Below are 57,671 nucleotides of genomic sequence, written 5' to 3' on the forward strand. Positions count from 1 at the left end.
GGCGACAGGGCTGTCGATGGCGGCCGGCGGGAGGACAGCCGGCGCATCACCACCCGCACCCCGCGACACGAGACCGGCATGAGCTATTTCGTGCCTTATCGGGTCAGATTGAACTCCCTAGTCGGTGGCTGCGCACCTGCTCGCCGCCGGTTACGGAAATGTCCCGACTCGACCTGAGCCCGACGGGACCATCATCGACTCGCCGGCGAACTCCCTGTTACCCCGTGTTGGTGTCTGGCTCATGCCGGACAACACACTGCCCGGCATCCTCGAGGACTTTCTCACCTTCCTGGTTCCGGATGGAGATGGCTTGCTCACTCATGCGGATGAGGCGATCGCCAGCATTCCAGAAGGGCAACGTCGGTTTTCAGACACGAAAAAGTCAAAGGCACGTATTCACACCTGGCTCGCCTGGCAAGACGAGCCGGGCAAGCCCTTTGGACAGGCGATTTCAGCACGGTATCTCGACCCTCACATGCCCGCAGCGAATGTCTTCGCGAGTTGGTTGGAAAGGACATTTTTTTCGTGACGCTTCCCAAGAAAAAACTCATCGAGGTCGCCCTGCCGCTGGAGGCGATCAACAAGGCCAGTGCGCGGGAGAAGTCGATCCGGCACGGGCATCCGTCCACGCTGCATCTGTGGTGGGCGCGTCGTCCCTTGGCGGCGGCGCGGGCGGTGATCTTTGCGCCGATGGTGGATGACCCGTCGGCGCATCCGCATCCGGTCCCGAACGATGGGGGATCGCTGCCATTGGAGGCGCAGCGGTTGGAGTCGAAGCCCGTGCCTCGATCCCCAGTGCGGTGGTGTGTTGGTCAAAAAGTCCATGCTCGAGGTCGCGGCCCGATTCGCCGGGCAGCCCCCGGTCCATCCGGAGTTCGCGGAGGACGGCAAGCCGGGCAAGACACTGGGAAAGCTCTTCGCGCGAGGCTGGAAGGGTGCGCAAGCGCTGGAGTGATCAGTGTAAGCGAGAAATTTGCCGAATCCATACCTCATGCGGGAACCCCGGAATGAAATTGGCGAAAGTGGAGATTACGAACTTTCGATGCTTTAGGTCATTGATCGTCCAGCTGCAACCCGATATTACCGTGGTCGTCGGCGCGAATGGCGCCGGCAAGACAAGCGTCTTGGATGCCATCGCGATTGCGCTCTATGAGGTTGTCGTGGCCAATGGGGGAGGAGGCAAGCGGCAGCGAGCCCAGCAGCGCGCGGCGCTCCAACCGACAGATATTCTTATGGATCCCGTTGCCGAAGACGCATTGATGGGCAGGGAGAAGTTTGTTCACATTCGCGCATCGGCCTCCGAGTATTATCCTGTGGAGGGTTTTCCCGGCACGACTTCGACCGGCAAGCCGTTCTTGATCGAATGGTCTCAATCGATTGTCTTTCGACCTCCCTCCGAGTTTATCTACGATACAAGAGCCTCTGAGTCGCTGTCGGACATCAATCGATATTTCGATACGGTTTGGCAGGAGATCCGAAACAGCTCTCCGGACGCACGCATCCCCCTGCCCGTTGTCGCCTATTACCGCGCCCATCGGCGCATAAGCGCAATGCCGGACTTGGGTGATATCTTCAAGGCCGAGTATTCCAGGGAGGAAGCATTCGCAAATGCCCTTGACGCGGGCACAGACTTCCGATCGATGTGTCAGTGGTTTTACCTGCGAGAGAATGCAGAGCTGCGGGCGCAAGTCGCCGAAAAGCGCAATCCCGATGTCTCTTTTCCTGACTTGCGCGCTGTTCGAGAGGCTTTGAGCCTCGCCATTGAGGGCCTAGAACGCGTTTCCTTTGAAGGAAGTCCTCCGCGCCTGATGATTACCCTTCGGGACGCAGACAACACTGTTCGCGCAATGGAGATGGCGCAGCTCAGCGATGGCTACCGAAACCTGCTGGCGCTCGTGCTCGATTTCGCTAGGCGGCTCGCGCAGGCTCATCCGACATGGGCGAACCCGCTGGAGGCCCCCGGCATCTTGGTTGTCGATGAGATCGAATTACACCTCCACCCCCGCTGGCAACAAGCCGTTGTCTCCCACCTGCGGAGGATATTTCCGAATACACAGCTTATCCTGGCGACGCACAGTGCTTCGGTTATCCAAACGGTGAGGCGCGAGCAGATTCTGCTTTTGTCGTCCGACCACCAATTTGAAGCCATTCCGGAAGACGTCGGCACTTATGGTGCCGAAAATTCCCGAGTACTTGCAGAAGTCTTCGGCGCGCATCCTCGTCCCCAAAATATCGATCCCGTGGGCAAACTGCGTCGCTATCTGGAATTGATCGAGGCGCGCGAGCAGGATTCCGAGCACGCGGAATCGCTTCGCCGCGAGCTGGAAACGGCCTTTGGTAAAAGCGACCCAGACCTTCGTCGCGCAGACATGCGCATCGCTCAACTCAAGGTGCTCGGTAAGCGATGAGAACGATCAAGCGCAACCAGCCCCCTGCTTGTCTCGGTAAGCAGCCAGCGCAACAGGCCTGGCTCGCCTTCATGCGCAGTCCATGCCATGCCGAGGTAAGGGACTGCCTCAATCATGAACAGAAAGGATTATGCTGCTACTGTGAGATTGCCATAGGTGAAGGCGATAGTCATATCGAGCACATGGAGCCACGCAGTCAGCGAGCCGCGCGCACCTATGATTACTCCAACCTTGCCCTGTCCTGCAACGGCGGCACAGTTGAGCATTGTGGTCGTTTCAAGGACGATAGAAAAAAGAACCGCAATCACACATGGAATGCAGTCAAGTTCTCGTCACCGCATGATCCGGCGACGGCGGCGCTTTTCCGTTACGATATTCAAGGTGGTATCGCTACGACTGATGTTGATTCTACGAAGGCGGATTATCTGATTGGTTATCTCGGTCTCGACTGCGCGCGCCTCTCCGAGCGGCGAAGACGCCATGCCATTGATTTGGTGGAAACGCTAGGTGAGCAACCCGACTCGGAGATTCTGGCCTGGCTTCGTCGTGACTACCTGCAGTCGGACGATACTGGATGCCTGAAGCAGTTCCCTTCGCTTTCCAAGGCGATCCTTGAACCATGAGAACGCAATTTCCCAAAAAGAAACTCATTGAGGTCGCTCTGCCGTTGGATGCGATCAACAAGGCCAGTGCGCGGGAGAAGTCGATCCGGCACGGGCATCCGTCCACGCTGCATCTTTGGTGGGCGCGGCGGCCTCTGGCGGCGGCGCGGGCGGTGATCTTTGCGCAGATGGTCGATGACCCCTCGGCGCATCCGGATCTGTTTCCGACCGAGAAGGCGCAGGAGAAGGAGCGGCAGCGGCTGTTTCGGATCATCGAGGATCTGGTGCTGTGGAAGAACACGACCAACGAGCCCGTACTGCAGCAGGCGCGCGACGAGATCTGGCAGAGCTGGCGCTACACCTGTGCCGAGAATGCCGACCATCCGCGGGCGAAGGAGTTGTTCGATCGGTACAAACTACCGGCTTTCCATGACCCGTTCGCGGGTGGTGGGTCGCTACCGTTGGAGGCGCAGCGGCTGGGGCTAGAAGCCTATGCCTCGGACCTCAACCCGGTGGCGGTGTTGATCAACAAGGCGATGATCGAGATCCCGCCCCGATTTGCCGGGCGACCGCCGGTGCATCCGGAAGCGAGAAGTGAGGAGAGAGGAGTGAGAAAAGAGGGGAACATGCTCGTTTCTCACTCCTCTTTTCTCTTTCCTCGTTCTTGGAAGGGTGCGGAGGGGCTGGCTGAGGATGTGCGCTACTACGGGCAGTGGATGCGGGACGAGGCGGAGCGGCGGATCGGGCATCTCTATCCCAAGATCGAGGTTACGGCCGACATGGTCGAGGATCCGGAGAATCCGCGGCCGGATCTGGCGAAGTATGTCGGCGGGAAGCCGCTCACCGTCATCGCTTGGTTGTGGGCGCGCACGGTCAAGAGTCCCAATCCAGCTTTTGCGGATGTGGATGTGCCGTTGGCATCCACTTTCATGCTCTCGACGAAAGCGGGCAAAGAGGCTTACGTGGAGCCGGTGATAGAGGGTGCCGGATACCGATTTACTACAAAAGTCGGAAAGCCGAGTGACGTGGAAGGAGCCAAGAACGGAACCAAGCTATCGCGTGGCGCAAACTTCAGGTGTCTGATGTCGGACACGCCGATCGCTTCCGAGTACATCTACTCACAGGCTAACGCAGGGCGCATGGGCGTGCGACTCATGGCGATCGTTGCCGAGGGTGAGCGCGCGCGGATCTATCTGGCGCCTACGGCGGAGATGGAGGCGATCGCACTGACAGCGCGACCCGAATGGAAGCCGGATGCGGTCATGCCTGAGAATCCGCGTTGGTTCTCTCCGCCGCTCTATGGACTTAAGACCTACGGTGACCTCTTCACTCCGCGCCAACTCGTAGCACTGGCGACTTTTTCCGATCTTGTGCAGGAAGCACGCGAGTACGTGAAGCGAGACGCTATCGCCGCCGGCCTGCCCAACAACGCCAATGGCCTTGAGCAATGCGGCATTAGTGCAACGAGTTACTCCGAGGCGCTGGTAGTTTACCTTGGTATCGGTGTTAGCCGTTTGTCTGACGCACAAAATTCGCTGTGCCAGTGGGGTCCGACTATGGACCAAACACAGCACCTTTTTCGACGACAAGCAGTCCCGATGGTCTGGGATTTCGCGGAGTCAAGTGTCTTTTCTGGCGCCGCCGGTGACTTGGTAACGACTCTGGGAACGATCGCCCGAGTCATCGAGCAACTCGTGTCTCCCGAAGCGGGCTATTCTGAACAGTCTGACGCTCAGACGCAGACTCTGTCCTTGAACAGACTGGTCTCAACTGACCCGCCGTATTACGACAACATTGGTTATGCAGACCTATCAGATTTCTTCTACGTCTGGCTGCGGTATTCCCTGAGGCCCATATTCCCTAATCTCTTCGCCACCCTCGCCGTTCCGAAGGCCGAGGAGCTAGTCGCGACACCCTATCGTCACGGCAGCAAGGAGAAGGCCGAGGCATTCTTTCTCGACGGCATGACCCAAGCCATGCGCCAACTCGCCGAACAGGCCCATCCAGCCTTTCCGGTTACCGTCTACTACGCCTTCAAACAGGCCGAGACCAAAGGGGACGCCGGCACAACAAATACCGGCTGGGACACCTTCCTGGCCGCGGTCATCGAGGCGGGATTCGCAATAACCGGCACCTGGCCGATCCGGACCGAGCGCGGAGCCCGGTCGATTGGTATCGGCACCAATGCCCTTGCTTCCAGCATCGTCCTCGTTTGCCGCCAACGTCCCGCCGACGCTCCGACCGCCACCCGCCGCGAGCTCATCACCGCACTCAAGACCGAGTTGCCCGCCGCGCTCGCTCACCTGCAACGCGGCAACATCGCCCCGGTGGACCTCGCCCAGGCTGCCATTGGACCCGGCATGGCCGTCTACACCCGTTACGCCCAGGTGCTTGACGCCGAAGGCAAGCCGCTGCCGGTGCGGGCCGCGCTGGCCCTGATCAATCAAACCCTCGACGAGGCACTGGCCGAGCAGGAGGGCGACTTCGACGCGGATACCCGTTGGGCGCTGACCTGGTTCGAGCAGATGGCCTTCAACGAGGGCGAGTACGGCGTCGCCGAGCAGCTCGCCACGTCCAAGAACACCAGTGTCTCCGGCTTGGCGGATGCCGGCATTCTGCGGTCCAAGGCCGGTAAGGTCCGGCTGCTGAAACCCGCGGAGTTCCCCGCCGACTGGGACCCGACGACCGATAAGCGCCTGACCGTCTGGGAGATGGTTCACCAACTCATCCGCGCGCTCGAATCCGGGGGCGAGACTGCTGCGGCGGCCTTGCTCGCCAAACTCGGCAGCGAATCGGAGATGGCACGCGAGCTGTGCTATCGCCTCTACACCCTCTGCGAGCGCAAGAAACGCGCGAACGAGGCCATGGCCTACAACGGCCTGGTGCAGAGTTGGCCCGAAATCGCCAGACTGGCGCGGGAGACCGGAAGCACGGCGCCTCAGGGTACCGGGGATCTGTTTGCACAACCCTAAGCGGAGCGAATCATGCGAGTCGCTGTTGATCTTCCGAATGATTTTGTCGAGATGCTAACTGAGCAGGCGATCGCCAAAGAGATGCGACTGGCCTATGCGCTGGCCTTGTTCAAGGATGCGCGGATCACGATCGCCAAGGCCGCAGAGCTGGCCGGGATCACGATTTACGAGTTCATGGCTGCCTGTAAGGCGAATCGAATCCCGGTCATTGAGGTTTCACGTAAAGAGCTTGTTCAGGAGTTGCAGTCCATTGGGCGCCACCCATGATTCTGGTCGCGGACTGCTCCGCCTTGATCGCCCTGGCGACATGTCGAGCGCTGCATCTTCTTGAACAGCTCTTCGGAACGGTCGTCGTCCCCGAGGCGGTCTATCGTGAAGCCGTGGTCGGCGATAAGCCGCAAGCGATAGAATTAGAAGGATATTTATAGAACAAGGTCAGACGGATCGACCCAACTTACCCGGTTCTCCTGGATGGCTTTTCGGATCTAGGTGAAACCGAAGCCATGATCCTCTATCGGCAATTAGCTGCAGACCGGCTGCTGATCGATGACCGTCGCGGGCGCCGAATCGCCAGAATCAACGGTATCGAGATCATCGGATCATTGGGTGTGCTGCTAGCCGCGAAACAGCACGGATTGATTGAAACCGTGAAGCCTTACATCCTGTTGATGTCCGCTTCTGAGCTTTACCTCTCCGGCGACTTGGTCACCACGGTGCTGGACCTCGCGGGGGAACAATAGCGTGCCACCAATGACCATGCCGCGCTCGAAGGCGGTCAATCGGCACCTGCGACATTGATGCGAACATTCTTTGGGTTGCCGTCATCGCGGAGATCCCGGCGATGCTGACGCAGATCAGAACACTCACAGGGAGACAGTAGAGCGCAACATGGCCATCACCAACCACGAACGCGTCGGCAAATCACTCACCCTGCTCAAGGACGGGCTCGGCCCCTTCGTGGAGCGCGAACTGAAGACAAAATACGGCGACGGCTGGGCCTTCGAGGCGAAAGACGTCCTGTCCGACACCCGCCTGAATGCCGGTCAAGGCGATCCCACCGGGGATGTCGCTGCCATGTTGGTGATCATGGATCGCAAATGGGGCGAGGTCTTTCGCCACATCCTCGGCAAGGCCGAGCGCAGTCTGGTGAACGAGATCATCAGTGTGCGCAACCGTTGGGCGCACCAAGAACTCTTTTCCGGCGACGACGCCTACCGGGCGCTGGACTCCGCCGAGCGTCTCCTGTCCGCCGTCTCCGCCCCCGAGGGCGGCGAGGTGGAGAAGATGAAGATGGAGCTGCTGCGGGTGCGCTTCGACGAGCAGGCACGCGGGGAGAAGCGCAAATCCGCGGGGATCGCCATCGAGAGCGGCGCCAGCGGCAGCCTCAAGCCCTGGCGCGAGGTGGTGATGCCGCACGAGGATGTCGCGAGCGGGCGTTATCAGCAGGCCGAGTTCGCCGCCGACCTCTGGCAGGTCCATCTGGGCGAAGGCACGCCCGAGTACCGGGATCCGGAGGAGTTCTTCCGTCGGACTTACCTCACCGAGAGCCTGCGGATGATGCTGATCGGCGCACTGCGCCGGCTGATCTTCGGCGACGGCGATCCGGTGATTCAGTTGCAGACCAACTTCGGCGGCGGCAAGACGCACGCCATGCTGGCGCTCTATCACCTGCTCTGCGGCATCCTCGGGGCGGGTCTGGCCGGTGTCGACGCCCTCATGGCCGCCGCCGGGATCGACCGTCTGCCGGCGGTGCGGCGCGTCGTGCTGGTCGGCAACAAGATCTCGCCCGGCAACCCCTCGGTGAAACCCGACGGCACGGTGGTGCGCACCCTCTGGGGCGAGCTGGCCTGGCAACTGGGCGGTCCCGCGGCCTATGCCCGCGTGCAGGCCGATGACGAAATGGCCACCAGCCCCGGCGACGTGCTGCGCGAGCTGTTCAACGACTACGGGCCCTGTTTGATCCTGATCGACGAGTGGGTCGCCTACGCCCGCCAGCTCCACGACCAGAGCGACCTGCCGGCGGGTGGCTTCGAGACCCAGTTCAGTTTCGCGCAGGTCCTGACCGAATCGGCCAAGCTGGCGAAGAATTGCCTCCTGGTCATCAGTCTGCCGGCCTCGGATACCTCGGGCTCGCCGCACACCCGCGGCCACGCCGACGACATCGAGGTCGGCGGCACGCGCGGGCGCGAGGCGCTGGACCGGCTGCGCAACGTGGTGGGGCGCCTGGAATCCTCATGGCGTCCGGCCAGTGCCGAGGAAGGCTTCGAGATCGTGCGCCGACGCCTGTTTCAGCCGATCACCGATCCCGTCCATTTCAAAGACCGCGACGTGACCGCGCGTGCCTTCGCCGAGCTGTACCGGACCCAGCAGGCCGAGTTCCCGCCGGAATGTCGCGAGACCGATTACGAGCAGCGGCTCAAGGCCGCCTATCCGATCCATCCCGAGGTCTTCGATCGGCTCTATACCGACTGGTCGACCCTGGTGAAATTCCAGCGCACCCGCGGCGTGCTGCGTCTGATGGCCGCCGTCATCCACAGCCTCTGGGAGAAGGGCGACCGCAACCCGCTCATCCTGCCCGCCAATGTCGCCATCGATGACCCGCGCGTGCAGTCGGAGCTGACCCGTTATCTCTCCGACAACTGGGTGCCGGTGATCGAGAAGGACGTCGACGGCCCCAGCTCCCTGCCGCTCAAGCTCGACAGCGAGCTGCCGAATCTGGGTAAGTTCTCGGCCTGCCGACGCGTGGCGCGCGCGGTCTACATGGGCTCGGCGCCGACCACGGCGGCCGCGCACAAGGGCATCGAGGACCGACGCGTGAAGCTTGGCTGCGTCATGCCGGGCGAGTCTCCGGCGGTGTTCGGCGATGCCCTGCGCCGCATGGCCGCCGCTGCAACCTATCTGTATCAGGATGGGCCGCACTACTGGTATTCGACCCAGCCGACCGTGACCAAGCTCGCCGAGGACCGCGCCGAGCAGCTCAAGCGCGAGCCCGACAAGGTCGCCCAGGAGTTGGAACAGCGTCTGCGCAAGGATCTGAACCAAAAAGGCGACTTCCCCCGCATCCATCCGATGCCGCAGACCGGCGCCGATGTCCCGGACGATCTGGACGCGCGTCTGGTGGTGCTGGGCATCGATCAGCCCTACGCCAAGACGCCCGACAGCGCGGCCGAGGTCGCCGCCAAGGCGATCCTGGAGACGCGCGGCAACAGCCCGCGCCTCTATCGCAATAGCCTGGTCTTCCTGGCCGCGGACAAGACCCGCCTGCAGGATCTCGACGAGGCGGCGCGCAAATATCTGGCGTGGCAGTCGATCCTCGCCGACCAGACGCACCTGGATCTGACACCCTATCAGGTCACCCAGGCCGAGACCCAGCGTGGCGTCGCCGAGAGCACCATGGTCGCCCGCATCCCGGAGACCTACCAATGGCTGCTGGTACCGGTCCAAGCGACCCCGCAGTCGCCCGTCACCTGGGAGGCGAGCCGCTTGAGCGTCCCGGACGCCTTGGCGGTGCGGGTCAGCAAGAAGCTGCGCTCCGACGAGCTGTACCTCACCAGCTTCGGGGCCACGCGCCTGAAGATGGAGCTGGACCGGATCCCCCTCTGGCGCGGCGACCATGTCACGGTCAGGCAACTGGTCGAGGACTTCGCGCGCTATCTCTACCTGCCGCGTCTGAAGGAGCCGAGCGTGCTGCTCCACGCCATGAGCGACGGCATCAACCTGCTGACCTGGGTGCAGGACAGCTATGCCTTCGCCGACGGATTCGATGCCGAAGCGGGCCGCTACCAGGGTCTACGCGCGGGGCAGATGCTGACCTTGGTCGACAGCCAAGCGTCGGGGCTCTTGGTCAAACCCGACGTAGCCGCGCGTCAGATGGATGCCGAGCGTCCGACCGCACCGGAGCCGGGGCGGACTGATCCGCACCCCGACGGCGTGGACGAGCCGACGGGGGTCGCGCCCGAGAAGCCCCCGCCGGGCGGGACCCGGCCGCCCCCGGCGACGGCGAAGCCAAAGCGCTTCCACGGCACCGTCCTGCTCGACGCCACCCGCGTCGGGCGCGACGCCGGTCGCATCGCCGAAGAGGTCATCGCGCATCTGGACGGCCTGGTTCATGCCAAGGTGACGGTGACCATCGAGATCGAGGCCGAGCTGCCCGACGGCGCGCCGGATCAGGTGGTGCGCACGGTGACCGAGAACTGCCGGACGCTGAAGTTTACGAGTCAGGGGTTCGAGCAGGAGTAGAGGGCCGGGCCGCAACTGGGTGGGTCCGAGATGAGCTTCCCTCGGTTTTTCGTCTTCCAATGGCAGGGGTTCATGCGACCTGTTTTTCTCCCTCCCGAGTGTTGATCCAGTCCTTCAGAAACAGTGCCGGGGAAGTGTAGCCGAGGGTGGAATGCAGACGCTTGCGATTGTAGAACACCTCGATGTACTCGAAGGCGGTGGCCTTCATGGCGTCGCGGGTGGCGAAGCGCTCCCCGAAGACACGCTCGTTCTTGAAGCTGTTGAACCCGCTCTCGGTCGGGGCGTTGTCCCAGCAGTTCCCCTTGCGGCTCATCGAGCAGACCATGCCGTACTGCGCCGGCTTTTCCTGGAACGCATGGCTCGCGTACCGGCTCCCCCGATCGGAATGGTGGATCAGCCCCGGGGGCGGCTTGCGTCGAAACCAACCCATGGTCAGCGCGTCGGTGACAAGGTCGGCCGTCATGCGCGGCTGCAGCGACCAGCCCACGACCTCGCGGTTGAACAGGTCCAGCACGATGGCCGAGTACAGCCAGCCTTCATCCGTCCACAGGTCGGTGATGTCGGCACTCCAGACCTGATGCGGGCCGCTCGGGGCGACGTCGCGCGCGAGCAGGTTGTCGGCCACCGGCAGGCTGTGCTTGGAGTCGGTCGTGGCCTTGTCGCGGCGCTTGCCGTCCTTGACCCGCTTCACCGCCTGTTCCTTGAACTCGGCGGTGTACTCTTGCTTCGGAATCTTCTGCATCATCGTCTTCAGTGTGACAGACAGTCTACGTCACCCTTGGAAGACGAAATTTCGGGGGAACCTCACTCTTCATAAGGTCCGTTTATCGCTTTCCTTGTCAATCCCTTCAGAACAGAATATACAAGGGGTGAATGAATTCGCCCCTGCACCCCGGTAGATCGTTTCCCGGAAATCACCTTAATCCCAATTCAGTGCACCACCCGTCTGATACTCGGTGACCCGTGTCTCGAAGAAGTTCTTCTCCTTCTTCAGATCGAGCACCTCGGACATCCAGGGGAAGGGGTTGGATGCGCCTGGGTACTGCTCGGGCAGACCGATCTGGGCGCAGCGACGGTTGGCGATGAACTGGAGATACTCCTCGAACATGGGCGCGTTGAGACCGAGGACACCGCGCGGCATGGTGTCGTGGGCGTAGCGCGATTCCATGGTGACCGCATCGCGGATCATGGTGACCAGCTCTTGCTTGAATTCATGGCTCCACAGATACGGGTTCTCGATCTTGATTTGGTTGATCACGTCGATGCCGAAGTTCATGTGCATGGATTCGTCGCGTAGGATGTACTGGAACTGCTCGGCGGTGCCGGTCATCTTGTTGCGCCGGCCCATGCTCAGGACCTGCACGAAACCGACATAGAAGAAGATGCCTTCGAAGATGACATAGAAGGCGACCAGCTCGCGCAGCAGCTTGCGGTCGTTCTCGGGCGTGCCGGTCTTGAAGTGCGGGTCGGCCAGGTGCTGGGTGTAGGGCAGGGCCCATTCGGCTTTGCGCGCGACCGAGGGGACCTCGCGGTACATGTTGAAGATCTCGCCCTCGTCCAGGCCCAGGCTCTCGACTACGTACTGATAGGCGTGGGTGTGCAGGGCCTCCTCGAAGGCTTGGCGCAGCAGATACTGGCGGCATTCGGGGTTGGAGATATGGCGATAGACGGCCAGCACCAGGTTGTTCGCGACCAGTGAGTCGGCGGTGGAGAAGAAGCCGAGGTTGCGCTTGATGATGGTGCGCTCGTCGTCGGTCAGACCGTTGGGATCCTTCCAGAGCGCGATGTCCGCGTTCATGTTGATCTCTTGCGGCATCCAGTGGTTGGCGCAGGCGTCGAGATACTTTTGCCAGGCCCACTCATACTTGAAGGGGACGAGCTGATTGAGGTCGGCGTGACAATTGATGATCCTTTTATCGTCGACGCGCACTCGCCCCGCGCCCATCTCCAGGGCCTCAAGGCCGGTGGCGCCGCCGACGATGCCGTCGTCCGGGTGCGGCGTCTGCGTCCGCGGCTCGGCCGGCAGCAGGGTGTCGCCGATCGGCAGCTCGCTCTGGCGTGTGGTGGATGCGGGGAAGGGGTTGGGGTCGACGACGGGGGCCGCGCCTGCGGTCGCCATCAGGTCGGCATTGCTGACTAGGCCGTGGCCGGGGCGCACATGCACGCTGTCGAGGGTGGGACGAGACGTGGAGGCCGTATCTATGCCGGTCTGCGTGTCGGCGGACCAGGCGTCGGCGGTTTCGGTCCGATCGACGACGAAAGGCATCCCGGGATCACGGGAGGCGGTTCCGGTCGCGGCGAGTGGATCGTCCCAGTTCAGCATCGTGTGTCTCCTCGATGGAATTCGGTTGACGGATTCGGCGTGCGGCGGCTGCCGACGGCCGTCGGCCGAACATGTCGGTGGTCGGTCTGATGAGCCCGTGACCGGTGAGTTTAGGGCATTCGTCACGGATGTCCAGTGCCGAGACACAAGATCTTGTGGACAATCTGGCAGCGTAAGCCCCTATGTTGTGTTCACCTGCACTGCTGGATGTCAGGCCGCAGACGAGGTGCTGACCGCTTCAACCCAGAGTCGGAGCGGTGTCGGCGCTGCAGTGTCGCTGCGCACGGCGGTTTCCGTGTGCCGGTCGTGCGCGATGCCCGCAGCCTCGGCGGCCGGAAGGTAGGCGGCGATCAGGTGGTAGAGCTCCGCCGCCGCACTCTTGGCGCGATCGAACGGCAGGCGATCGAATCCGATGAGGGTGGCCTTCACGCGGAGATAGGACTCGGGTATCGCGTAGCGATCGAAGATGGCCCGGGTGTCCCGCTCCAACACGGACAGATTGTCCCGCAGCGCCGCGTCGCACTCGGGCGGCAAGGTGATGTAATCCCAGAGGACATCCGCCGAATGCTCGCCGCTGCGCACCACCACGAAGGGCGTGCGGGTCTCGCGGCAGTGGTGGAACCAGTCGCTGTCGATGAAGCTGTCTTTGGCATCGACCAGCTCGAAGGGGGCGTCGGACATGAAGCGTCTCCTGGGTTTCGCCTGAATCTTGCGGATCGCGTAAGGTACACCCGTGGGCGCGATTCGTCAGGCCTGTATCGGGATAAGGTTTGGGCTCGCGTCGTTGCGCCATGGCGGCGTGCGGCGTAATCTTTCCGCCCGACGCGCGCGCCCTGGGCCGCCAAACGAATCTGAATACGGATTGCTCTCACTTATGATCAGTAAAATCGAGGTTATCGACGTCGCCTGCATTGGCTGCGGGACCTGTTGGGTCGCCTGTCCCCAAGCCTTCAAAGAGCATGATATCGGGGACGACCTCAAGGCACTCCCGACGGGCGGATTGGGTGACCAGCACATCATGCGTACCGCTGCCGAGGGCTGTCCCACCCTGGCGATCTCGCTGCTCGACGACGCGGGCGTGGTGCTGTTTCCGAGCGAGGAGGCCAGGGCCGCGCTGAGAGCGTCGACCGATTGGTGAGCCGCGGCTCCCGCCGCCGCGAGCCGCGACAGGCCGACGGCGCGCCTTGCGGGATGCGGCTCGGGGCTGATCAGGAGAATAACCCGAACACGTCGGTCGGGGTTTGCTCTGCTCAGGCGATTTCCGAGAATAGGCATCCCGACTGCACATGCCTGGAAGGCATCGAGTCCCTTATGCCGTAAGTCTTGAGCAAACTGTCGCAGAATTTATCGTTGTCGTTGTCGTTGTCGTTGTCGTTGTCGTGTTCGTGGTCGTCCGGAATCCGATTGCGACAACGAGTAGAGCCTTCGACCACTCCTCCTGGTTACGGCTCTGCCGTTAGATCCTTTTCCCGGAAATTACCTAAGGTGATTTCCGGGAAAAGATCGACCGACCTGTAGGGCGAATTTATTCGCCCTACAGGTCTACCGGACATGCGCAATCGGTATGCCCATTCACGGAAATCGCCTAAGACCAGCCGAGCTGTGCTCAGCCGCTGCGCATCAGCTTCAATCCGACCTTCAGGATGCGGTCGCCTTCGACCTCGCGCACCACCAGATCGACCGTCTTGAGTTGGAGTCTGTCGCCGACAACCGCATGAGCGGTGTGCAGATCGCGCCGGATGAAGGCGTCCAGGGTCAGGGCATGGTCCGACGCGGTTAGATCCAGCCCGTAGGCGGCCTCCAGATCGCCGACCCGCGCCTCGCCGTTGAGTACGAACTCGCCGAAGAAGACCTGATCCGACAAGCGCTCGGGTGCCGCGCTCGCGACGAAGAGCCGATCGAGCTCCACTAGGTCGTCCGGGTCCGCGATCAGATAAAGATAGTCGTCGGGCTTCAGATCGGACAGGTCGAGGACATCGACCAGGTGTTTCCCGCGCAGAACCGCCACGATGCGCGCGCCCTTGGGGAGCCGCAAGGCGCCACGCCGCTCGACCACGACGGGCGTGTCTTTCGCCAGGCGATAGCCGACCAGCTCGAGCTCGCGCTGACCTGGAATATCCAACTCGACACGCTGCACCTGCTGACTCGTCGGCGGGACCTCCAGCCCCAAGCGTCGGGCCGAGGAGGCGACCGTCCACCCCTGGATCAGAAGCGACACCAGCACCACGAAGAAGACGATGTTGAAGTACATCGACGCCTGATCCATTCCGGCCAGAAGCGGGAAGAGGGCCAGGATGATGGGCACGGCCCCGCGCAACCCGACCCAGCCGACGAAGACCTGCTCGCGCCAGGGAAAGCGGAAGGGCAACAGGCAAAGCCAGACGGCGATCGGGCGGGCGACCAAAGTCAGCACCGCGGCGAACAACAAGGCATCCGAGGCCACCGGCAACAGCTCCGATGGTGTCACGAGCAGCCCGAGCATCAGAAACATCCCGATCTGCGACAGCCGGGCGATGCCGTCGTGGAAGCGCTTGATGTACTGACTCGATTGCATGGGCCGATTGCCGACGACCAGGCCGGCGAGATAGATGGCAAGAAAACCGCTGCCCTGCATCACCGAGGTGATTCCGAAGATACTCAAGCCGCCGGCCATGACCGCCAAGGGGTAAAGCCCGGGCGACATCTCCAGGCGATTGATCAGGCGCACCAGGCCCAAGCCGCCGAGGATCCCGAACAGGGCGCCGAGCCCCATCTGACGCACGAACTCCAGCAGCAGCACCAGACCGACATCGTCGCTGCCGCTGATGATCAGCTCCATGAGCACGATGGTCAGAAAGATGGCCATGGGGTCGTTGCTGCCCGACTCGATCTCGAGCGTGGCGCCGACCCGCTGCTTGAGCTCGAGCCCCTGGGAGCGCAGCAGCGAGAAGACCGCAGCGGCATCGGTCGAGCCCACGATCGCGCCAAGCAGGAGACCTTCCATCCAGTGCAGGTCGAGCCACCAGGCCGCGAAGAGCCCGGTCACCCCCGCCGTGATCAGGACGCCGACGGTGGCGAGACCGACCGCGGGCTTGAGCCCGACGCGAAAGTTCCGAAACGGCGTCACCAGCCCGCCGTCGAAGAGGATGATCGCCAGCGCCAAGCTGCCGAACAGGTGCGCCATCTGGACGTCGTCGAACTGGATCCCGCCTGGCCCCTCTTCGCCCAGCAGCATCCCGATGAACAGGAACACCAGCAGCAGGGGCACGCCGAACCGACTGGTCACGACGCTGGCCAGGATGCTCGCAAAGAGCACCAGCGAGACGACCAGGATGATTTGGTTGGTGAGGTCCATCGGGTCTCCTAATACGGATCGGGCGATCAAAGGGCCCCGCTCATTGGACCGGCTACCGAGAACCTAAGGGGCTCGTGACACCCGCTCTGCGGTGTCACGCATGCATCTGGCACTCTGCGCCGCGTGCAGGCTTGGCCGGAGTGACGATTGAGGCCCGATCGAAGCGCCGATGTCGGCAGTGAATCGCGTACAATTTGACGGGTTGGTGCGCGGCTTGTCCGGCCTTCAACGATCACCGAGCCGTAGGTCAGTCACCGCAGCCACATCGGCGGCGCCTGTCGGCCGTGGCTTCCGATACTCCTTTCGAGATGCTGCCATTATGTCGTACCCGGTTTCGCATCGCTGGTCTTGGCTCGTCCCCTTCATGTCTTGGCTGCCCGGGGTCGGGCGCACGGAGTTCAAGGCGGATGCGCTTGCCGCCATCATCGGCGCCCTCGTCGTGCTGCCGCAGGCCGTGGCCTTCGCGACTATTGCCGGCATGCCGCCCGAATACGGACTCTATGCCGGGATGGTGCCCGCCATCATCGCGGCGCTGTTCGGGTCGTCGCGTCATCTGGTTTCGGGACCGACCACGGCGGCCTCGGTCGTCTTGTTCTCGGCCTTGTCGGTGATGGCGCTGCCCGGATCTCCGGACTATGTGACGCTCGCCTTGACCTTGACCTTCATGGTCGGACTCATGGAGCTTGCACTCGGTCTCGCACGGATGGGGACCTTGGTCAACTTCATCTCGCATTCGGTGGTGGTCGGTTTTACCGCCGGTGCGGCGCTCCTGATCGCCGCCAAGCAGCTCGAGCATTTCTTCGGTCTCGAGATGGACAGCGGGGGGCACCTGCACGACATCCTGATCCAGTTTGGCCGCCACGTGCTCGAGATCAACCCGGCGACCACGCTGGTGGCGGTCTCGACCCTGCTGATCGGGATCATTTTCAAGCGTTGGTTGCCGAAGATCCCCTACATGATCGCCGCCATGCTCGGCGGCAGTCTGATCGCCGTCGGACTCGACGCTTGGCTCGGCAACGAGGTGACCGGGATCGCGACCGTCGGGGCATTGCCGGCGGGCTTCCCGCCGCTGTCGGCCCCGGATCTGACCTTCGATCACATCAAGGAGTTGGCCCCGACCGCCTTGGCGGTAACCCTGTTTGCGCTCACCGAGGCGGTGTCGATCGGCCGCTCGCTGGCGGCACGCGGGGGCTACCGCATCGACGGCAACCAGGAGTTTATCGGTCAAGGTTTGTCGAACATTGCCGGTTCCTTCTTCTCGGCCTACGTCGCGACCGGCTCCTTCAACCGCAGCGGCGTGAACTATGCCGCCGGTGCGCGCACGCCCTTGGCGGCCATCTTCGCGGGCGTGCTGTTGATCGCAATCGTGCCCTTGGTCGCGCCCTATGCGAGTTATCTGCCGACGGCGGCGATGGCGGGATTACTCTTTCTGGTCGCGTGGGGGCTGGTCGATTTCAAAGAGATCGGGCACATCCTCAAGGCGTCCAAGCGCGAGACATCGGTCCTGGCGGTGACCTTCTTCTCGGCGCTCTTCCTGGAGCTCGAGTTCGCCATCTTCGCCGGAGTCCTGCTCTCGCTGGTGCTCTACCTCGATCGCACCTCCAAGCCGCGCATCGTCCACCTGGCACCGGATCCGCGTCTGCCCAACCGGGCCTTCTCCTCCGAACCGGACGTCGCGCAATGCCCACAGCTACACATCCTGCGGATCGACGGCTCGCTTTTCTTCGGCTCGGTGGCGCATGTCGAGAGCGCCTTCGATCGCTTGCGTGCGACGCATCCGGATCAGAAACATCTGGCGATCCTCGCCGACGGCATCAACTTTGTCGATCTGCAGGGCGGCGAGACGCTGGTGCGCGAGGCCAAGCGGCGTCAGGCCGAGGGTGGGGGCCTTTACCTCATCAACGTCAAAGCCGGGCTCTGGGAGGCGCTCGAACGCTGCGGATGTATCGATGCGACCGGCGGGCGAAACGTCTTTCAGGCCAAGAACGCGGCCATCCGCGCGATCTACCAGAAGCTGGACAAGTCCATCTGCGCGACCTGTCCGCAGCCGATCTTCATCGAGTGCGGGGCTGGCCAGCATAAGCTGCCGGCAGGTCCCTGACGGATGTGAAGTCCGTTGATCCATGTCTTTGTCAGGCGCTGATCGTCTTGCTAGCGTTCGCCTCCTAACCACCATTGCGAGGCTACATAGATGGCACGAATCCTTATCCTTGGGGCGGGAATCTCCGGGCATACGGTTGCCCGACATCTCGGAAAGTGGCTCGGCAAGTCGCATGCGATCACGGTCGTTTCGCCCAAACCGAAGTGGAACTGGATCCCCTCCAACATCTGGGTCGGTGTCGGGGAGATGACCGAGAAGCAGGTGACCTTCGAGCTGGCCCCGATCTACAAGAAGCTCGGCGTCGATTTTCGTCAGGCGGGTGCCGTCTCGATCCATCCCGAAGGCGGCGCCGAGCACACCGCGCCCTATGTCACGATCGAGTACACGGATCCGGCGCGACTCGGCCAGACCGAGGCGATTGAGTACGACTATCTGGTCAACGCGACCGGCCCCAAATTGAACTTCGGTGCAACCCCGGGTCTCGGGCCGGACGGCGGCCACAGTCTCTCGGTTTGCACCCCGGAGCATGCCAAGGAAGCCAACGAACATCTGCGCAAGATGATCGCGGAGATGAAGGCCGGTGCGACCAAGACCTTCGTCATCGGGACCGGCCATGGCATGTGTACCTGCCAAGGGGCGGCCTTCGAATATATCTACAATGTCGACCACGCACTACGCGAGGGGGGCGTGCGCGACAAGGCGCGCTTGGTCTGGATCAGCAACGAGTACGAGCTCGGCGATTTCGGGATGGGCGGCGTCCATATCCACCGCGGTGGCTACGTCACCAACGGCAAGGTCTTTGCCGAATCCCTGATGGTCGAGCGCGGTATGGAATGGATCACCCGCGCGGCCGTCGTCAAGGTCGAGCCCGGTAAGATCCATTACGAGATCCTCGACGGCAGTTTCCATGAGATCGATTTCGATTTTGCCATGCTGATCCCGCCGTTTGCCGGACAGCCCCTGAAGGCATACGACAAGTCCGGCGAGGACATCACCGCGAAGATCTTCGCCCCGAACGGCTTTATGAAGGTGGACGGCGATTACGAGCCCAAACCCTACGAGGATTGGGGCCCGCAGGATTGGCCGAAGACCTATCAAACCCCGCTGTACAACAATATGTTCGCGGTTGGGATCGCCTTTGCGCCACCGCATCTGATCAGCAAGCCCATGACGAGCGCCAACGGGACCCCGATCAACCCGACACCCCCACGCACGGGCATGCCGTCCGCGGCGATCGGCAAAGCCGTGGCTACAAGCATTCGCGACATGATCAACGGCGCAGCTGCGCCAACGCATACTGCCTCCATGGCCGAGATCGGTGCGGCTTGCGTAGCCTCGACCGGATCGGATATCTTCAAAGGGACCGCCGCGACCATGACCGTTTTCCCGGTGGTGCCTGACTACGACAAGTACCCGCAATACGGTCGCGACATGGATCTGACCTTCGGCGAGATCGGCCTGGCGGGGCATTGGATGAAATACATCCTCCACCACGTCTTCATCTATCAGGCGAAGCTGAGGCCCGGATGGTCGATACTGCCGGATTGATGCAATTTCAGACCATCGAGGTGTGATCTTCATGACCGCCAAGAACCGAGAGCCCTATCAACAGGCCTATTATCCGCCGGTGCCCACAGGCTTCACGCGCTACATGCGGACGTCGCTCGTGTGGCAGTTCTATCGCTTCATCGTCATCAATCTGAAGATTTTGAAGCTGATGATGAAGGCGCATCATTAGTCGATGCCGAAGGCGGTCGGTCTGCACCGCGAATTGGTCGCTTTATTCACCGTGGTCCGAGCCGCGATGGCGGGTTGATGGTGTTTCGCTCGACCTCAATGCACCGTGCAGACCATGCAGGGGTCGAAGGAGCGCACGACATGCTGCACGGCAACCGGTGCGGTCTCGCCGGGACCGACCTCAGTACCGACCAGCGGATGCCCGTCGATCACCTGGCGGGCCAGTGCGCCAACCTCCATGACCTGTCCGCCGAGCCTGGGTGCCTTGCACCAAGTGTAGGCGTCCGCCTTGTCCGCGTCCGGGATGGTGACACCCGAGGCGGGATGCAGTGGACCGCCACCGGTCATCCAACTGTAGGTCAAGTCCTCGGCGATGGATGCGATCTCGAGAGGTTGCGGGTCACTCACCCAAAGGCCGGATCGGAAGAGACGTTTGCCGCCGACCGGATACGCGCCATAGCTCATGAAGCGATCGGTTGCTCGGCCGAGACGGCCGAGGTCGATGTCGTCCGCGATGCGCAGGAACCGGCGAAGATCGCCCTGTTCAGGGTCGCTGGCCGCCCAGGTGTCGAGCGATCGGGCGCTGTCCAGTGCGACGACGGCCTCAAGCGCATCGCCGAAGGTCTCGCGCTCGAGAAAGCGTCTGAAGGCGCCGAGGATGGCGAGCAGTCGGATGCGCTCCTGTGCCTGGACCGGTTTGGCGGTTCCGCCCGGCTGCAGACTAAGGCTGTGGGGCCATTTGCCGGCGAGCAGGCCCATGATGTGCATGAATTGCGCCCGTGCCGGCAAGACCGCGCCGGCCGCGGTGCCGCGCAGCGCTTGGAAGCGTTGCGCTGCGCTCGGATACCAGGCGCGATCCGCATAGATGGGCCGCGCGAAATCCGGCATAAAGAAGAGATAGAAGTGACTCAGGTGGTCCGCCAGGTTCTCGCAGGCCAAGACCAGATTGGTCGTCAGCTCGCCGTTGGGCGGCATCGCGACCCCGGACGCGTTCGCCAGTGCATAGGCCGCGGCCATGGACTGGGAGACCGAGCAGATCCCGCAGATCCGCGGTGCGATCACCAGGGTGTCGCGCGGGTCCTTGCCTTGGAGGATTTGCTCGAAACCGCGATACAGGGGCGAGTTGACCCGTGCCGCGCTGACTCGCCCGTCGGCGATGTCGAGCTGCACCTCCAAGTCGCCCTCGACTCGGTTGAATGGACCTACGGTGAGTCGTGTCATCCCCTCAGCGGAGCTTGGTGGCGCGGATCGTCGGCGGCACCACGACATGGTCCGCCACGGCATTCTTGCGCAGACGCTCCGGGGTTGCGGCCTTCGCCAGCGAGGACAGGGCGACGAACCAGGCCTTGGGCATGTCGGTGGGCAGGCCGATCGGAATCCCGGCGAGGCTCGGCGTCTCCTGGAAGACATGTCCCGGCTCCTCGAACTCGGGCGAGGTGCAGTTGATGCAGGCATAGCCGCCGCGGGTGCAGGAGCCGGAGCCGTTCCAAAGGCGGGTGTTGCAGTCCGCGTGGGCCTGGGTGCCGAGACAGCCCAGGTGCTCCATCAGACAGCCGAGATCGGACGGCTCGCGGGCGCTCGCCTTGTACTCGTAGAACTCGTTGCGTGGGCAGCCGTGATGAACCAACTGGTCGGCATACATCCGCGGCCGGTTGAAGGCGTCCAGTTCGCCCGAGGTTATGCCCTGGAGTGTGATTGCCATCAGGGTTTCGGTGATCCAATCGGGATGGGTTGGACAGCCGGCGACATTGATGACCGGCAAGCCAGCCTCGGAGCGGTAATCGGCGCCGAGCAAGCCGCCGGGGTAGCTGCCCTCGTATTGAAGGCCGCAGGCATCGGTCGGATTCGCCCCGCCGGCGGTGACGCCGCCGAAGGCGGCACAGGTCCCGATGGCGAGGCTATAGTGCGCGCGGGTCGCCAGGCGCCGTACGCAGTCGATCATGGGTGTCTTGGTGCCGGCGAAGCGATGGAAGGCGCCGGTCCCGTTCGGCCCCCGCAGGAGCGCGCCTTCGACACAGAGCATATCCAGAGGCAGCTCGCCGGCTTCAACGCGCGCGAGCAGGTCGATGACCTCGTCGCCGCTTGCCTCGCTGAGCGACGGGTGCCAAAGAATCCGGATCCCGGCGCCGCCGAGGGTCGCGAAGAGGTCCGGGGCCTCAGCCCCGAGCAGTGACAGGGTGCAACCGCCGCAGCCGCCGGATTGAAGCCACAACAGATTCATCGGAGCACCTCCGGGAGTGAAGTGCGACTGTGCGGTTCAAGTCTATTGCGTCGGCTCATACGGACGTCGCGATCTCCTTGGAAAGCGGCAGCTCCAGCCGGAACTCGGCGCCGCCCTCGGGATGGTTTTCGACGGTCAGGCTGCCCATGTGATCGGCGACGATGCCGTAGCTGATCGACAGGCCCAAACCCGTCCCCTGGCCCACCGGCTTGGTGGTGAAGAAGGGGTCGAAGATACGGCTCAGATTCTCGTCCGCGATCCCCGGGCCGTTGTCGCGCACGCTCAGCCAGGCGTGTTGCGAATCCTGTCTCGCACTGATTTGGAGCCGCGGCGGCTCCGCGATCTCCTGGACCGCGTCGAGTGCGTTCTGGACGAGGTTCATCACGACCTGATGGATCTGTCCCGGGTGACCCACCACCATCAGCTGATCCGGCAGGTCGATAACCATCTCGAGATCCCGGCGCTCCCCCTTGGTGACCCAATGGGCTGCCGTTCTGATCAGATGAACCAGATCGAAACGTGTCGATTCGCCCTGCTGTCCGGAGGAGAAGCATCGCAGATCCTGCACGATGTCTCGGACCCGCTCGGCACCCTCCAGAGTCCCTTTGATCAACGGGTCTAGATCGGCCAAAAGTCGCTCGATGCGGAGCTCGCCCTTGAGCGCTTGGAGCTTGGGGGAGGGGGCGGAGGCATCAACCGCTGCACAATAACGCAGCAGCCGCTCCCGATAGCGCGATAGGGCATGTACATTGCCGTAGACGAAGCTGATCGGGTTGTTCAGCTCATGGGCCACGCCGGCGACGAGCCGGCCGAGCGAGGCCATCTTTTCGGCGTTGACCAAGCGGCTCTGGGCACGCTTGAGATCGTCGTGCGCCTGAGCCAGATCACGGTAGGCCCGTCTGAGCTCGCCGACCGGCCGGCCGATCAGGACCATTCCGACCAGACGCCCCCGGTGGTCGTATCGCGAGGTGCAGTTCACGGCGAGCGGGATCTCCTCGACGACACCCTTGAGCGCAAGCTCGCAATCATGAACCGCCTCGGCGCGGATCTGTTGGGCGAAGGTGCTGGCCATGGGCAAACAGTGCTCGGCCAACAGCACCAGGAAAGGGCGTCCGCGCAGATCGGCCTCGCTCCAACCCGTCAGGACCTCCAGTGCCCGGTTGACTTGCTGGATGCGACCCTGGACATCGCACACGATCAACACATCCGTCATGGAGGCCAAAACGCTGGAGATGAACTGTTGTGCATCTTCCAGCGCGGTGTTCTTCTCCTCCAGCTCGACCTGTTGGCGGACCAGGGCCGCGTAGGTCTCGTCCATCGTGTGGATGACATGGATCCATGTCGACTCGGCCGTCGGCTCGGGGCCATCGCCGTCCTGCGTGGTCTCGGCGGGACGAGGCTTGGATGCGGCTGGGTTGGATGCGACGGAAGATCGGGTCATGGCATCAACTCCCGAAAGCGGTCGAGGACAGGTTCTGCGCCCTTGCGGTTGAACTGCATACTCGGGTTACGTCGACTTGACCAGGGCATACCGTTCGATCTTCGCACTGATTCCGACCCGCGAGAGGCCCAGCTCGGCGGCGGCTCGCGACTTGTTCCAGCGGTGCCGGTCGAGCGCCTCGCGCAGCACTTGGGCCTCCAGCGTCTCGATCCGCGCCTTTAAGGTGACGTCATCGATCTGCACGGGGGCCGCGGCGTCAAGTGTCGACATGGCATCCCGGATCCGCGGGTCCAGCAGACCGACCCCCAACTCGTCGCCGTCGGCCATCACCAGCATCCGCTGGATCTCGTTCTGAAGCTCGCGCACGTTTCCCGGCCAAGCATAGCGCTGGAGCCGATCGAGGGCCTCGTTCGTGAGACCCTTTACGGGCTTTGCAAATGCGCAGACGGCCGCTTCCAAGAGATGACGAGCGAGCACCGGGATGTCTGCCGGACGCTCGCGCAGCGGCGGCAGATGGATGCGCACCGCAGCGAGCCGGTAGTACAGATCCTCCCGGAAGCGGCCCTCGCGGATCTCGGACTCCAGCGAGCGGTTGGTGGCCGCCACCACCCGCACGTCGATCCGGCGGCGTTGGTTGCTGCCGAGCGGGCGCACCTCGCCCTCCTGCAGGACCCGCAGCAGCTTGACTTGGAAGGTCCGCGAGACCTCGCCGATCTCGTCGAGAAAGATGGTGCCGCCGTCGGCCTGCTCGAACAAACCGATTCGGTCGTTGACGGCGCCGGTGAAGGCCCCCTTCTTGTGGCCGAACAGCTCGCTTTCGAGCAGTTGGTCCGGCATGGCCCCGCAGTTCTCGGCGATGAAGGGTTTGTCGGCGCGGTGGCTGTTGTAATGCAGGGCGCGTGCGAACAGCTCTTTTCCGGTACCGGACTCGCCGGTGAGCAGCACCGAGATGTCGTAGGGTGCGACCCGCTCGACCAGTGTGCAGATGTCGTCAAGCGGTCCGGCGGGACCACGCACGATGCCGTCCAGACGGAAGGTCCGCTTGAGGCGTGCACGCTGATCGGCGAGTCGTTGGCTCAGGGTCGCGGCGGTCAATCGGGCCTCCAGCGAGAGGAGGTCGTGCTCACGCTGCAGGCGGTAAAGCCGGCAGGCATTGTCGACGGTCAGGTGCAGGTTCTCGGGATGCCATGGCTTGGTGATGTACTGATAGATGCCGGCGCGATTGATGCCGTCGATGATGTCGTCGGCATCCGTGTAGCCCGAGATCATGATGCGGATCACGTCCGGCCAGCGCTCGCGAACACGTGCGAGAAATTCGACGCCTGTCATCTGCGGCATCCGTTGATCGGTCACGACCACCTGGATCCACTCCTCGGCGAGGATTTCCTCGGCCGCCGCGGCACTGGTCGCCGTGAGCACCTCGAACGACTCGTCGAGTGTACGGGTCAGGGTCTCCAATGAGAGCGGCTCGTCATCGACCAGCAGGATGGTCGGTCGCTCGGCACTCACGCGGGGGTCTCGTATGTCGGCATCGTTTCGAGTGCGGGTTCAGTCCAATGCCAGCAGAATCTCCGCCAGCCGGTCGCGGCTGTCGTTGATATCTTCTTGAGCGGCGAGCGCGGCGATCGGGACATCCGTGACCTCCAGCGTGCTCAGGATGAGACGATCGTCCGAGTTGAAGTGCTGTACCCACCAGACCTGCCGAGTGCCGCCGGCGACAATCCGGCAACTGCCGTAGCCGCGCGAGAGGATGGTCACATGCCCCCGGCCGAGACGTTCGTCGAGATAAAGATGGTCTTGCTCGGTCATGGGAAGCAAGGTCAGATTGATGATGTGGGCCAAGGTGCCGGGACACCATTCGGCGACCTTGGCCTCGATCTCGGCGATCAGCGCAGGGGCGTTCATGACGCCGTCCGGGAGATCTCCGATGGGTCCGATTGTCTCGGTCGTCCCGAGAAATGCGGTGTCCCTCACGAAGCTCGGGATCTCGGCCACCTCGATCAGCTCGCGGCGTGCGCCACTGTCGGACGCGGGGACGTGCAGCCGCCAGACCCCGGCGAGTCGTGTCTCCTGAGCGCGGATGTCCTCCAAACCCTGTTGAATGACACTGACCTCGCCCTCGCCGAGCGTCTGGTCGACGAGCCGGCGATTGAGGGTGTCGATTGAGTTTAGGTCCAGGACATCCGCCGGTTGGCCCACGCGGTGCCTTACCAGCACCGCATGCAGACGCCGCAAAAGATCCAGTCCGGCCGCGCAGTCCTCCAGTTCCTCCGGCTCGGGCAGCAGCGGGGCTTCGTAGGTCGCCATGCCTTTCGGCATCGAGAGGTAGTCGGGGCCTTCGTCGACCACGACGCTGAAGGGTGTTCCCGGCATCCGTCGTGTCGTCGTGAGGTCTATCGGTGTCGTCATGGTTGTTTGCCAAGGTTGATCGCCCGGCTGGACAGGCTCGCCAGGACGCGCTCGTCGCCGATTCTGCAGGCGACCTCGGGTGCCGGCCGACCGGATTCGTAGGAGCTCAGGCCAAGCGACGGATGAGGCAGATCATGGGTGTCGGCGCTCGAATCGCCCCGCCGCTGCGCGACGACGCCGAACTGCGCCAGATACTCCAACGCCATTGCGATCGCCGAGGCGATCCGCGCCTTGACCTGCGGCCGCAGGCTGCCGCCGAAATCATCCAGCTCGACCGGCTGCACGCCGATCAGGAGCAGATGCTGCGGATAGTCGCCGAGCATGGACGCGAGGGCGAGCACCTCCTGGAATCCGGTCTGGTGCAGGCTCATCTTCTTGGCACCGAGGAAGCGCGGCACCTCGCTGCCCTCGACCCGCTTCATGGTGCCCGGCGGCAGCCCGTAGTCGACCGCGTCGAAGACCACCAGCACATCGGCCGTGCGGACCCGATCGACAAGATAGATCCCCTGGGTCCCGCCGTCGAGCAGTTGCACGTTCGGCGGCATCATCCAGTCGTGCTGCATCGTCTCCACCGCCCGCACGCCGAAACCCTCGTCGGCCCAGAGTAGGTTGCCGATACCCAGGACCAGGATGGCGGGGTTGTTCCCGATGGCTCGGTCGCTCATGGCCGATCGTCCTTAAACATCCGCCAGCCGCTGACCATGGTGCTGATCAGGCTCTGGCGCGACATGATGTCCTCGCGAATCGCCGTGTAGACATGCAGCATCACGAAGACGACGATCACCCACATGCCCCAGTGGTGCCACATGCGCACGTCCTGACTTTGGCCGACGAAGGGGATGACCCAGCCGAACAGCTCGTCCTGCCAGCTGCCGAGCCCGGTCTGCTCCGAATAGAGCGCGAAGCCGGTGACGATCATCACCAGACCTCCCACGGTGATGATGACCACCATGAAGAGGTGAGCAAGCGGATTGTGGCCGATATATTTGGCTGGCTCGGCTTCCTTGAAGGCATACCAGCGGACCTCGTGAACCAACTCGTGCCAGAAGCTCGCGCGCCAGAAGGGCAGGGTGAACAATTGATGTGAGTAGCGATTACCGACGAAAGCCCAATAGATCCGGAAGATGAAGGCGATCACGAAGACATAGGCCGCGGCGAAATGCGCGAAGCGGATATAGCCCATCACATAGTGATCGCTCGCCTCGCCGGGCAAGGTCGGGAGCGGGCTACCGATCAGATAGCCGCTGATGGCCAGAATGGTAATCGAGAGTGCATTGACCCAATGCCAGGCCCGCAAGGGTGCCTGATAGACGTAGACAGCGGTTCGTTTGACCTGTGGAAGGCTGGTGTTCATGTTGTCATCCCGAGTGTGAGCGATGAATCCGGGTAATATGCACAGGAGAACCCCGGCCCTCGTTCGTAATTTCGGCCATCGTGTCACGTGGCGCAGAACGCCACGGGGCATGCGTGACACCGCGGAGCGGATGTCACGAGCTCCTTGCATGTTGCGTCGAGGCCAAGCTCACCCCGAGCCCATCAAGCGGCCTCGAGACGCGTTTCAGCGAACCTTGATGCGGGTGAGCTCCTCCCCGTCCGGCCCCATGATGTGCGTCGCACAGGCCAAACAAGGATCGAAGCTGTGCAGGGTGCGCAGGATCTCCAGGGGCTCGTCCGCCTTGGCCAGCGGGGTGTTGAGCAGCGATGCCTCGAAGGCACCGATGTTCCCCGCCGGGTCGCGCGGCGAACCGTTCCAGGTGGTCGGCACGACCGCCTGGTAGTTCTCGATCTTGCCGTGCGTGATCAGGATCCAGTGCCCGAGTGCCCCACGCGGGGCCTCGGTCGTGCCCACACCGCGCGCCTCCTTCGGCCAGGTCTTGGGATCCCAGTTGTCGACATTGGCGGTCGCCGTGTCGCCCGCCTTGATGTTGGCGACCAGCTTGTCCTGGAAATAGCGCATCTTGTGGGCCGACCAGGAGGCCTCCAGCCCGCGCGCGGCCGTGCGGCCCAGGGTCGAGAAGATCGCCTCCAGCGGCAGTCCGAGATCGGTCAGCACCTTGTCGACCGGTTCCTTGAACTCGGGGATGCCCTGGGCGTAGCCGATGACATAGCGCGCCAGCGGACCGACCTCCATCGCATGTCCGCGCCACCGAGGGGCCTTGATCCAGGAATACTTGGCCTGCTCGTCGAGCGCCTCGATCCGGGTGCGGCTCCCGACTGCGTTGGGTCCGAGCACGAAGTTGGGCTCGGTCACCCCGTCCCAGGGATGCAGACCGCGCGTCTCGTCTTTGTAGCTGAACCAGGAATGATCGACGAACTCCTGGATCTCCTCCGGGTTGCGCAGGTCGATCTCGTGAATCTCGTTGAGATTGCCGTTGATGATGGCCCCGCGCGGCAGGAGCTGGTTCTCCGCCGAGTCGTCGTTTGCATGATCCGGGATGTCGCCGTAGGACATCACCGCCTGACTGCTCAGCCCGCCGCCGTAGGTCCAGTCCTTGTAGAAGGAGGCGATTGCGATCAGGTCCGGGATATAGACCTTGTCGATGAACGCGATGGTCTGGTCGATGATGCTGCTGACGAGATTCAGCCGCTCCATGTTGATCGCGCCGACCGCGCCCGTGCCGCTGACATTGATGGCACAGGGCATCCCGCCGACCAGCCAGTTCGGATGCGGGTTCTTGCCGCCGTAGACGGTGTGGATCTTCACGATCTCCTTCTGGAAGTCGAGCGCCTCCAGATAGTGGGTGACCGCCATCAGATTGGCCTCGGGCGGCAGCTTATAGGCCGGACTGCCCCAGTAGCCGTTCATGAAGGGTCCGAGCTGGCCGGACTCGACGAAGCGTTTGAGCCGATTCTGCACGTCGCGGAAATAGCCCGGCGAGGACTTGGGCCAGTCGCTGATGCTTTGCGCGAGCGCGCTCGTCGCCTTCGGATCGGCGCCGAGTGCGGACACCACATCCACCCAATCCAGCGCATGCAGGTGATAGAAATGCACCAGATGGTCGTGTGCCTGGAGCGTGAGCTGCATGATGTTGCGGATGGAGTTGGCGTTCTCCGGGATCGCGATCCCGAGCGCATCCTCGACCGCGCGTACCGAGGTCAGGGCGTGGGTGCCGGTGCAGACGCCGCAGATCCGCTCCGTGAAGGCCCAGGCGTCGCGCGGATCGCGACCGCGCAGAATGACCTCCAGCCCGCGCCACATGGTCCCGGTACTGACCGCGTTGCGGATCACGTTGTTTTCGTCGAGATTCACCTCGCAGCGCAGGTGTCCCTCGATACGAGTGACCGGGTCGACGACGACGCGTCGCCCGGCGGTATCGAGCTCGAAGCCGTTGGGCGTGGTGACGCTCATGCTTGGTCATCTCCCTTCTTGTCTTGGGCGTGTTTGTAGACGCTGACGGCCGCATGGGCGGCGATGGCGGCGCCCACGCCGGTGGCGACGGCGATGCCGGTGCGATCGGCATTGGCCTCGACGCCGAAGGCGTGGGTATCGGTGACGTGCTGATAGAAGCTGCCCTTGTCCCAGAAGCCGTCCTCGGAGCAGCCGATACAGCCGTGTCCGGACTGGATCGGGAAGGAGACCCCGCCGTTCCAGCGGATGGTCGAGCAGGCGTTGTAGGTGGTTGGTCCCTTGCAGCCGACCTTATAGAGACAGTAGCCGCGGCGTGCGCCCTCGTCGTCCCAGGTCTCGACGAACTGGCCGGCGTCGAAGTGCGGCCGGCGGTAGCATTTGTCGTGGATGCGCTGGCCGTAGAACATCAGCGGGCGACCCTGGCGGTCCAGCTCCGGCAGCCGATCGAAGGTCAGGATATAGGTCAGGACCCCGGTCATGACCTCCGCGATCGGCGGACAGCCCGGCACCTTGATGACCGGCTTGTCGCGGATGACCTCGTGGACCGGGGTGGCGCGCGTCGGATTGGGCCGTGCCGCCTGCACGCAGCCCCAGGAGGCGCAGGAGCCCCAGGAGATGACCGCCTTGCAACTGTCGGCCATCTCCAGAAGCTGCTCAATGAAGGGACGTCCGCCGACAATGCAGCTCATGCCGTCCTGATTGAGCGGCGGGTTGCCCTCGACCGCCAAGATGTAGTTCCCGGCGTGCTTGTGGCGCACCTCCTCCAGGATCGCCTCCGCCTGATGCCCGGCCGCCGCCATAATGAGATCATCGTAATCCAGCGAGATCATCGAGAGGATCACATCGGACACCAGCGGATGCGCGGAGCGAATGAAGGACTCCGAGCAGCAGGTGCATTCGAGCCCATGCAGCCAGACCACCGGGATCCGCGGCTTGGTCTCCATCGCGTGCGCGATCTTCCCGGCGAAGGCCGGCGCGAGTCCGAGCGCGGTGGCCGTCAGGCTGCAGAACTTGAGGAAGCTGCGGCGCGTGATCCCCTGGCGCCGCATGACCTCGTAATAGGTTTCGGTGGTTGGCATCTGGTTGTCGTCCCCGCTATACGTCGGCGCCTGGATGGAACCGGACGGTCGAGGACTTATTAGCAAAAGGGTTGCCATGCATTATTTGATATATAAAAACAATATGTTACGTGATTTATGCGAGTTATGCTCGGCCTGGAGTGCAAGGATGGCTGACAAGTTTTGAGGCCGGATGTAAAAATGCTTTGCAGTCGAGCAGGCGCAGCAGAGTGAGGTGCCGCCATCGGACTGCTGCCGGCTTACGAACCTTTACCCGCGTCCCGGACGTATACTTCAGACCTGCTTCGTGTGGGCTCCGGAACCGCCCCGAATTCACCTTTCCACTTGCAGGAATGAGCTCAATAGATGATGGTTGAATCCGAAGACGTCATCGCGCGGACCAAAAAATGGATCTCGGAGGTCGTGATCGGATGTGGCATGTGTCCCTTTGCGGCAAAAGAACTCAATCGCGGCGCAATACACTATCGGGTCGAAAGCGACTCCGATACGGAAGCCTGTCTTCGGGTCTTTCTCGAGGAGTGCCGTCGCCTTGATGCGAACCCGTCGATCGAGACGACGCTGCTGATCCTGCCTGGTGCTTTCCCCGATTTCGACGATTATCTGGACTTGGTTGAAATGGCGGAAGATCTTCTGGAAGCGGAAGGCTATGAAGGTCAGTATCAGGTTGCCGGCTTCCATCCCGAGTACCGTTTTGCCGATGCGCCCGACGATGATCCGGCAAACTATACGAACAGATCGCTCTACCCGATGTTGCACCTGCTCCGCGAAGCGAGCATCGAAAATGTGCTGGACCGATACCCTGATGCGGAGGCTATCCCCGAAAGGAATATTGCATTTGCCCGCGAGAAGGGACTTGACTATATGAAGGCGCTGAGGGAAGCCTGCTTTTAAACCGCGCCCGGCGCGGTATGCGATGTTTTTGGATGGGATCGGCCTCGGCAGACGTGACGAGCGTTGGAGTCTGCGCGGTTTAAGATATTAGAAAATATTAAATTTAAACCGCGTCTCACCGAGATCGAGGGCATCTCCAAAGCCAAATGCAAAATGAAAATGACGCATGTCGCTTGGACGCGGTTTAGTTCGTTCACGGCATGACCCTACGGGAGGTCCGAATGAAGAGTAGCGAGCAAGAGAGTCTTCGCCAAGCGGTGCGCGATCGCTACGGGGCGACGGCACGGGCAGCCACGGCGGGCGAGGGGGCGGATTGCTGCGCTCCGTCCTCTGCGGGCGGTTGTTGCGGGCCTGTGTCGATCCAATCGAGCCTGCTCGGGTACAGCGCGGCCGAGACCGCTGCCGTTCCCGAGGGTGCGGATCTCGGCTTGGGTTGCGGCAATCCCCAAGCGATCGCGGCGCTGAAGCCGGGCGAGACGGTGCTCGATCTGGGCAGTGGCGCCGGATTCGATTGTTTCCTCGCCTCCAGACAGGTCGGGGAGACCGGTCGTGTCATCGGCGTCGACATGACACCTGAGATGCTGGCCAAGGCGCGCAGCAACGCGGAGGTGCACGCCGATGCGGTCGGGCATCGCAACGTCGAGTTTCGACTCGGCGAGATCGAGAATCTCCCGTTGGCGGATGGCTCGGTCGACGTCGTCATCTCCAACTGCGTGATCAACCTGTCTCCGGACAAAGCCCGTGTCTTCGCGGAGGCGTTTCGGGTGCTCAAGCCGGGCGGGCGATTGGCCATCTCGGACATCGTCGCGACCGCCGAGCTGCCGGAGGATCTGCGGTCGGATCTGTCGCTCTATACGGGTTGCATGACCGGGGCGGCCGGGATCGATGCGCTTGAGCAGATGCTGCAGGGTGCGGGTTTCGAGCAGGTGCGCGTGTCGCCCAAGCATGAGAGCAGGGAATTTATTCGGGACTGGGCCCCTGGAACGCCGGTCACGGACTATCTGGTCTCTGCGAGTATCGAGGCGATCAAACCGGGCTAAACCGCGCCGGCTCCGACAGTCATCGGAGCCTGCGCGGCCAAGCCATTCCAACACATGACGCACACCGCACCGGGCGCGGTTTAATTGCGATCGGCGCGAGTGTGGCGGCCCCGCGCCGCCTTCTCAGAGCAGCTTGACCAAAGCCGCAAGCGCGGCAACCTGGCCCAGCATCAGCGGAACAATCCACTTCAGCAGATCGACCTTGGTGCGCTCGATCGCGGCATGAACGTTGGCAATATCCTTCTGGACCTCGTTTCGAAGCTCGGCGATGTCTTTCTGAACCTCACCCCGTAGCTCGGCGATGTCTTTCTGAATCTCACCCCGTAGCTCGGCGATGTCTTTCTGGACCTCGTTTCGCAGCTCGGCGATGTCCTTATGGACCTCGGCTCGCAGCTCGGCGATGTCCTTATGGACCTCGGCTCGCAGCTCGGCGATGTCTTTCTGGACCTCGCCTCGTAATTTGGCGATCTCCTTGTGCATGTCCGCCCGAAGCTCGGCGATGTCTTTTTTGAGCTCGCTGCGGACCTGCTCGATTTCCTTTTGGAGACGCAGCTCGGATTCGCGGACATCCGAGCGAAGAGCGACATCGCCGCCTCGCGGCCATTGTTGCTCCAAGGCATCGATGGTGTCGACGATCAGCCGAAAGCGCGTCGTGTCGTCGGGCGCCTCGGTGAGGCTTTCATACAGTCTCAGGGCGAGTCCCATGCTGTGCTCCTGATGTCAAGTTCCCCGGCCGGCGCGGTTCAAAGGATTAAAAAATTCTAAATTCTAAACCGCGTCTCACTGGATCGAAGATATCTCCGAAGCCAAGCGCACAATGAAAACGACGCATGTCGCTCTGGACGCGGTTTAGCCGCCGTCCGTCGCGGAGAGGCTTGCTGCGGGGCGGAGATTCTCGACGATGTCGAGGTTCTCGAGCTCCGCCGCACGCTCCTCCGAATAGCCCAAGGCACGGTAATTCAGGATGCCGCTCGGCGAATGACATTCGACGCAGTCGCGGCCTACGGGCTGAATGCCGTGATTGACCATGAGCGAGCCCATCTGACGCATCCACTTGGGCTCGACGTTCTCAAGCGCCCCGTCGACCAGCGGATAATCGGTCTTCCATCCACCGCTGACCCCAAAATAGGCCATGAACTCGTCCATCATATAGAGCTTGAAGGGCTCTTGGTACATGCGCTGTACGATGGGATCGCGGATCGCCTGCTTGACGGACGCGGCCGTGTCACCCGCTTCGTAGTAGGTCGCGTAATCGAACGGCAGGATCATGGCGCCGAACGGGCCTTGATTCCCCATGTCTTCGTACATCATGGCGTTGAACAGCTTGAAGGGATAGATGCGGCTTTCCCCGTCGTTCATGTGGGCACGCAGGTTGTCATCCAGCATCCGGCGCCGCTCTTCCAATTGTTCGGGCGTGAGCTGGGAGAGCGGGTCGGTCGCGGCCTCGACATAGGCGTCCACGTCGATGTCGGGATAGGTCTTCTTCAACTCGATCGCCTGCTCGCGCACGGCGGCGAGGATCTCGGGATCATCGATTCTGGCCAGTTGCTGCATTAGCGGGTCATACTCGGTCGAGCCGTTCGGATTATTGCCCAAGGCGTTCGCCAGGAAGGTTCCGTTGCCGTTGAACCAGAGGAAGGTGAAACCCTTGTTGACCTCGCCGGAGCGATAGACGTCGGTGGGTGTAAAGATCCCTTCCTCCGCATCCCAGGTCGGGTGAACCCAATCGCGGAGCACGACGTTGCTATCCTCAAGCTCCCGGATATGACAGGTCTCGCAGGCGATCCGATCGAGATGCCCATTGAGTAATGCCTTGTGCTCGGAGCGGTTGTGCGGTGCGATGCTGTGACAGGTCACGCACGACACCTCGACATCCGGCAGATCGTTGGCGACGAGATCGACGCCCATCCGACCACGCGGGATCTTGTGACCTTCCGGGACATGACAGTCGGTGCATTGCAGACCGGCCGCTGCATGTACGTCGTCCTCTGGGCTGAACGGGTTGCCCCGCTTAGCGCCCGTGTGAAGCAGGCGCTGGTGCTTGTCTCCGAGCGCCTTTGCGGCCTCGTTGTGCAGATAGGCATCCCCGCCCATGTTGTGCTGATGGCAGTTCAGGCAGTTCTTGGTCGTCGAGCGCCCCACGGTGAGAGCGGCGCGCATCGTCCGATCCTGATTCCAGCGCAATCCGACATCATCGCGGATCACATACCGCTGGTTCATGTCGTACTCCGTGGAATGACAGATCAAACAGTCAATACCTTCCTTGGCAACATCGGGGACATCGCCGATCGGCATCATCTTTTCGGTCGCCGGCTGATAGTTCCCGCCGATATGGCATTGGCCGCAACCTTCGCTGCGTAAGGCGACCTCGCCATGCGCCGATTCGGGTCGACTCTCCACCAGCGCCGCCCAGCCGGTCCAAGAGAAGCTGCCGGGGATGCCGCAGGCCCGGTTGATCTTGCCGACCGGGATCGGACGACTGCCCTCGGCGTTCACTTGGCGTCCGTCGTAGCCGTAGGTCGAGAAGCCGCCTCCGGCATCGCTCTGGAACTTGAAATGAACCGAGTTGACGATGTCGTCGAGTGTATCGACCTCGGAGGTACGTCCGTCGTGATGCTGGACCTTGATGGTGGCGTGACACTGCAGGCAGGTCTTGGGTCCTTCGTATTGCAGGATCTTCGCATCCCGAAAATACTTGATGTGCGTCGGCTCATGCTCAAGCATGAAGGACTGCGTGTTCATGAGCATCTCGACCTTGACCCGTCGCGCGAAGGCGTTGTCGTCTTGCCCGACAATGGCCTCGGCGGCCGCGCGGCGCGCGCTCAGCGAGAGCTCGGTCGCCATCGCTTCCAGCTCCTCCTGCGTGATCGGCTGACTGTTGGCGTAGGTCAAAGGCGCGTTGGATTTACCGACGTAGGCGTCGAAAACGATCGGATAGACCACCTTGTAGAGTACAAACAGGACGAGCAGTCCCACCGCGGCCGTGATGAGAAGCCGACGTGCGTTCTTGGGTGTCAGCAGGGTTTTGGCGAATGCGTTCATGGTGTCTCACGCGGGGTCGGAGTCTCGGTACGGGGCGGGTCGGTTTCGCGATGCCAGCCGGTGATCATGGCGCGTAGATTCGAAAAGACCGTATCGCCGGTGGTGATGATGTAGATGTGCACCAACAGGAACAGGGCCAGGAGATAGCTGACGACGACGTGGGTCATGGCGACGACCCAAACGCTGCCGAGGCCGAACAGGGTCTCCGGCAGATAGACCGAATAGAGAAAGGCCCAGCCGCTGAGGATGAGAATCGGCATCAGACCGTACATGACGCCGAGGTAGCTCAGCTGTTGAAGTGTGTTGAACTTCATCGCCTCGGTGACGTGGAACGGATGCGGATCGAGCCGAAAGATTCCGATCATGTAGTAGCGCGTCTGGGCGATCAAATCCCCGATGAGTGTGCGAAACCGGATACGATAGTGGCGCGCATTCGCGCTCCTGGCATTGACGACGATGAAGCCGATCCAAGCGATGGTCAGGAGGATCCCGGCTGTATTGTGCACGACCCGCGCGGTGGCGAATGGCATCAGCCAATCGGCCCCGGCGTAGTGCATGCTGACCCCGGAGGCGATCAAGGTCAGGAATAAGAGTGCGTTCATCCAGTGCCAAAGCCGCAGCCAAGCCGGATAGAGATACAGCGATTTCATCATGCCCTCCGATTTGCCCGACGGGCGAGATAGCGACCGACACCGTGTGCCGCGAGCAGCAGGACCATCAGGCCCATGATGATCAGGCTGATTCGGTCGAGCGTCGGACTCTTGCTCATGCCGACCACATAGGCCTCGTTGAAGACGGCCTTGGCGAGCAAACCGCTGCGGGCGATATCTTCCTCCGATCGAAAATGATACAGCCGCGCGAGGAGCTGCGAATCGGCGGAGTGACAGCTCACGCAATTCTTCGCGCTGTCCTCGGCCGGCAGAATCTCATGGTTTGCGAAGAGTGCGACGGGTGTGTGGCAGTCGACGCACCGCACCGAGCCCCAGTGGGCGTCGCGGTTCGGCAGCCAGTCATGGCTCGTGCTGGATGGTGCGATCAGCTCCTCATGGCAAGACAGGCAGACCCCGTTGTGGTTCCGCACGATCTGCGCGATCGGGTCCCCGACCGCGGCCGGTCGGAAGCGATGCGGGTCGTGGCAGGAGTGGCAACTGAAGCCGGCGGCCTTCGGTGAGTCCGAGACCGCGTGGACGCTGTGCTTGAACTCGGCATCGATGTCCACCCACCCCCGGCTCAGGTTTTGGTCGTCGTCCTCGTGACAGCCGATACAGTCCAGATCGCCGGGAGCAGGCCGGTCCGGATGCGGATAGCGTCGATAGCTGCGGCGATGACAGTCGATGCAGGCCAGCTCGCCGTGGACCGAGTGCGCGAGCCCCTCGCGATCGATCGACAGATCGACGATGTCGCCGTTCTCGGGGTTTCGATAGGCAAGGGTCGACATCGCATGACAGCGCAGGCAGGCGTGTCGATCCGCAGCGGCTTCGGCGAGCTGGAGGTCGAGCGTTTGGTCGGCGGTGTCTGGAAGCGCCGCCTCGATCGTGTCGGCAGGCGCGCTCAAGGCCAAGAGGCCGACGCATAGGCCGAGCAGCAGTTGTGCCCACGGCCTTGCCGGCTGAGCCGTCCGTCCTGGGTTTTCATCGTCGGGGCGGTCTTGGTCGATACCTTGGATCGCCCGGTTGCGTGATGCTTTCATTTCACGTCCTGGTTGAAGCGGTGCGGTTGGATTCGTCGCCAACGCGCAACGAAGGTCGAATAACCCGCAGGTAGCCGTCGAGCGTGCATTGATGTGTCGTTCCCGGTGTGGGGCGGAAACGCGAGATCTCGTGACGGAGCGAGACATGCGCCTGACCTGGATCCTACGCGCAGAGGGAAACCGATTCCAGAGCCGCCGTGGGCGTGCGTCATGTGCGGCGTTCCTCGGTTCCGATGTGAACTGATGGCACGTTATTTGATTTACTCGATCCCCTCCGATTCCAGCCCAGCCGGGAGGCTGGAATCCGGTCGTTTTTTCGAGGATGATCGTCGCTTGTTCCATCTTGTTTCGACAGCAGGAGTCCGGTATGACCACCAGGCACGACGGGGAGACCCGCACTCAGAACCGTCATCTCCTGGACTGGGTGACTGAGTTGGCCGAGCTCTGTCAACCTGATCGCATCTATTGGTGCGACGGATCTCAGGAGGAGTACGATCGACTCTGCACCGAGATGGTCGATGGCGGCACCTTCGTCCGGCTGAACCCGGAGAAGCACCCCAACAGCTTCCTCGCCCGCTCCCATCCAAGCGACGTGGCGCGGGTGGAAGACCGCACCTTCATCTGCTCTCTGCGCGAGGAAGACGCCGGTCCAACCAACAACTGGCTTGAGCCGCGCAAGGCCAAGGCCCTGCTCAAGGGGTTGTTTAGGGACTGCATGCGCGGACGTACGCTCTACGTGATCCCCTTCAGCATGGGTCCGATCGGCTCGCCGATCGCGCATATCGGCGTGCAGATCACCGACTCGCCCTACGTGGTGGTGAATCAGCGGATCATGACCAGGATGGGCCAACGAGTCCTTGACACCCTAGGCGATCACGGCGATTTCGTGCCCTGCGTGCATTCGGTCGGCGCGCCACTGCAACCCGGCGAGCAGGATGTGCCCTGGCCTTGTGCGAACAGCATCGAGGACAAATACATCGCCCACTTCCCCGAGACCCGCGAGATCTGGTCGTTCGGAAGTGGTTACGGCGGCAACGCACTGCTCGGCAAGAAGTGCTTCGCGCTGCGGATCGCCTCGGTGATGGCGCGCGACGAGGGTTGGCTGGCCGAGCATATGTTGGTGATGGGCGTGGAGTCGCCCGAGCATGAGAAGCGCTATGTCGCCGCCGCCTTCCCGAGCGCCTGTGGTAAGACCAATTTCGCCATGCTCATCCCGCCGAAGGGCTTCGAGGGCTGGAAGATCACCACGGTCGGCGACGACATTGCCTGGATCAAGCCCAATCCCGCCGACGGACGCTTTTACGCGATTAACCCGGAGTACGGCCTTTTCGGGGTGGCCCCTGGGACAAACGATGACTCCAATCCCAACGCCATGGCTGCGTTGAGCGCGAATGCCATCTTCACCAACTGCGCGCTCACCGATGACGGCGCCGTCTGGTGGGAGGGCATGACCAAAGAGCCGCCCGATCATCTGATCGATTGGAAGGGCGAGGACTGGACGCCGGGTTGCGGTCGGCACGCGGCCCATCCGAACGCTCGATTCACCGCGCCCGCCTCGGCCTGTCCCTCGATCGATCCGGAATGGGAGAACCCCAAGGGCGTGCCTATTAGTGCCTTCCTGTTCGGCGGCCGGGTCAGTCGGCATTTCCCTCTGGCGTTCCAGAGCTATAACTGGGAGCACGGCGTCTATCTGGCCGCCACCATGGGCTCGGAGGCCACTGCCGCAGCGATCGGACAGGCGGCCGTGCGGCGCGACCCCATGGCCATGCTGCCCTTCTGCGGCTACAACATGGCCGACTATTGGCGGCATTGGCTGCGGATCGGCCGGCGCTGCGTCTCCACCCCGCCCCGGATCTTCCGCGTCAATTGGTTCCGCAAGGACGAGCACGGGCGCTTTATTTGGCCTGGATTCGGCGAGAACATGCGCGTGCTCGAATGGATCGTCAAACGCTGCAGCGACAGCGGCTCGGCCGTGGAGAGTCCGATCGGCTGGATCCCGGACTATGAGGCTTTCAATTGGGACGGGCTGGATTTCGATCGCGAGCGTTTCTATTCGATCATGAACATCGATCGCGAGTCGGCCCGACTGGAGACCCATGATCAGGAGGAGCTCTTCACGCGCTTCGGTGACCACATGCCGCGCGAGTTGGAAAGCGAGCGCGAGCTGCAGCTTGCCCGGCTCTATCACTCACCGGCACTCTGGGATCTGTCCAGTACCAAGAGGTCATGATCTGGTGCCGAGACGATCCTTCGCGGCCGGTCCGTCGAGACTATTGGCGTCCCTGTCGCGCTTGCAGTTCAAGCGGTCGGTCTCGGCCGTAAGCGCTGGCACCGCGTCCGATAAGGCCGCCTGCGTCATCGCGGCTTTACCGGCCTATCAGGTCGCGCTCTGGCCCGACGGTTGGGTGCTCGACGCGCGCGGCGAGGTGGCGGTGCGTGATACACACGCCATGGCCGAGGCGCGGCGCTGGTATGCGCTTGCCGATCAGGCGGCAGGGCGGCCGCGGATGGATCGGGCCATGCGTCTCCATGGCACCTTTGTTCCGCGCCCCGTCGTCGCGCTGGCCGGGCAGCGCTTCGCGTCGGAGTCCGTCGCCTCGGTGGCCTTGCAGCTTGTGGCGGGGGATTGGATCGCGCAACGGCGGCAGCAGCTTCTCGCGGCGCCCGACCAGGCAATACGTGCGAGCCGGCTTGGCTGGACCGGTTCTCGACATGCCGCCGATCCAAGCATCGAGGCGATGATGGCCTGTGTCGGGCAGGTGTTGGGCGATTGTCGGCGAGAAGGGCTCATTCCGCCAGCAGACTGCGACCTGACGGTGCGTTCGGACGATGGATTCGGGATTCGCGGCTATCGCTGTCTCATCACCGTGGATTTGGACAGCTCCGCGTGCGCGCGATTTCGCGAGGAGATGCAGACGGCCTTGGTGCCCTGGAATCGCGCCGTGGTGCGCGACAGCCTGGCCCATCCGCTGATCAAGGTCGAGGTGCGCGTTCGCAGGTGACCGGCCTTCCTCATCGTGCGCCCGCCGACCGGTCGGGACGAGCGAGAGCGAAGTCCACCGAACCCTGCGCCGGCGCTTGGTGGACTGCGCTGCGCTTGTCTAGCCGACCACTGCGGAATTCTCTCGGGACGCCGACGCTGTATGCCGGATGAGGCGATCGTTCATCCGAACCAATTTCCTGAACCGCGTCCCCTCGACAACGCCAGAATCGACCGAGGCCCTATCGACCTCGGTACCCGCATGCGCCCACGGGGACGTGGTTCAGACTCAGAGCGTCTTCGCCTGCTCCGCCAGATAGATCCAGGTGTCGATGACGGTATCCGGATTGAGCGAGATGCTGGTGATCCCTTCCTTGAGCAGCCAGTCGGCGAATCGAAGCATTCCTGGAAATTCGGTGCGACATAGCGACCGGCGCCCCGGAACCCGATCATCGGATTCTCTTCCTCGGGCTCGTAGCGCGTCCCGCCGACCAGGTTGGCGTATTCGTTGGATTTGAAGTCCGACATGCGCACGATGACGGTGTTGGGCGCGAAGGCTGCGGCCAGGGTTGAGATGCCTTCGGCGAGCTTGGCGATATAGAACTCGCGCGGGCTGGCATAGGCGGCGATGCGCGGTGCGATCCTGGCCTTGAGGTCCGCCGGGAGCTGGTCGAATTCGGGCAGCGCTTTGGGGTGGATCCCGATCATGTTGTTGATGATGAACTCCAGACGCGCCAGACCGATACCGGCGTTCGGCGTGGCCGCGAAGGCGAAGGCGCGGTCCGGGTTGCCGACGTTCATCATGATCTTCACCGGGATCTCGGGCATGGCCGAGAGTTCAGCGCAGCTCGTACCAAACCCCACGACCACTGCCGTGCTGATTCAGTGTGCCGCGTTCGACCAAGGCGCGGAAGTGCTGCTTGAGCGTATTGCGACTGGCTCTGGTCAGCGCGATAGCCTCTCCCATCGTGACCCGACCATGCTCGCGGGCGAACTCGACAATCACGAGCTGCAATTCAGGCATGGTTGCCAGCACGATCCGTTCGCGCTCGACCTTTTTCTCCAGTCGCCGTACCTGCTCGGTGAGCGAGCGCAGGAAAAACTCCAGCCAGGGCTGCCAGTTCGGCGACTCCGTGCGGATCGTGCCCTGGTTCTGGCGCAGCGCCAGGTAGTAGGCGTCCTTGTTCTGCTCGATCACGCTTTCCAGGGAGCTGTACGGCACGTAGGCATAGCCGGCTTGCAGGAGCAGCAGCGCGGTCAGCACACGGGAGAGCCGGCCGTTGCCGTCCTGAAAGGGATGAATCTCCAGAAACACGACGATGCAAATGGCGATGATCAGCAGCGGATGCAGTCGCGCCGTTTCGCGCGCTAGGTGCACCCAGGCTACCAGTTCGGTCATCAGGCGCGGCGTGTCGAAGGGCGATGCGGTCTGGAACACGATGCCGAGTTGCGCCCCGGTGTCATCGAAGGCGGCGACGCTGTTGGGATGGGTCTTGTAGTGGCCGCGATGCCGAGCGTCCTTCTCGCTGTGGCGCAGCAGGATCTGGTGCAACTGCTTGATGTGGTTCTCGGTGAACGGGATGTCCTGCCACGATGAAAAGACCAGATCCATCAACTCGGCGTAACCGGCGACTTCCTGCTCGTCACGGGTCGCGAATGACTGGATTTCCAGATTCGAGAGCAGCCCTTCCACTTCCCGATCAGATAGCTTGCTGCCCTCGATGCGGGTCGAGGAACCGATGCTCTCGATGGTGGCCACCCGCCGCAAGGCCGACAGACGGTCAGGCGCGAGCGTACCCAAGGCACGCCAGGCGCCCTTGAACTCGTCGATCCGGGCGATGAGATTCAGGATCTCGGGGGTGATCTGGAGGGTGTCGGCTTTCGGCATGAACCAATACTACACCCATTTACGCCCATTTTTGCCTGCCTCTGCCTTGGCACAGCAGCGCGAACAGCATGACGATGGATCATCGGTAAAAATCGTTGCGCCTCAAGGATTGAATCTCGGAGCGCAGGCATTGAGTTCCTTGAGGCGATCCTTTGGGACGCGATCCCATGCGTTGGCGGGTAGCAACGAGCCGAAGAGGCTGGCGTCGAAGACGTGCTGCCGGCTCTTGACGCGGTCCCACTGAAAGGCGTCGTAGGTACCTTCCAAGACAAGTTGACGCACCTCAACAAACGGCGGCTCTCCTTGTTTTCCATCCTCAATCCACTTCCTCGCGAGCCGCTCCCAGAGGCTGCCCTTGCGGTCAACGCGGCCGATCTGCTGCTCAAGAACGGCAGGGTTCCATTCGGCGTGGAACTGAACCACGACGCGACAGGACTCGTGCAGGTTGAGCCCCTCACGCCCGACTTGGCTCTGCGCGATGAGAACCCACGGCGAGGCATCAGTGGCGGACGCCTCACGGAGAAACCCGGTGAACGTCGTCAGTTCCTTCGGAGGCGGCGCGCTGGTTCGCAACTTCCGCGACTCCGCGAGCCACTGGTGCATGAGTCCGTGGGGCACGACAACCGCCGCGCGACCGCCCGCGTCGAGCACTGCGTGAACCACCGCGCACGCGATGCGCGTCTTGCCGGTGCCGACCTCGTCGGCGAGTACGAGACCGCTCTGCGCCAGCCGCTTGGCCATCCATGCAAGCGAGGCCCGCTGACCGTCGTCGAGATCCTGCTCTTCACGCGGCTTCGCCGCGTCCTCTGCGACAAGCTTCTGAAGCGCGGTAGCCGCGCGCGTCCACGAGAAGCTCATCGGAGACCCCATGCTCGCGCCGCGCCATCGAGCACCTCGGAGTACCTGGCTTTCTGCTGTTCATTCAGATTTGGTGGTCGCAGTTCCTCTGCCTTAAGGTGCAGGAATATATTGAGACGATGCGTCCGCCAGGTCTCAATGAGTGCTTGAGGAAAGGATGCATGGAACATCCGATCGAGATGGCCGAGCCAGTCGTCCAGCATCGACTCCGGCAGCGCCCCTTGAAGCGCCGCGACCTTCTCGATGAGTTCGGCGGCCGCGTCCAGCGCATAGGTTTTTTCCAGCTCGCTTCTCTCGCCCTTCCTTTCTCCAGGCCGCTTCTCGCGGCTCTTGTCGCGACCATCCTCTTCGTCACTGTCATCGTCGTCCGTAGCCTCGGCAGGACGAATTGGGAAATCGAGGAGGGCCGCAAGCGCATCAGCGTAGGTGTCGAAGCGTGGCGGTTGCCACCCAACGCGCCCGGCGGCGTCCACGATGGGTACGACCCACCTGTGGGCGCTTTCGCCAGCGACGTTGAGCGCGGTTGGACTCTCGTCGTTCTGCAGCGGGACGCCGTCCCCTCTCTTCACGTCGAACCAGTCGCGGCCCGTCCAGGAGATGCTCACGCGCAACTCGGTCGAGACGTCATCGCGCCAGAGCAAGCGCAGATGTTGGGACGGCGAAGTCTCGATCGTCGCCGAGAGGATCGGCGGTGCTTCCATGATGGGCTGCGTGTCCGGCGCGTCGCCCACCTGGCCGATGGCCCACTCCTCGTCGCCAACGGTCTCGGCTTCGTCCGACCAGAACAGCCAGCGCTCGATCGCCTCACCATCGAGCCGTTCGTCGACCGCGAAGACCACGCCAGTCTCCACGTTCCCATCGGCCATCCGGCCGTGCGTGAGGATGCCGCGGCGCGAGAGGTTGCCGGACCCGAGGTAGAGCCAGCCGTTGCTCACGTGGCCATCGCGGAGATAGCCCGCGTGGATGAAGCGCGGTTTGCGGTTCGCAGGATCAAGCGAAGATGCCGCCGCGAGGAGCACGTCGAGCCGTGCGGTCAGCTTGTGCTCCTTCACCGGGAGCGGCTGCTCATCGCGATGGAAGCGCCGCGCGAGGAGTGTCTCGACGAACGCAGCCGCCGCTGCGACGTCGGCGCGGTCCTCGACACGGGCGCTGCCGACGAGCGGGAGATCGACGACCCACACGAGCTCGAGCTGCTGCCGCGCCGATGTGTACGTGTAGTTGGCCGTGAGCACGGCGAGCCGAAGATGGACGGGTGCGCCCTCCCGGCTCGGTGCGAACGCCAGCAGCGCGACCTTTGCGTGCAGCAGCGAACCAGGTGCGACCGCGCGCGGCTGAAACTCGTGGAGACCAGGGATGCGCCCAGGCGGAAAGACTCCCTGCCGCGACGACGACGCATGCCCGTCCAGCATCAGGTACACGAGCACGTCGCCCAGCGCCGCGCGTTGCCGTGGCCGCAGCCCGGTGAATCGCTGCACGGCATCCTCGAGGAAGTCATCTGCGCCGGTCATGGCGACGAGAGCGGCGCTGTACCCGACCATGCCCTCGGGCGGCACGAAGATGTCGAGCAGCGTCTCGGCGCTCATCGCGCACCTCGCTGGTCGACGTCGCGCAGGAGCGAGTGGAGGTTCGCGATGCGGAACGTTCGCCCTGTCCGATCTGGCTCGATGCTCGCCGCGCCGTCTTCGAGGTCGCTCGCTTCATCGGTGCCGTCGACGACGCGGAACAGCGGGCCGCGGGTGACGGAGCCGTCGGCGAGCCCGAGCACCTCCCCAGAACGTCGGGCGAGGATTCGGATACCTTCCACGTCGTCGCCCGCAGCGACTGTGTCTGCGAACGACCGGCTCGTTGCCTCCTTGACGCCCGCTGTGTTCGCCTTCTCGACGTAGTTCTTCGAGGCGGTCCGGAGGTCCTTGGTCGACTTCTTGAGCGCCGAATCACTGGCCAGAGTCGTGAGCTTCACACCGCCACGCCCGGGCTCGACCGCGCGGGTCAGGCTCGCAACCGCGTCACGCGCCCGGTCGAGCACTGCGCCGAACGCACGCGCTGCGACGACTTCGTTGGCCTGCTCGCGATGACCGGCCTCGCGGAGACGAGCGACGACGCCATCCTCGATGCTCGGAAGGTCTCCTGCGCGTCCAATCGCGCGGGCCAGCCGCTGCTGCTTCTCGCTCGCAGACGTCGAGGTTCCGAGCAGCCGTGAACGTACCAGGGCGCGCTCGTCGTCGGTGGGGTGTTCGGGCGACAGCGCTTGCAGGAGGGTCTTGGGCCAGCCCGAGATCTCGCGGTTGCCTTCGAGCCACCCGAGCAGCCATCTGCGAAGGCTGGTGCCGCCTTTCCCGACGGGTTGGTCAAGGAATGCGCTGGCCAGCGCGCGCCCGACCGGCTCCAGCTCGAACGGATCGAAGCGCGAGCCCCTCGCGAAACCAAGCCCACCGTCGACACGGATCGCACGCGTCGCGGCTTGGCGGTGCGTGTTGCGGACGTAGTTCTTCGCTTGGCTCAGCCGCTGGAAGGACCATACGGAACTCTCGGTATCGCGGCCAAACGCTCTTCGCCCGAGGATACGGCGCGAGCGTTCCTCTCGGTCGTCTGGATCCTTTCGATACTCCAGCTTGCACGCCAGCGCTTCGATGCCGTGGCAGATGACGGTGGGCTTCGGTACGTTCGAGCCGTGGCTCGCAAGCTCTTCATGGAGCGCTAGCGCGGCCAAAGGCCAGGAGAGCTGCCGCACGAACCAGATGCGCCCGAGTCCGGGCACCACGAGTTCACGAAAGAACAGGTCGGCCGCGCGCAGATTGAAATCGAGAGAGAGACGTGACGACGTGACTTCACATGGAGCGGGGGAGAACCAGTATGCGGCAGCTTCACTCATATCGCTTTCCAGTCACAAGGCTCCGCGTTGCACGCATGTGCCGGCGATTCAAGCTTGGAGGGTCCTGCCCCGACGGGGGGGAACTGCGCTGCACGAGTTCACCTTGACGCGACGAAAGTGATTTCAGGAAAAGGATCTACCGGCAGAGCCGGAACCAGGAAACGTGGTCGAAGGCTCTACTCGTTGTCGTTGTCGTTGTCGTAATCGGATTCCGGCCGACAACGACAACGACAACGACAAAATTCTGCGGCGGTTCAGCCTCAGAGCGTCTTCGCCTGCTCCGCCAGATAGATCCAGGTATCGATGACGGTATCCGGATTGAGCGAGATGCTGGTGATCCCTTCCTTGAGGAGCCAGTCGGCGAAATCCTTGTGGTCCGACGGGCCCTGACCGCAGATGCCGACATACTTGCCTTGGGCGCGGCAGGCGGCGATCGCCATCGACAGCATCTTCTTCACCGCCGGATCGCGCTCGTCGAAGCTCTCGGCGACCAGGCTGGAGTCGCGATCCAGTCCCAACGTGAGCTGGGTCATGTCGTTGGAGCCGATCGAGAAGCCGTCGAAATACTCCAGGAACTCCTCCGCCAGCACGGCATTGGAGGGCAACTCGCACATCATGATGAGGCGCAAGTCGTTCTTGCCGCGCGCAAGGCCCTGCTCGGCGAGCGCCTCGACGACCGCCTTGGCCTGTTTGAGCGTCCGCACGAAGGGGATCATGATCTCGACATTGGTCAGACCCATGTCGTTGCGCACGCGCTTGAGCGCCTCGCATTCGAGCTCGAAGCATGCCTTGAAGTCCGGTGCCACGTAGCGTCCGGCCCCCCGGAACCCGATCATGGGGTTCTCTTCCTCGGGCTCGTAGCGGGTGCCGCCGACCAGGTTGGCGTATTCGTTGGACTTGAAGTCCGACATGCGCACGATGACGGTGTTGGGTGCGAAGGCGGCGGCCAGGGTCGAGATGCCTTCGGCGAGCTTGGCGATGTAGAACTCGCGCGGGCTTTTGTAGGCGGCGATGCGCGGTGCGATCTTGGCCTTGAGGTCCGCCGGGAGCTGGTCGAATTCGAGCAGCGCTTTGGGGTGGATCCCGATCATGTTGTTGATGATGAACTCCAGACGCGCCAGACCGATACCGGCGTTCGGCGTGGCCGCGAAGGCGAAGGCACGATCCGGGTTGCCGACGTTCATCATGATCTTTACCGGGATCTCGGGCATGGCCGAGAGTTCGACGGTCTTGTAGTCGAACGCCAGCTTGCCGTCGTAGATGAGACCCGTGTCGCCCTCTGCGCAACTGACGGTGACAAGCTGGCCGTCCTGCACCACGTCGGTCGCGTTGTTGCAGCCGACGACAGCCGGCACGCCCAACTCGCGGGCAATAATCGCCGCATGGCAGTTGTTGACCAGCACCGGGGAATAGCGCTCGGTGAAGACGATATAGTTGTGATGGTCGGCCACCGTGATGTTGTAGACCGCCTCTTCCCCGCGCGTCTCGACCAGACGGACTCGGGATTGACGGACATCCGAATCCAGCAGGGTTTGCAGGCGCGCGGCCTGCGCGGAATCCAATCGCGGCAGGCTCTCGGCGATGGCGCGCTCGGCGATCAGATAGCCCTTTCTGACCCGGTTGTTGACGTCCGAATTGACATCGGCGCTGAAGAGTTGGCGCGTGTTGAAGAAGCGGCTGCCGACCCGGCGCTCGTCACGACACTTGACGCGCTGCGTATACTGCCCGATCAGATCGAGTTTCTCGACGATCTGCACGTTATGGATGTGGCGGTTGCTGGTGACCTGCGGCACCGTGCCAAGCCGAAGACAGGCTACCGCGACGGCTTGCAGCGTTTCGGTATCCGACACATACAGATTGACGCGGCCATGCTTGAAGCTGCCATCGCCATCGATCAGACCGGCGAGGAAACTCGCGGCCAAGTCGACGTCGGCCTGCAGGAGCGTGGTGACGATGCCCTCCTGTTCGAGGCTCAGATCTTCGGCGATGGCCTTGGAATAACAACGATAGGCGTTGGCCTGACCGACGACTTGCGCGCCCCGGATGAAACCTTGCGAGACCTGTTTGGCGGAGGTACTGAAGCCCTTGCCATAGTTCTCCAGCAGCGCTGTGTTCATGCGGGCGATGAACTGCTGCTTGAGCTCGGTCGGCTTCTTGATGAAGGTCACCTCGCCGTGGGTCCGGGTCAGATGGATGTGGCCATCGCTCATGAGCCCGCCGAGCAGATAGGCCAGCGAGCGCTCTTTGTCGGTGGAGCTGGAGAGCTGCGGCAAATGCTGAGCGAGCAGGACGGCGTCGCCATCCTCAAGTATCCGCTGCATCTCGCTGTCGACCAGCTTTGCTTCCGCCAGATTGAGCATCTTGTGATCAGGCGTCAGGGTCAGGGTATTGCCCTGCATCCGGCCGGTCTGAGAGATCTCGACCTTGATCGTGGCCGCCTGCTTCTGTATGACGGCTTCGACCGGCTTCCATTCGACCTTGAGCGTATCGCGATGCAGGGAGGGCACGCGGATTCCATCGTGCCCACGCGCATGGAGATCGGCGAAGGTCATGAATCCCCGGTTGGTCAGCAGGAGGGTGTCACCGGAGAAGCAGGTCCGCCCGCCGCGGTTGGTGACGATGGCCGCCGCGCGCTTCATCACCGGCTCCCAGTCGGGGTCGGTCATGTCTGTGATCAGGACGTCGCCGGCCTCGACACGGTGCATGTCGGCGATGCTCGAGACGATCTTGGCCGCGCCGGCGCCGATGCGGCTGCCGATACTGCGACCGGTGGTGAGCACCGGCCCCTTCTCGCGCAGCACATAGCGCTCGATCACGTTTCCGGAGCGGCTCTGCACGGTCTCTGGACGCGCCTGTACGACATAGAGCTTGCCGTCGTTGCCGTCTTTGGCCCACTCGATATCCATCGGGCGGCCGTAGTGCTGCTCGATCAGCACCGCCTGGCGTGCGAGCTGCTCGATCTCGGCATCCGTGATGCTGAAGCGCTGCCGATCGGCGTCGGGGACATCCTCGGTGCGCACCGGGCTTTTGGTGCCCGCGGTGCCGTCGTAGACCATGCGGATCGCTTTGTCGCCGACGCTGCGGCGCAGGATCGCGGGCCGGCCGGCGGCGAGCGTGGGCTTATGGACGTAGAACTCGTCGGGGTTGACCGCGCCCTGCACGACCATCTCGCCGAGCCCGTAGCTCGAGGTGATGAAGACGGCGTCGCGAAAACCCGATTCGGTATCCAGCGTGAACATGACCCCGGAGGCGGCAAGATCGCTGCGTACCATGCGCTGGATGCCGGCCGAGAGGGCGACATTGCGGTGCTCGAAGCCCTGATGGACGCGGTAGGAGATGGCCCGGTCGTTGAACAGGGAGGCGAAGACCTCCTTGATCCGGTGCTTGATGTTGTCCAGACCCTCGACGTTGAGGAAGGTCTCCTGCTGACCGGCAAAGGAGGCGTCGGGCAGATCCTCGGCGGTGGCCGAGGAGCGCACGGCCCAGGAGACCGCGGCGGTGCCGGCCTCGGCGGTCAGACGGGCGAAGGCGTCGTCGATCGCCGCTTCAAGCGCCGCCGGGAAGGGCTGCTCCATGACCCATCCGCGGATGCGCGGGCCGGCCTGGGAGAGCGCCGTGACGTCGTCGACGTCCAACGCGTCGAGGACCGCTTGGATGCGCTCGTCCAGTCCATCTTTGGCGAGGAACTCGCGGTAGGCGTCGGCGGTCGTCGCAAATCCGCCCGGCACCTGAACACCCAGGTCGGTGAGGTTCTGGATCATCTCGCCGAGCGACGCGTTCTTGCCGCCGACGACGGGGACGTCGTCCATTCCGAGCTCGCTCAGCCAGCGGACATAGTCGGTCATCTTGATCGTTCTCCAATTGCGGGGGGATGTCGGGCGGGACCGGGCGGATCGCGGGCTAACGCGGGCGGAACCGGGCGGTGCCGTTGGGCCGCGGGTGCGCGACGGTCGGGCCGGGCGACGCATCGAATCGGACAGCGAAATCGACGCGCGCGAGGACCCTTGTAAGCGCTCCGACGTAACGCGGCAATATAACCTACTTCGAAAATGGTCGCCTTCGGGCTAAGTCAATCTTGAGCATTGAGAAACGGGCGATCGGTCGCTTCCCTTTTCATCGGGGTGCGGTGGGTCTGCCGAACGACCGTTCCCCGGTGATCGATATTCAAGCTCGAGGCGAGGTCACGTGTCGGAACTACCATGAGCTCTGAATCCAATCGTTGTCGTTGTCGTTGTCGTTGTCGTTAGTCGCTGTCGAGGACGACAACGACAACGACAACGAGAACCGCGGTAAAGGTATTCTCTCGTCGAGTCGTTTTACTTCTTTTTCATCCGTTCCTACACGGTCTAAATGCCCGCAAGCGACCTTGTCCTCAATCGCCGTGTCGTGGTCGGTAGCTGTCCGGGATCAGGATGGTCGGGGTACGCTGGGTCGCGTCCTTGTCCGGAAAATCCAGGGTGTAATGCAGTCCGCGACTCTCGCGCCGCCGCAGCGCCGATTGGATGATCAGGTCGGCGACCTCAAGCAGGTTGCGCAGCTCGATCAGGTCGTTGCTGACCCGGAATCTGCTGTAGTACTCGATGACCTCCTGTTGCAGCAGGTCCGCACGGCGTTTGGCGCGGCGCAGGCGCTTGTTGGTACGTACGATACCGACATAGTCCCACATGAAACGCCGCAGCTCATCCCAATTGTGTGTGACCACCACCTCTTCGTCCGGCTCCGTAACCCGGCTCTCGTCCCAGGGTTGCACCTCGGGCGGGTGCGGGATCTCGTTCATCAGGCGTGCAATATCCTCGGCCGCCAGCTCCGAATACACCAGACATTCCAGAAGCGAGTTGCTGGCCATCCGGTTCGCTCCGTGCAGGCCCGTGTAGGCGGTCTCGCCGCTCGCGTAGAGACCGGGCAGATCGGTGCGGGCTCGGTCATCGACCATCACGCCGCCGCACGTGTAATGTGCCGCCGGGACGACCGGGATGGGATCGGTGGTGATGTCGATTCCCAGCTTCAAACAACGTTGATGGATGGTCGGGAAATGCTCGATCACGAAATCGGCGGGGCGATGCGAGATGTCGAGATAGACGCAGGCGGTACCGAGCCGCTTCATCTCGTGGTCGATGGCGCGTGCCACGATGTCGCGCGGGGCGAGCTCGGCACGTGGATCGAAGCGGGGCATGAAGCGCTCGCCGTCGGGCAACAACAGACGCGCGCCTTCTCCGCGCAACGCCTCCGTAATCAGGTAGGAGCGGGCCTCCGGGTGATAGAGACAGGTCGGGTGAAACTGCATGAACTCCATATTCGCGACCCGACATCCGGCTCGCCAGGCCATCGCGATGCCGTCGCCGGTGGAGACATCCGGGTTGCTGGTGTAAAGATAGACCTTGTTCGCCCCTCCGGTCGCCAAGACGACAAAACGCGCGAGGTAGACTTCGACCTGTCCCGTGCCTAAGTCAAGGATGTAGGCGCCGAGACAGCGCCGGTCCGTTTTGCCGGGGCGATGCTTGGAGGTGATGAGGTCGACGGCGATGTGCTGCTCGAACAGGGTGACGTTCGGCTTGATGCGCACCTGTGCCTCGAGCGTCGTTGCTACGGCACGACCGGTTGCATCGGCGGCGTGGATGACCCGGCGATGGGTATGACCGCCTTCGCGGGTGAGGTGATAGCCGCCTGTCGATGCGCTGGCTTCGTCCCGTGTAAACTCCACGCCCTGATCGAGCAGCCAGCGGATGTTGTCCGGTCCGCGCTCTACAATCTGCTTGACCACGCGACGGTCGCAGAGCCCGGCCCCGGCCTTCAGCGTGTCCTGGACATGGGATTCGATCGAGTCGGTTGCATCCAGCACGGCCGAGATGCCGCCTTGCGCATAGAGCGTGCTGCCTTCCCGGAGCTCTCGCTTGGAGACCACGGCGACCGAAAGGTCCTCGTGTAGGCGCAGTGCAAGGCTTAATCCGGCGGCGCCGCTGCCGAGAATCAGAACGTCGTAACGGTGAGGCGTGGCTGGCATGATCGGAACCTTAGAACGGTAGGGTATGGGTCAGGCGTCGAGGCCGGACGGGTTGAGACCTGCGTCTTCACGAGCTTCTATCCCGAGTGTGATCGGGTTGAGTTGGGCGATCGAGGCGGTTCGCCGTAAACTCACCCATTTCATGGGCGGGATCAAGGTTTGTCGCTTTATTTAGAGGGCCTCGGCCGCACTTGAGTGTGCTCAAGAACTTCCGAATCGGGGAATTGTCCATGCCAACGGAATTGCTGGTCAGCAGCGCCAAGGCCCGCGTCCATGTCTGAGCGCACAGCCGATCAGGTGCTCGTGGCGCGCGCCCAGAACGGAGATAAGCGCGCGTTCGACCTCTTGGTGTTGAAGTATCAGCAGAAGGTGGCGAATCTGATCTCTCGGTATATCCGTGATCCGAGCGAGGTGATGGACGTCAGCCAGGATGCCTTTCTCAAGGCATACCGCGCGCTGCCGGCGTTTCGCGGCGAGAGTGCGTTTTACACCTGGCTCTACCGGATCGCAGTGAACACGGTGAAGAATCACCTGGTAGCTCAGGGACGCCGCCCCCCGGGGGACGATGTCGAGGCCGAGGTCGCCGAGCAGATGGACATGGGCGTTCGCCTTCGCGATTCGGGCACGCCCGAGCGTCTCGCCCTGACCGACGAGATCGCGCAGACCGTGCAGCGTGCGCTCGACGATCTCCCCGACGATCTGCGCACGGCCATCGTCCTGCGTGAGCTCGAGGGCATGAGCTACGAGGAAATCGCAACCGCAATGGCGTGCCCGATCGGTACCGTACGCTCGCGGATTTTTCGCGCCAGGGACGCAATCGACAAGCGGTTGAGGCCGCTCCTCGAACCATGACGGCTTGCAGGCGTCAAAACGTCAGCGAGCGGTCTGCGGCATGCGAGGTCGAATCCGCTCCGCGGCGTAACCGCCCGGCCGGGGATGTCGAGATGATCCCTCTACGTCGGCCATCCAACACATGAATTCTCAGCCCAGGCAAGCAGCAATGAGCGACGAGCTACGACAACGCATTTCCGAGCTTCAGGACGGCACGCTCGATCCCGCCGGGACCGCGCGCCTCGTCGATGCGATGACGCGCGATCCCGACCTGCGGGGCACGTGGGAGCGCTTTCACGCGATCGGTTCGGCGATTCGCGGCGAGCCTATTCAAGGATCATACCGCGGGGTTGCTGATGTGGTCCGCGAGCGGATCGCTCATGAGCCCGCTGTCTTCGCCCCGCGCGGGCGCGGTGCCGAGCGGGCGAGACCCAACCGGCCGATCGCAGGTATCGCGCTTGCAGCAGCGGCGGCCTTTCTTGCGGTTTTCGTGGCCCCGAGCCTCTTCGACGGTGCGGGCTCGCTTTCGGATGTTCCCGCCGCGGCGCCGACCTTTGCCGCGCAGCCGGCTGCCCTCGTCGTACCGGCAAAGCGATGGGACCTGGACCACCCCGAGCTGGCCAACAAGCTGGATCTTTATCTCGTGACCCACCAAGAGACTGCCCCGACGACCGGGGCCAAGGGCATGCTGCCTTATGCGACCTTCGTCGGCTATGAAGCGGGCCGTTAACCCGCGTTTCCCGGACCGGCTGGGCATGTTTCTCGTGCTGTCGCTGTTGGCCCAGGCAACCCTTGCCGACGAAGTGACCGAGCGCGCGAGCGACCTTCTTCAGCGGATGGCCGAGGCGCTGAGATCGCTCAGCTACGAGGGTACGCTGGTCTACTCGCACGACAACCGACTCGAGGCCCTGCACCTGGTGCATCGCTACGAGGCGGGACAGGTCCAGGAGCGGTTATTGTCGCTGAGTGGTCCCATCAAGGCGGTGACTCGCGAGCGTGATCGTGTGATGTGCGTGTTGCCCGACGGACATCCGATTTCGGTCAAACGTCCGTCCGGAGCAGGCGGACTCTTGAACACCGACGGAATTGCCCCGGAGCAGCTCGGCGATCACTATCGTATCGAGATTCAAGGGATCGCGCGGGTCGCCGGGCGCGACACGGAGGTGGTCGGGATCATCCCGCGCGATGATCTGAGATACGGATATCGGTTTTTTGTCGATCGGGAAACCTACCTGCCGCTGAAGTCCGATCTGATCGACAGCAACGGCTCGTCACTCGAGCAGTTGATGTTCACCTCCATCACGGTCGATACGACTGTCCCGACCGTGCCTGCGAGGGCGGAGGCGGTCGGGCTGCGGAGTGCCCCTGCGGCCCGGGACGAGGGCCGCTGGCGTTTCGACGAGCGTCCGCCCGGCTTCCAATTGGTCCGCCACGGCGCGATGGACCATCCGAGCGGTGCAGCGGTCGAGCACTTCCTTTTTACCGATAGGCTCTCCGCGTATTCCGTCTACATCGAGGACGATACCCGCGACGGGCTGAGCGGGTCGGCCCATATTGGTGCCGTGCACGCGGCCGGACGGCAAGTCGACGGTTACCAGATTACTGCTGTCGGCGAGGTCCCGTCCGCGACTGTCGAAGCGGCCGTGCTCGGTGTTCAACGTGTCGAGAACCCGTCGGAGTGACCCGCCGATGATCGAAGAATCAGGTGTCGTGGTTTCGATCGACGGCTCTTATGCCCGGGTCCGGATCGAGCGGCGCACGGTCTGCGGGGGCTGTGCCGCGCACGGTGCCTGCGGAACATCACTGATCGAGCGCTTCTTCGGGCGCAGCTCGATTCAGGTTGAAGCATTGAATCAGGCGCAGGCGTCGGTTGGCGAGCGGGTCGTGCTCGGGATCTCCGAGCAGGGTCTCCTTTCGGTGTCTTTTGCGGTTTACTTCGCACCGCTGGCGGGCCTTCTCGGCGGTGCGCTTGCGGGAGAAGCCCTTGCCGGTATCGCCGGAGGACGCTATGCCGATGCGGCGGCGCTGCTCGGTGCCGGGCTTGGCTTCACTCTGGCGTTGCTCTGGCTGCGCGGCTACAGTGCGCGGTCACGGACTCGTCCGGATCAGCAGGCGGTAGTCTGTCGCATCGAGCGGGGTGTGCCGGTCGTGATTCCGACGGCACTCTGATTCGGGTCGTTGCCGATCCGAACCAGTCACCCGACCTTCCGGCGCAGCAGCCCGGCGGGACGACCCTTTCTTGCGGACGACAAGGTTTCGGCAGCCTCCAAACGCGATCAGGCGACATCCGCACCGCTGCGGTCGAGGCGGCCGCCCGATCGAACCTTTTCATTTCGGAGCATCCATGCGCCCCATCCCGATCTTCTCCTTCGCCCTCGCGGCATTGGTCTGCGGCGCGCTCATGCCCGGGCTTGCGGCCAGCCGGATGCTTCCGGACTTTGTCGATCTCGTCGCCGAGAACGGCCCCTCGGTGGTCAACATCAGCACCAAACAGGCGCCGGTCTCGGCCGCGGAGTTACGTGAATATTCAGTTCCCGATCTCCCGGAAGACAGTCCCCTTCAGGATTTTTTCCGGCATTTCTTCGGCGAAGACGGTGCCCTACCGGACAATAGCGCTCAATCGCGTTCCCTCGGATCCGGATTCATCATCTCGACCGATGGGTTCGTACTGACCAACGCCCATGTCGTCGAGGGTGCGGAGGAGATCATCGTGCGCACCAGTGATCGGCGCGAGTTCGTGGCGACCTTGGTCGGCACGGATAAACGCAGCGACATTGCGCTCCTGAAGATCGATGGCGAGGGGCTTCCGGCGGTCAAGATCGGCGCCGCTCAGAACCTCAAGGTCGGTGCGTGGGTGCTGGCGATCGGCTCGCCCTTCGGATTCGAGTCCTCCGCCACCGCGGGGATTGTGAGCGCCAAAGGTCGCAGTCTTCCGAGCGAAAACTACATTCCCTTCATTCAAACCGACGTGGCGATCAATCCTGGCAACTCGGGCGGACCCTTATTCAACCTCGACGGCGAGGTGGTCGGTGTCAACAGTCAGATCTACAGCCGCACGGGCGGTTTCATGGGACTCTCGTTCGCGATCCCGATCGATGTCGTGATGGACGTGGTCGATCAGCTGCAGACCAAGGGCCGGGTCAGCCGCGGGTGGCTGGGGGTCTTGATTCAGGACGTGACCCGGGAGCTTGCCGAATCATTCGGGATGAATCAGCCGCGCGGGGCATTGGTCGCACAGGTCCTGCCGGGGAGTCCGGCCGAGGCCGCGAAGATACGGCCGGGCGATATCATCGTGACCTATAACGGACGGGAGATTCCGACCTCGAGTGCCTTGCCGCCCATGGTCGGAATGACGCCGGTCGGCGAGCGCGTGCAACTGCAAGTGCTTAGAGTCGGCGAGCTGGTCGATCTCGGCATCGAGATCGGCGAGCTACCGGAAGAGGATCAGATCGCGGCTCGCCCCGGCGAGCCGGAGAAGGTGTCGGCGAATCGGATCGGTCTCTTCGCGGGCGAGATCACGGCGGAGCAGCGCGAGGCGTTGGCCGTCGTTGCAGGCGGTGTGTTGGTCGAAGGGGTCGAGCCCGGACCCGCGGAACAAGCGGGGTTGAGCGTGGGCGACGTGATCCTGATGCTCGACAACCAGCCGGTACAGGATCTGGCAGGGTTCAATCGGATCCTCGATGCGATCCAGTCGGGTCGGTCCGTTGCAATTCTGGTCCAGCGGGGCGACGGGCGCATGTTTCATGCGGTTCGGGTGCCTTAGGGCATCCGGGAGTCGACCCGACAGGGTCGGCTCTGGACGGAGCGCAACTCCATTTGCGGTCCGCGGCGAGAGCATAGGCGGTCTCGATCCTAAACCCGGCCTGGTCGCCGATGGGCGCGGTAGGTTGAACCAGCGGAGCGCAGTCCCACAGCGCCCCTTTGCAGGACGCGGTGGACTAGGCTCTCGCGCATCCCCCGACCGGCCGGTGTTATGGACAAGGCTAGATCGGTGGCCCGTGTTCCGAGGTTCCGGTCGGGCTATTGTTCAGATCGGAGCGCGGGTTCAGGTTCGGGCTCGATGGCCGGTCCGAGCAAGATCGCGATCGGCCGCGTATGCGGGCTCGCGTCCAACGCGATAATCAGTGCAGCCGTGAGCGGCACCGCCAGGAACATCCCCACCGTACCGAACATCCATCCCCAGAACAGCAACGCGATGAAGACGGCCAGCGTCGAGATGCCCAGCCCTTTGCCCATGATCCGGGGCTCCAGGACATTGCCGATGACCGTGTTGATGACGAGATAACCGGCTGCAACCCAGATGGCCGTCGCCACATCCACCTGCACCAAGGCGAGCAGGACTGCAGGGATCATCATCACGATGTTGCCGACCACGGGGATGAAGTTCAGGAAGAAGGCCAACACCGCCCACAGGATGGCGAAGTCGATGCCGAGAAACCACAGCCAGAGCCAGACGCATACGGCCGTTCCGAGACTGGTCAGGCTCTTGATCAGCATGTAACGCTTGATCGAGTCCAAAAGGCGCTTCATGCGCGCATCACCCGCCTCCGTCATCCGGAAGGCAACCCTCAGCTTGGCGGGCAGCGTATTCGCCTCGAGCAGGATGAAGACGACGGCGAGCAGCACCAGGAGTCCGGTGGCAAAGAAACCGCTGGCGTTGGACAAGAGATAGCGCACGGCGATCGCAACCTTGTTGGGGTCCATGAGATCCGGGATCGCCTCGCGCGAGCCGCCAACCCCAACGCCTTCCATCCAACCTCCGAGCTGATCGCTCAACAGCAGGAAGCGCTCCTGATAGGTCGGCAGGCTGTCAGTGAACCCCTCCAGCGCGCCAGTGGTGACTAGCGCCAGGAGGCTGCCGACGTCGAGCAGCACGAAGATGATGACGGCCAGCGCGCCCCATTTCGGCACGCCGCGCTGACGCATCCACTTGAGTGCCGGGGTGGCGATGATGGCGATGAAGACGGCCAGCAGCAATGGCACGAGGATAGGGGCCGCAAGCTTCATGAGTCCGATGACCAGCGCGAAGGCGCCCGCGACGAGGAGGCCGCGCGCAGGTGGACTGAAAGCGCTCAGTGCGTTCGTCATCTCGTGGGTCTCCGGTGAATCGCTTCGGTCGATGGTTTTTTGAGCCGGCCTCTCGAGCGGGGCCGGCCAAGGCGAGGTTCATTGTCAGTCCCGGCCGCGACAATCTTAACCCAGCTTTCCCACGTCGCACCATGACGTCCGAGCATAGACGGCCGAGCATAGACGGCCGAGCCTATGGACAGGTGATGGCATCCGGCCTCGCAGGGTCCATACTCGACTCGCGAGGAGACATCACCATGACAACAGACGAGGAGCACATCGGAGCGCTATGAACA

At 63.0% G+C, this 57,671-nt stretch carries 47 protein-coding genes and 2 pseudogenes (1 of these 49 running past the window's edge); 24 read left to right on the plus strand and 25 right to left on the minus strand.

Features of this window, described 5'->3' with window-relative positions; genetic code table 11:
• Positions 1-124: 124 nt before the first annotated feature.
• The 10 genes and pseudogenes from AADX97_RS18565 (at position 125) to AADX97_RS18610 (ending at position 10,221) form a co-directional block, all read left to right on the plus strand.
• Positions 125-529 carry a DUF3226 domain-containing protein gene (locus tag AADX97_RS18565; RefSeq protein WP_374235565.1) on the plus strand — a complete coding sequence of 135 codons (405 nt, stop codon included), beginning with the start codon at positions 125-127 and terminating at the stop codon, positions 527-529.
• Positions 526-672: pseudogene (locus AADX97_RS18570) on the plus strand (DUF1156 domain-containing protein); the annotation flags it as partial. The gene AADX97_RS18565 and the pseudogene AADX97_RS18570, both read left to right, overlap by 4 nt.
• A 151-nt stretch (positions 673-823) precedes the next feature.
• Positions 824-955 carry a hypothetical protein gene (locus AADX97_RS18575; protein WP_374235679.1) on the plus strand — a complete coding sequence of 44 codons (132 nt, stop codon included), beginning with the start codon at positions 824-826 and terminating at the stop codon, positions 953-955.
• 52 nt (positions 956-1,007) lie between these two features.
• Complete coding sequence (locus AADX97_RS18580) at positions 1,008-2,408, plus strand: AAA family ATPase (protein WP_374235566.1); 1,401 nt, start codon at positions 1,008-1,010, stop codon at positions 2,406-2,408.
• Positions 2,405-3,031: a retron system putative HNH endonuclease gene (locus AADX97_RS18585; protein WP_374235567.1), complete on the plus strand. Its 627-nt coding sequence runs from the start codon at positions 2,405-2,407 to the stop codon at positions 3,029-3,031. Before AADX97_RS18580 ends, AADX97_RS18585 begins: the two co-directional genes overlap by 4 nt.
• Positions 3,028-5,982, plus strand: coding sequence for a DUF1156 domain-containing protein (locus AADX97_RS18590; protein ID WP_374235568.1), 2,955 nt, complete (start codon positions 3,028-3,030; stop codon positions 5,980-5,982). Before AADX97_RS18585 ends, AADX97_RS18590 begins: the two co-directional genes overlap by 4 nt.
• A 12-nt stretch (positions 5,983-5,994) precedes the next feature.
• Positions 5,995-6,249, plus strand: a complete 255-nt coding sequence (locus AADX97_RS18595; protein WP_374235569.1) for a UPF0175 family protein — start codon at positions 5,995-5,997, stop codon at positions 6,247-6,249.
• Positions 6,246-6,410 carry a hypothetical protein gene (locus AADX97_RS18600; protein WP_374235570.1) on the plus strand — a complete coding sequence of 55 codons (165 nt, stop codon included), beginning with the start codon at positions 6,246-6,248 and terminating at the stop codon, positions 6,408-6,410. The genes AADX97_RS18595 and AADX97_RS18600 overlap by 4 nt, the downstream gene beginning before the upstream one ends.
• A 75-nt stretch (positions 6,411-6,485) precedes the next feature.
• Entirely contained in the window at positions 6,486-6,722 is a 237-nt protein-coding gene (locus AADX97_RS18605; RefSeq protein WP_374235571.1) for a DUF3368 domain-containing protein, read from the plus strand.
• A gap of 148 nt (positions 6,723-6,870) precedes the next feature.
• Complete coding sequence (locus tag AADX97_RS18610; protein ID WP_374235572.1) at positions 6,871-10,221, plus strand: Swt1 family HEPN domain-containing protein; 3,351 nt, start codon at positions 6,871-6,873, stop codon at positions 10,219-10,221.
• A 70-nt stretch (positions 10,222-10,291) separates the two neighbouring features.
• Here AADX97_RS18610 and AADX97_RS18615 read toward each other — a convergent pair whose 3' ends face one another.
• From AADX97_RS18615 to AADX97_RS18625, 3 genes are all read right to left on the minus strand, one after another.
• Complete coding sequence (locus AADX97_RS18615; protein ID WP_374235573.1) at positions 10,292-10,966, minus strand: IS3 family transposase; 675 nt, start codon at positions 10,964-10,966, stop codon at positions 10,292-10,294.
• A 174-nt stretch (positions 10,967-11,140) separates the two neighbouring features.
• Entirely contained in the window at positions 11,141-12,544 is a 1,404-nt protein-coding gene (locus AADX97_RS18620) for a ribonucleotide-diphosphate reductase subunit beta (RefSeq protein WP_374235574.1), read from the minus strand.
• A 210-nt stretch (positions 12,545-12,754) separates the two neighbouring features.
• The gene (locus tag AADX97_RS18625) at positions 12,755-13,225 is read right to left on the minus strand and encodes a hypothetical protein (protein ID WP_374235575.1); all 471 of its coding nucleotides are present in this window, start codon (positions 13,223-13,225) and stop codon (positions 12,755-12,757) included.
• Positions 13,226-13,418: 193 nt separating this feature from the next.
• On the opposite strand from AADX97_RS18625, the gene AADX97_RS18630 reads away from it, so the two are divergent.
• Positions 13,419-13,682 carry a ferredoxin gene (locus tag AADX97_RS18630; RefSeq protein ID WP_374235577.1) on the plus strand — a complete coding sequence of 88 codons (264 nt, stop codon included), beginning with the start codon at positions 13,419-13,421 and terminating at the stop codon, positions 13,680-13,682.
• A gap of 468 nt (positions 13,683-14,150) precedes the next feature.
• On the opposite strand, the gene AADX97_RS18635 is transcribed toward AADX97_RS18630, so the two are convergent.
• Positions 14,151-15,878, minus strand: coding sequence for a potassium/proton antiporter (locus AADX97_RS18635; RefSeq protein WP_374235579.1), 1,728 nt, complete (start codon positions 15,876-15,878; stop codon positions 14,151-14,153).
• Between the two features lie 319 nt (positions 15,879-16,197).
• Between AADX97_RS18635 and AADX97_RS18640 the strand changes: the two genes are divergently transcribed.
• The 3 genes from AADX97_RS18640 (at position 16,198) to AADX97_RS18650 (ending at position 19,717) form a co-directional block, all read left to right on the plus strand.
• Complete coding sequence (locus AADX97_RS18640) at positions 16,198-17,979, plus strand: SulP family inorganic anion transporter (protein ID WP_374235582.1); 1,782 nt, start codon at positions 16,198-16,200, stop codon at positions 17,977-17,979.
• Positions 17,980-18,069: 90 nt separating this feature from the next.
• Positions 18,070-19,527 carry an NAD(P)/FAD-dependent oxidoreductase gene (locus tag AADX97_RS18645; protein WP_374235584.1) on the plus strand — a complete coding sequence of 486 codons (1,458 nt, stop codon included), beginning with the start codon at positions 18,070-18,072 and terminating at the stop codon, positions 19,525-19,527.
• A gap of 31 nt (positions 19,528-19,558) precedes the next feature.
• Complete coding sequence (locus AADX97_RS18650) at positions 19,559-19,717, plus strand: hypothetical protein (protein WP_374235586.1); 159 nt, start codon at positions 19,559-19,561, stop codon at positions 19,715-19,717.
• A gap of 95 nt (positions 19,718-19,812) precedes the next feature.
• On the opposite strand, the gene AADX97_RS18655 is transcribed toward AADX97_RS18650, so the two are convergent.
• From AADX97_RS18655 to AADX97_RS18695, 9 genes are all read right to left on the minus strand, one after another.
• Positions 19,813-20,937, minus strand: coding sequence for a nickel-dependent hydrogenase large subunit (locus tag AADX97_RS18655; RefSeq protein ID WP_374235587.1), 1,125 nt, complete (start codon positions 20,935-20,937; stop codon positions 19,813-19,815).
• A 4-nt stretch (positions 20,938-20,941) separates the two neighbouring features.
• Positions 20,942-21,937 carry a HupU protein gene (locus AADX97_RS18660; RefSeq protein WP_374235588.1) on the minus strand — a complete coding sequence of 332 codons (996 nt, stop codon included), beginning with the start codon at positions 21,935-21,937 and terminating at the stop codon, positions 20,942-20,944.
• 55 nt (positions 21,938-21,992) lie between these two features.
• Positions 21,993-23,378: a sensor histidine kinase gene (locus AADX97_RS18665; protein WP_374235590.1), complete on the minus strand. Its 1,386-nt coding sequence runs from the start codon at positions 23,376-23,378 to the stop codon at positions 21,993-21,995.
• A 66-nt stretch (positions 23,379-23,444) separates the two neighbouring features.
• On the minus strand, positions 23,445-24,887 hold the full coding sequence (locus tag AADX97_RS18670; protein WP_374235592.1) for a sigma-54-dependent transcriptional regulator: 1,443 nt from the start codon (positions 24,885-24,887) through the stop codon (positions 23,445-23,447).
• 39 nt (positions 24,888-24,926) lie between these two features.
• A complete protein-coding gene (locus AADX97_RS18675) occupies positions 24,927-25,787 on the minus strand; it encodes a hydrogenase expression/formation protein (RefSeq protein WP_374235594.1) in 861 nt (286 codons plus the stop codon).
• Positions 25,784-26,452: a HyaD/HybD family hydrogenase maturation endopeptidase gene (locus AADX97_RS18680; RefSeq protein WP_374235597.1), complete on the minus strand. Its 669-nt coding sequence runs from the start codon at positions 26,450-26,452 to the stop codon at positions 25,784-25,786. The genes AADX97_RS18675 and AADX97_RS18680 overlap by 4 nt, the downstream gene beginning before the upstream one ends.
• Positions 26,449-27,141, minus strand: a complete 693-nt coding sequence (cybH, locus tag AADX97_RS18685) for a Ni/Fe-hydrogenase, b-type cytochrome subunit (protein ID WP_374235599.1) — start codon at positions 27,139-27,141, stop codon at positions 26,449-26,451. The genes AADX97_RS18680 and cybH overlap by 4 nt, the downstream gene beginning before the upstream one ends.
• A 204-nt stretch (positions 27,142-27,345) precedes the next feature.
• Positions 27,346-29,136, minus strand: coding sequence for a nickel-dependent hydrogenase large subunit (locus AADX97_RS18690; protein ID WP_374235600.1), 1,791 nt, complete (start codon positions 29,134-29,136; stop codon positions 27,346-27,348).
• The gene (locus AADX97_RS18695) at positions 29,133-30,215 is read right to left on the minus strand and encodes a hydrogenase small subunit (protein WP_374235601.1); all 1,083 of its coding nucleotides are present in this window, start codon (positions 30,213-30,215) and stop codon (positions 29,133-29,135) included. The genes AADX97_RS18690 and AADX97_RS18695 overlap by 4 nt, the downstream gene beginning before the upstream one ends.
• Positions 30,216-30,560: 345 nt before the next feature.
• On the opposite strand from AADX97_RS18695, the gene AADX97_RS18700 reads away from it, so the two are divergent.
• A complete protein-coding gene (locus tag AADX97_RS18700) occupies positions 30,561-31,106 on the plus strand; it encodes a DUF1415 domain-containing protein (RefSeq protein ID WP_374235602.1) in 546 nt (181 codons plus the stop codon).
• 221 nt (positions 31,107-31,327) lie between these two features.
• Positions 31,328-32,146: an arsenite methyltransferase gene (locus AADX97_RS18705; RefSeq protein ID WP_374235604.1), complete on the plus strand. Its 819-nt coding sequence runs from the start codon at positions 31,328-31,330 to the stop codon at positions 32,144-32,146.
• A gap of 123 nt (positions 32,147-32,269) precedes the next feature.
• On the opposite strand, the gene AADX97_RS18710 is transcribed toward AADX97_RS18705, so the two are convergent.
• The 4 genes from AADX97_RS18710 to AADX97_RS18725 form a co-directional block, all read right to left on the minus strand.
• Complete coding sequence (locus tag AADX97_RS18710) at positions 32,270-32,851, minus strand: coiled-coil domain-containing protein (protein WP_374235606.1); 582 nt, start codon at positions 32,849-32,851, stop codon at positions 32,270-32,272.
• 144 nt (positions 32,852-32,995) lie between these two features.
• The gene (locus tag AADX97_RS18715) at positions 32,996-35,188 is read right to left on the minus strand and encodes a nitrite reductase (protein ID WP_374235608.1); all 2,193 of its coding nucleotides are present in this window, start codon (positions 35,186-35,188) and stop codon (positions 32,996-32,998) included.
• Positions 35,185-35,838, minus strand: coding sequence for a cytochrome b/b6 domain-containing protein (locus AADX97_RS18720; protein WP_374235673.1), 654 nt, complete (start codon positions 35,836-35,838; stop codon positions 35,185-35,187). The genes AADX97_RS18715 and AADX97_RS18720 overlap by 4 nt, the downstream gene beginning before the upstream one ends.
• Positions 35,838-36,878, minus strand: coding sequence for a nitrate reductase (locus AADX97_RS18725; RefSeq protein ID WP_374235610.1), 1,041 nt, complete (start codon positions 36,876-36,878; stop codon positions 35,838-35,840). The genes AADX97_RS18720 and AADX97_RS18725 overlap by 1 nt, the downstream gene beginning before the upstream one ends.
• Positions 36,879-37,245: 367 nt before the next feature.
• Here AADX97_RS18725 and AADX97_RS18730 point away from each other — a divergent pair, with 367 nt between their 5' ends.
• The gene (locus AADX97_RS18730) at positions 37,246-39,108 is read left to right on the plus strand and encodes a phosphoenolpyruvate carboxykinase (GTP) (protein ID WP_374235612.1); all 1,863 of its coding nucleotides are present in this window, start codon (positions 37,246-37,248) and stop codon (positions 39,106-39,108) included.
• 4 nt (positions 39,109-39,112) lie between these two features.
• A complete protein-coding gene (locus AADX97_RS18735; protein WP_374235614.1) occupies positions 39,113-39,880 on the plus strand; it encodes a hypothetical protein in 768 nt (255 codons plus the stop codon).
• Positions 39,881-40,254: 374 nt separating this feature from the next.
• Here AADX97_RS18735 and AADX97_RS18740 read toward each other — a convergent pair.
• The 7 genes and pseudogenes from AADX97_RS18740 to nadB form a co-directional block, all read right to left on the minus strand.
• Positions 40,255-40,701, minus strand: a pseudogene (locus AADX97_RS18740) (putative PEP-binding protein); the annotation flags it as partial.
• Positions 40,697-41,746 (minus strand): Fic family protein, encoded by a 1,050-nt coding sequence (locus tag AADX97_RS18745; RefSeq protein WP_374235616.1) that lies wholly within the window; start codon positions 41,744-41,746, stop codon positions 40,697-40,699. The pseudogene AADX97_RS18740 and the gene AADX97_RS18745, both read right to left, overlap by 5 nt.
• Before the next feature lie 102 nt (positions 41,747-41,848).
• Positions 41,849-42,604, minus strand: coding sequence for an SNF2-related protein (locus tag AADX97_RS18750; protein ID WP_374235617.1), 756 nt, complete (start codon positions 42,602-42,604; stop codon positions 41,849-41,851).
• The gene (locus tag AADX97_RS18755) at positions 42,601-44,187 is read right to left on the minus strand and encodes a hypothetical protein (protein WP_374235619.1); all 1,587 of its coding nucleotides are present in this window, start codon (positions 44,185-44,187) and stop codon (positions 42,601-42,603) included. Before AADX97_RS18755 ends, AADX97_RS18750 begins: the two co-directional genes overlap by 4 nt.
• On the minus strand, positions 44,184-45,476 hold the full coding sequence (locus tag AADX97_RS18760) for a hypothetical protein (protein WP_374235621.1): 1,293 nt from the start codon (positions 45,474-45,476) through the stop codon (positions 44,184-44,186). Before AADX97_RS18760 ends, AADX97_RS18755 begins: the two co-directional genes overlap by 4 nt.
• A gap of 260 nt (positions 45,477-45,736) precedes the next feature.
• Positions 45,737-49,321: a phosphoenolpyruvate synthase gene (ppsA, locus tag AADX97_RS18765; protein ID WP_374235623.1), complete on the minus strand. Its 3,585-nt coding sequence runs from the start codon at positions 49,319-49,321 to the stop codon at positions 45,737-45,739.
• A gap of 527 nt (positions 49,322-49,848) precedes the next feature.
• On the minus strand, positions 49,849-51,477 hold the full coding sequence (gene nadB, locus AADX97_RS18770; RefSeq protein WP_374235625.1) for an L-aspartate oxidase: 1,629 nt from the start codon (positions 51,475-51,477) through the stop codon (positions 49,849-49,851).
• 273 nt (positions 51,478-51,750) lie between these two features.
• Between nadB and rpoE the strand changes: the two genes are divergently transcribed.
• The 5 genes from rpoE (at position 51,751) to AADX97_RS18795 (ending at position 56,071) form a co-directional block, all read left to right on the plus strand.
• A complete protein-coding gene (gene rpoE, locus AADX97_RS18775) occupies positions 51,751-52,329 on the plus strand; it encodes an RNA polymerase sigma factor RpoE (protein WP_093028530.1) in 579 nt (192 codons plus the stop codon).
• A gap of 148 nt (positions 52,330-52,477) precedes the next feature.
• A complete protein-coding gene (locus AADX97_RS18780) occupies positions 52,478-53,038 on the plus strand; it encodes a sigma-E factor negative regulatory protein (RefSeq protein WP_374235627.1) in 561 nt (186 codons plus the stop codon).
• A 25-nt stretch (positions 53,039-53,063) separates the two neighbouring features.
• The gene (locus tag AADX97_RS18785; RefSeq protein WP_374235629.1) at positions 53,064-53,990 is read left to right on the plus strand and encodes a MucB/RseB C-terminal domain-containing protein; all 927 of its coding nucleotides are present in this window, start codon (positions 53,064-53,066) and stop codon (positions 53,988-53,990) included.
• 7 nt (positions 53,991-53,997) lie between these two features.
• Complete coding sequence (locus tag AADX97_RS18790) at positions 53,998-54,477, plus strand: SoxR reducing system RseC family protein (RefSeq protein ID WP_374235630.1); 480 nt, start codon at positions 53,998-54,000, stop codon at positions 54,475-54,477.
• Between the two features lie 175 nt (positions 54,478-54,652).
• On the plus strand, positions 54,653-56,071 hold the full coding sequence (locus tag AADX97_RS18795) for a DegQ family serine endoprotease (RefSeq protein WP_374235632.1): 1,419 nt from the start codon (positions 54,653-54,655) through the stop codon (positions 56,069-56,071).
• Between the two features lie 257 nt (positions 56,072-56,328).
• Here AADX97_RS18795 and AADX97_RS18800 read toward each other — a convergent pair whose 3' ends face one another.
• Positions 56,329-57,396, minus strand: a complete 1,068-nt coding sequence (locus AADX97_RS18800) for an AI-2E family transporter (protein WP_374235633.1) — start codon at positions 57,394-57,396, stop codon at positions 56,329-56,331.
• Positions 57,397-57,664: 268 nt separating this feature from the next.
• On the opposite strand from AADX97_RS18800, the gene AADX97_RS18805 reads away from it, so the two are divergent.
• Positions 57,665-57,671: the 5' portion of a hypothetical protein gene (locus AADX97_RS18805; RefSeq protein ID WP_374235635.1), read on the plus strand. 617 nt of this gene lie beyond the right edge of the window; 7 of the gene's 624 nt are visible here — the first part of the coding sequence; it begins with the start codon at positions 57,665-57,667; its stop codon lies beyond the right edge, outside the window.

Source organism: Thiocapsa sp. C2-2m, from assembly GCF_041903745.1.
GTDB classification, from domain to species: domain Bacteria; phylum Pseudomonadota; class Gammaproteobacteria; order Chromatiales; family Chromatiaceae; genus Thiocapsa; species Thiocapsa roseilacustris.

Bases quoted from the DNA above. Each gene is read 5' to 3' on its own strand.
- AADX97_RS18575 (WP_374235679.1), top strand. From the start codon at position 824: ATGCTCGAGGTCGCGGCCCGATTCGCCGGGCAGCCCCCGGTCCATCCG.
- AADX97_RS18580 (WP_374235566.1), top strand. From the start codon at position 1,008: ATGAAATTGGCGAAAGTGGAGATTACGAACTTTCGATGCTTTAGGTCA.
- AADX97_RS18585 (WP_374235567.1), top strand. From the start codon at position 2,405: ATGAGAACGATCAAGCGCAACCAGCCCCCTGCTTGTCTCGGTAAGCAG.
- AADX97_RS18590 (WP_374235568.1), top strand. From the start codon at position 3,028: ATGAGAACGCAATTTCCCAAAAAGAAACTCATTGAGGTCGCTCTGCCG.
- AADX97_RS18595 (WP_374235569.1), top strand. From the start codon at position 5,995: ATGCGAGTCGCTGTTGATCTTCCGAATGATTTTGTCGAGATGCTAACT.
- AADX97_RS18600 (WP_374235570.1), top strand. From the start codon at position 6,246: ATGATTCTGGTCGCGGACTGCTCCGCCTTGATCGCCCTGGCGACATGT.
- AADX97_RS18605 (WP_374235571.1), top strand. From the start codon at position 6,486: ATGATCCTCTATCGGCAATTAGCTGCAGACCGGCTGCTGATCGATGAC.
- AADX97_RS18610 (WP_374235572.1), top strand. From the start codon at position 6,871: ATGGCCATCACCAACCACGAACGCGTCGGCAAATCACTCACCCTGCTC.
- AADX97_RS18615 (WP_374235573.1), bottom strand. From the start codon at position 10,966: ATGATGCAGAAGATTCCGAAGCAAGAGTACACCGCCGAGTTCAAGGAA.
- AADX97_RS18620 (WP_374235574.1), bottom strand. From the start codon at position 12,544: ATGCTGAACTGGGACGATCCACTCGCCGCGACCGGAACCGCCTCCCGT.
- AADX97_RS18625 (WP_374235575.1), bottom strand. From the start codon at position 13,225: ATGTCCGACGCCCCCTTCGAGCTGGTCGATGCCAAAGACAGCTTCATC.
- AADX97_RS18630 (WP_374235577.1), top strand. From the start codon at position 13,419: ATGATCAGTAAAATCGAGGTTATCGACGTCGCCTGCATTGGCTGCGGG.
- AADX97_RS18635 (WP_374235579.1), bottom strand. From the start codon at position 15,878: ATGGACCTCACCAACCAAATCATCCTGGTCGTCTCGCTGGTGCTCTTT.
- AADX97_RS18640 (WP_374235582.1), top strand. From the start codon at position 16,198: ATGTCGTACCCGGTTTCGCATCGCTGGTCTTGGCTCGTCCCCTTCATG.
- AADX97_RS18645 (WP_374235584.1), top strand. From the start codon at position 18,070: ATGGCACGAATCCTTATCCTTGGGGCGGGAATCTCCGGGCATACGGTT.
- AADX97_RS18650 (WP_374235586.1), top strand. From the start codon at position 19,559: ATGACCGCCAAGAACCGAGAGCCCTATCAACAGGCCTATTATCCGCCG.
- AADX97_RS18655 (WP_374235587.1), bottom strand. From the start codon at position 20,937: ATGACACGACTCACCGTAGGTCCATTCAACCGAGTCGAGGGCGACTTG.
- AADX97_RS18660 (WP_374235588.1), bottom strand. From the start codon at position 21,937: ATGAATCTGTTGTGGCTTCAATCCGGCGGCTGCGGCGGTTGCACCCTG.
- AADX97_RS18665 (WP_374235590.1), bottom strand. From the start codon at position 23,378: ATGACCCGATCTTCCGTCGCATCCAACCCAGCCGCATCCAAGCCTCGT.
- AADX97_RS18675 (WP_374235594.1), bottom strand. From the start codon at position 25,787: ATGACGACACCGATAGACCTCACGACGACACGACGGATGCCGGGAACA.
- AADX97_RS18680 (WP_374235597.1), bottom strand. From the start codon at position 26,452: ATGAGCGACCGAGCCATCGGGAACAACCCCGCCATCCTGGTCCTGGGT.
- cybH (WP_374235599.1), bottom strand. From the start codon at position 27,141: ATGAACACCAGCCTTCCACAGGTCAAACGAACCGCTGTCTACGTCTAT.
- AADX97_RS18690 (WP_374235600.1), bottom strand. From the start codon at position 29,136: ATGAGCGTCACCACGCCCAACGGCTTCGAGCTCGATACCGCCGGGCGA.
- AADX97_RS18695 (WP_374235601.1), bottom strand. From the start codon at position 30,215: ATGCCAACCACCGAAACCTATTACGAGGTCATGCGGCGCCAGGGGATC.
- AADX97_RS18700 (WP_374235602.1), top strand. From the start codon at position 30,561: ATGATGGTTGAATCCGAAGACGTCATCGCGCGGACCAAAAAATGGATC.
- AADX97_RS18705 (WP_374235604.1), top strand. From the start codon at position 31,328: ATGAAGAGTAGCGAGCAAGAGAGTCTTCGCCAAGCGGTGCGCGATCGC.
- AADX97_RS18710 (WP_374235606.1), bottom strand. From the start codon at position 32,851: ATGGGACTCGCCCTGAGACTGTATGAAAGCCTCACCGAGGCGCCCGAC.
- AADX97_RS18715 (WP_374235608.1), bottom strand. From the start codon at position 35,188: ATGAACGCATTCGCCAAAACCCTGCTGACACCCAAGAACGCACGTCGG.
- AADX97_RS18720 (WP_374235673.1), bottom strand. From the start codon at position 35,838: ATGAAATCGCTGTATCTCTATCCGGCTTGGCTGCGGCTTTGGCACTGG.
- AADX97_RS18725 (WP_374235610.1), bottom strand. From the start codon at position 36,878: ATGAAAGCATCACGCAACCGGGCGATCCAAGGTATCGACCAAGACCGC.
- AADX97_RS18730 (WP_374235612.1), top strand. From the start codon at position 37,246: ATGACCACCAGGCACGACGGGGAGACCCGCACTCAGAACCGTCATCTC.
- AADX97_RS18745 (WP_374235616.1), bottom strand. From the start codon at position 41,746: ATGCCGAAAGCCGACACCCTCCAGATCACCCCCGAGATCCTGAATCTC.
- AADX97_RS18750 (WP_374235617.1), bottom strand. From the start codon at position 42,604: ATGAGCTTCTCGTGGACGCGCGCGGCTACCGCGCTTCAGAAGCTTGTC.
- AADX97_RS18755 (WP_374235619.1), bottom strand. From the start codon at position 44,187: ATGAGCGCCGAGACGCTGCTCGACATCTTCGTGCCGCCCGAGGGCATG.
- AADX97_RS18760 (WP_374235621.1), bottom strand. From the start codon at position 45,476: ATGAGTGAAGCTGCCGCATACTGGTTCTCCCCCGCTCCATGTGAAGTC.
- ppsA (WP_374235623.1), bottom strand. From the start codon at position 49,321: ATGACCGACTATGTCCGCTGGCTGAGCGAGCTCGGAATGGACGACGTC.
- nadB (WP_374235625.1), bottom strand. From the start codon at position 51,477: ATGCCAGCCACGCCTCACCGTTACGACGTTCTGATTCTCGGCAGCGGC.
- rpoE (WP_093028530.1), top strand. From the start codon at position 51,751: ATGTCTGAGCGCACAGCCGATCAGGTGCTCGTGGCGCGCGCCCAGAAC.
- AADX97_RS18780 (WP_374235627.1), top strand. From the start codon at position 52,478: ATGAGCGACGAGCTACGACAACGCATTTCCGAGCTTCAGGACGGCACG.
- AADX97_RS18785 (WP_374235629.1), top strand. From the start codon at position 53,064: ATGTTTCTCGTGCTGTCGCTGTTGGCCCAGGCAACCCTTGCCGACGAA.
- AADX97_RS18790 (WP_374235630.1), top strand. From the start codon at position 53,998: ATGATCGAAGAATCAGGTGTCGTGGTTTCGATCGACGGCTCTTATGCC.
- AADX97_RS18795 (WP_374235632.1), top strand. From the start codon at position 54,653: ATGCGCCCCATCCCGATCTTCTCCTTCGCCCTCGCGGCATTGGTCTGC.
- AADX97_RS18800 (WP_374235633.1), bottom strand. From the start codon at position 57,396: ATGACGAACGCACTGAGCGCTTTCAGTCCACCTGCGCGCGGCCTCCTC.